54 protein-coding genes (2 of these 54 running past the window's edge) are annotated in these 57671 nt (G+C 45.7%); 20 read left to right on the forward strand and 34 right to left on the reverse strand.

Annotated elements, in window-relative coordinates; translation table 11 throughout:
* The 4 genes from L1D22_RS06665 to cysQ all read left to right on the forward strand — a co-directional run.
* On the forward strand, positions 1-678 hold the 3' portion of the coding sequence (locus L1D22_RS06665; RefSeq protein WP_239829141.1) for a ComF family protein. Its footprint begins 36 nt before the window's first position; only the last 678 of its 714 coding nucleotides appear in the window; its start codon lies beyond the left edge, outside the window; the stop codon is at positions 676-678.
* Between the two features lie 109 nt (positions 679-787).
* Positions 788-1372 (forward strand): Fe-S biogenesis protein NfuA, encoded by a 585-nt coding sequence (gene nfuA / locus L1D22_RS06670; protein ID WP_026084098.1) that lies wholly within the window; start codon positions 788-790, stop codon positions 1370-1372.
* A 282-nt stretch (positions 1373-1654) separates the two neighbouring features.
* The gene (nudE, locus tag L1D22_RS06675) at positions 1655-2206 is read left to right on the forward strand and encodes an ADP compounds hydrolase NudE (RefSeq protein ID WP_239829142.1); all 552 of its coding nucleotides are present in this window, start codon (positions 1655-1657) and stop codon (positions 2204-2206) included.
* Positions 2207-2242: 36 nt separating this feature from the next.
* On the forward strand, positions 2243-3070 hold the full coding sequence (gene cysQ / locus L1D22_RS06680) for a 3'(2'),5'-bisphosphate nucleotidase CysQ (protein ID WP_239829143.1): 828 nt from the start codon (positions 2243-2245) through the stop codon (positions 3068-3070).
* Positions 3071-3201: 131 nt separating this feature from the next.
* Here cysQ and L1D22_RS06685 read toward each other — a convergent pair whose 3' ends face one another.
* The 12 genes from L1D22_RS06685 to gspC form a co-directional block, all read right to left on the reverse strand.
* Positions 3202-3981 (reverse strand): type II secretion system protein N, encoded by a 780-nt coding sequence (locus L1D22_RS06685; RefSeq protein ID WP_239829144.1) that lies wholly within the window; start codon positions 3979-3981, stop codon positions 3202-3204.
* A gap of 1 nt (position 3982) precedes the next feature.
* Positions 3983-4471, reverse strand: a complete 489-nt coding sequence (locus L1D22_RS06690; protein WP_017629483.1) for a type II secretion system protein M — start codon at positions 4469-4471, stop codon at positions 3983-3985.
* Positions 4472-4491: 20 nt separating this feature from the next.
* The gene (gene gspL / locus L1D22_RS06695; protein WP_239829145.1) at positions 4492-5721 is read right to left on the reverse strand and encodes a type II secretion system protein GspL; all 1230 of its coding nucleotides are present in this window, start codon (positions 5719-5721) and stop codon (positions 4492-4494) included.
* Complete coding sequence (gene gspK / locus L1D22_RS06700; RefSeq protein WP_239829146.1) at positions 5690-6739, reverse strand: type II secretion system minor pseudopilin GspK; 1050 nt, start codon at positions 6737-6739, stop codon at positions 5690-5692. The genes gspL and gspK overlap by 32 nt, the downstream gene beginning before the upstream one ends.
* Entirely contained in the window at positions 6723-7472 is a 750-nt protein-coding gene (gspJ, locus tag L1D22_RS06705; protein WP_239829147.1) for a type II secretion system minor pseudopilin GspJ, read from the reverse strand. Before gspJ ends, gspK begins: the two co-directional genes overlap by 17 nt.
* Positions 7459-7833, reverse strand: coding sequence for a type II secretion system minor pseudopilin GspI (gene gspI / locus L1D22_RS06710; protein WP_239829148.1), 375 nt, complete (start codon positions 7831-7833; stop codon positions 7459-7461). Before gspI ends, gspJ begins: the two co-directional genes overlap by 14 nt.
* On the reverse strand, positions 7820-8413 hold the full coding sequence (gene gspH, locus L1D22_RS06715; RefSeq protein ID WP_239829149.1) for a type II secretion system minor pseudopilin GspH: 594 nt from the start codon (positions 8411-8413) through the stop codon (positions 7820-7822). Before gspH ends, gspI begins: the two co-directional genes overlap by 14 nt.
* A gap of 78 nt (positions 8414-8491) precedes the next feature.
* Complete coding sequence (gspG, locus tag L1D22_RS06720; protein WP_004741459.1) at positions 8492-8935, reverse strand: type II secretion system major pseudopilin GspG; 444 nt, start codon at positions 8933-8935, stop codon at positions 8492-8494.
* 88 nt (positions 8936-9023) lie between these two features.
* Positions 9024-10244, reverse strand: coding sequence for a type II secretion system inner membrane protein GspF (gspF, locus tag L1D22_RS06725; RefSeq protein ID WP_239829150.1), 1221 nt, complete (start codon positions 10242-10244; stop codon positions 9024-9026).
* 1 nt (position 10245) lies between these two features.
* Positions 10246-11748, reverse strand: a complete 1503-nt coding sequence (gspE, locus tag L1D22_RS06730) for a type II secretion system ATPase GspE (RefSeq protein WP_061033112.1) — start codon at positions 11746-11748, stop codon at positions 10246-10248.
* Positions 11748-13772 (reverse strand): type II secretion system secretin GspD, encoded by a 2025-nt coding sequence (gspD, locus tag L1D22_RS06735; RefSeq protein ID WP_239829151.1) that lies wholly within the window; start codon positions 13770-13772, stop codon positions 11748-11750. Before gspD ends, gspE begins: the two co-directional genes overlap by 1 nt.
* Positions 13773-13813: 41 nt before the next feature.
* Entirely contained in the window at positions 13814-14737 is a 924-nt protein-coding gene (gspC, locus tag L1D22_RS06740; protein WP_239829152.1) for a type II secretion system protein GspC, read from the reverse strand.
* Between the two features lie 288 nt (positions 14738-15025).
* Between gspC and hslR the strand changes: the two genes are divergently transcribed.
* The 4 genes from hslR to L1D22_RS06760 all read left to right on the forward strand — a co-directional run bounded on the left by hslR (position 15026) and on the right by L1D22_RS06760 (position 20412).
* Positions 15026-15412, forward strand: coding sequence for a ribosome-associated heat shock protein Hsp15 (hslR, locus tag L1D22_RS06745; protein WP_239829153.1), 387 nt, complete (start codon positions 15026-15028; stop codon positions 15410-15412).
* A gap of 18 nt (positions 15413-15430) precedes the next feature.
* A complete protein-coding gene (hslO, locus tag L1D22_RS06750; RefSeq protein WP_239829154.1) occupies positions 15431-16324 on the forward strand; it encodes an Hsp33 family molecular chaperone HslO in 894 nt (297 codons plus the stop codon).
* A 337-nt stretch (positions 16325-16661) separates the two neighbouring features.
* The gene (gene pckA, locus L1D22_RS06755; RefSeq protein ID WP_239829155.1) at positions 16662-18287 is read left to right on the forward strand and encodes a phosphoenolpyruvate carboxykinase (ATP); all 1626 of its coding nucleotides are present in this window, start codon (positions 16662-16664) and stop codon (positions 18285-18287) included.
* Between the two features lie 154 nt (positions 18288-18441).
* Positions 18442-20412 carry an AsmA family protein gene (locus L1D22_RS06760; protein WP_239829156.1) on the forward strand — a complete coding sequence of 657 codons (1971 nt, stop codon included), beginning with the start codon at positions 18442-18444 and terminating at the stop codon, positions 20410-20412.
* Positions 20413-20467: 55 nt separating this feature from the next.
* Here L1D22_RS06760 and L1D22_RS06765 read toward each other — a convergent pair whose 3' ends face one another.
* The 3 genes from L1D22_RS06765 to L1D22_RS06775 are packed head-to-tail and all read right to left on the reverse strand — an operon-like array spanning position 20468 to position 22767.
* Positions 20468-21403 (reverse strand): bifunctional GNAT family N-acetyltransferase/hotdog fold thioesterase, encoded by a 936-nt coding sequence (locus L1D22_RS06765; RefSeq protein WP_017633229.1) that lies wholly within the window; start codon positions 21401-21403, stop codon positions 20468-20470.
* Positions 21404-21419: 16 nt separating this feature from the next.
* Entirely contained in the window at positions 21420-21854 is a 435-nt protein-coding gene (gene dtd / locus L1D22_RS06770) for a D-aminoacyl-tRNA deacylase (protein ID WP_004735590.1), read from the reverse strand.
* On the reverse strand, positions 21826-22767 hold the full coding sequence (locus L1D22_RS06775) for a virulence factor BrkB family protein (RefSeq protein WP_239829157.1): 942 nt from the start codon (positions 22765-22767) through the stop codon (positions 21826-21828). Before L1D22_RS06775 ends, dtd begins: the two co-directional genes overlap by 29 nt.
* A gap of 42 nt (positions 22768-22809) precedes the next feature.
* On the opposite strand from L1D22_RS06775, the gene L1D22_RS06780 reads away from it, so the two are divergent.
* Positions 22810-23451 carry a DUF2959 domain-containing protein gene (locus tag L1D22_RS06780; protein ID WP_061039846.1) on the forward strand — a complete coding sequence of 214 codons (642 nt, stop codon included), beginning with the start codon at positions 22810-22812 and terminating at the stop codon, positions 23449-23451.
* A 30-nt stretch (positions 23452-23481) separates the two neighbouring features.
* Positions 23482-24012, forward strand: a complete 531-nt coding sequence (locus tag L1D22_RS06785) for an AAA family ATPase (RefSeq protein WP_239829158.1) — start codon at positions 23482-23484, stop codon at positions 24010-24012.
* A gap of 184 nt (positions 24013-24196) precedes the next feature.
* On the opposite strand, the gene typA is transcribed toward L1D22_RS06785, so the two are convergent.
* On the reverse strand, positions 24197-26032 hold the full coding sequence (gene typA, locus L1D22_RS06790; protein WP_086711625.1) for a translational GTPase TypA: 1836 nt from the start codon (positions 26030-26032) through the stop codon (positions 24197-24199).
* Between the two features lie 563 nt (positions 26033-26595).
* Here typA and glnA point away from each other — a divergent pair.
* The 5 genes from glnA to L1D22_RS06815 all read left to right on the forward strand — a co-directional run bounded on the left by glnA (position 26596) and on the right by L1D22_RS06815 (position 34244).
* Complete coding sequence (gene glnA, locus L1D22_RS06795; protein WP_017631962.1) at positions 26596-28005, forward strand: glutamate--ammonia ligase; 1410 nt, start codon at positions 26596-26598, stop codon at positions 28003-28005.
* A gap of 227 nt (positions 28006-28232) precedes the next feature.
* Positions 28233-28790: a DUF4124 domain-containing protein gene (locus tag L1D22_RS06800; protein WP_239829159.1), complete on the forward strand. Its 558-nt coding sequence runs from the start codon at positions 28233-28235 to the stop codon at positions 28788-28790.
* Positions 28791-28957: 167 nt separating this feature from the next.
* On the forward strand, positions 28958-30034 hold the full coding sequence (glnL, locus tag L1D22_RS06805) for a nitrogen regulation protein NR(II) (protein ID WP_017095622.1): 1077 nt from the start codon (positions 28958-28960) through the stop codon (positions 30032-30034).
* A 109-nt stretch (positions 30035-30143) separates the two neighbouring features.
* On the forward strand, positions 30144-31547 hold the full coding sequence (gene glnG / locus L1D22_RS06810; RefSeq protein WP_239829160.1) for a nitrogen regulation protein NR(I): 1404 nt from the start codon (positions 30144-30146) through the stop codon (positions 31545-31547).
* A gap of 108 nt (positions 31548-31655) precedes the next feature.
* Positions 31656-34244, forward strand: coding sequence for an EAL domain-containing protein (locus L1D22_RS06815; protein WP_239829161.1), 2589 nt, complete (start codon positions 31656-31658; stop codon positions 34242-34244).
* A 95-nt stretch (positions 34245-34339) separates the two neighbouring features.
* Here L1D22_RS06815 and hemN read toward each other — a convergent pair whose 3' ends face one another.
* The 5 genes from hemN to L1D22_RS06840 form a co-directional block, all read right to left on the reverse strand.
* Entirely contained in the window at positions 34340-35731 is a 1392-nt protein-coding gene (gene hemN / locus L1D22_RS06820) for an oxygen-independent coproporphyrinogen III oxidase (RefSeq protein ID WP_239829162.1), read from the reverse strand.
* Positions 35732-36014: 283 nt separating this feature from the next.
* Complete coding sequence (locus tag L1D22_RS06825) at positions 36015-36503, reverse strand: DUF2489 domain-containing protein (RefSeq protein ID WP_017631968.1); 489 nt, start codon at positions 36501-36503, stop codon at positions 36015-36017.
* 6 nt (positions 36504-36509) lie between these two features.
* Positions 36510-37067 carry a Der GTPase-activating protein YihI gene (gene yihI / locus L1D22_RS06830; RefSeq protein ID WP_176680687.1) on the reverse strand — a complete coding sequence of 186 codons (558 nt, stop codon included), beginning with the start codon at positions 37065-37067 and terminating at the stop codon, positions 36510-36512.
* Positions 37067-37705, reverse strand: a complete 639-nt coding sequence (locus L1D22_RS06835) for a class I SAM-dependent methyltransferase (RefSeq protein ID WP_086711605.1) — start codon at positions 37703-37705, stop codon at positions 37067-37069. The genes yihI and L1D22_RS06835 overlap by 1 nt, the downstream gene beginning before the upstream one ends.
* A gap of 571 nt (positions 37706-38276) precedes the next feature.
* Complete coding sequence (locus tag L1D22_RS06840; protein WP_017631971.1) at positions 38277-38894, reverse strand: c-type cytochrome; 618 nt, start codon at positions 38892-38894, stop codon at positions 38277-38279.
* A 148-nt stretch (positions 38895-39042) separates the two neighbouring features.
* On the opposite strand from L1D22_RS06840, the gene yihA reads away from it, so the two are divergent.
* Together yihA and L1D22_RS06850 are read left to right on the forward strand one after the other, a co-directional pair.
* Entirely contained in the window at positions 39043-39702 is a 660-nt protein-coding gene (gene yihA / locus L1D22_RS06845; RefSeq protein WP_239829163.1) for a ribosome biogenesis GTP-binding protein YihA/YsxC, read from the forward strand.
* 211 nt (positions 39703-39913) lie between these two features.
* Entirely contained in the window at positions 39914-40513 is a 600-nt protein-coding gene (locus tag L1D22_RS06850) for a GTP-binding protein (RefSeq protein WP_239829164.1), read from the forward strand.
* Between the two features lie 507 nt (positions 40514-41020).
* Here L1D22_RS06850 and polA read toward each other — a convergent pair.
* The 3 genes from polA to hemB form a co-directional block, all read right to left on the reverse strand.
* A complete protein-coding gene (gene polA, locus L1D22_RS06855) occupies positions 41021-43819 on the reverse strand; it encodes a DNA polymerase I (RefSeq protein ID WP_239829165.1) in 2799 nt (932 codons plus the stop codon).
* Positions 43820-44510: 691 nt separating this feature from the next.
* Positions 44511-44954, reverse strand: a complete 444-nt coding sequence (locus L1D22_RS06860; protein WP_239829166.1) for a GNAT family N-acetyltransferase — start codon at positions 44952-44954, stop codon at positions 44511-44513.
* A gap of 76 nt (positions 44955-45030) precedes the next feature.
* The gene (hemB, locus tag L1D22_RS06865) at positions 45031-46074 is read right to left on the reverse strand and encodes a porphobilinogen synthase (protein ID WP_239829167.1); all 1044 of its coding nucleotides are present in this window, start codon (positions 46072-46074) and stop codon (positions 45031-45033) included.
* Between the two features lie 208 nt (positions 46075-46282).
* Between hemB and L1D22_RS06870 the strand changes: the two genes are divergently transcribed.
* On the forward strand, positions 46283-47047 hold the full coding sequence (locus tag L1D22_RS06870) for a TatD family hydrolase (protein ID WP_239829168.1): 765 nt from the start codon (positions 46283-46285) through the stop codon (positions 47045-47047).
* Between the two features lie 294 nt (positions 47048-47341).
* On the opposite strand, the gene tatC is transcribed toward L1D22_RS06870, so the two are convergent.
* The 7 genes from tatC to rmuC form a co-directional block, all read right to left on the reverse strand.
* On the reverse strand, positions 47342-48085 hold the full coding sequence (tatC, locus tag L1D22_RS06875) for a twin-arginine translocase subunit TatC (protein ID WP_239829169.1): 744 nt from the start codon (positions 48083-48085) through the stop codon (positions 47342-47344).
* Between the two features lie 147 nt (positions 48086-48232).
* On the reverse strand, positions 48233-48640 hold the full coding sequence (gene tatB, locus L1D22_RS06880) for a Sec-independent protein translocase protein TatB (RefSeq protein ID WP_239829170.1): 408 nt from the start codon (positions 48638-48640) through the stop codon (positions 48233-48235).
* A 3-nt stretch (positions 48641-48643) separates the two neighbouring features.
* Positions 48644-48886: a Sec-independent protein translocase subunit TatA gene (gene tatA, locus L1D22_RS06885; RefSeq protein ID WP_017631977.1), complete on the reverse strand. Its 243-nt coding sequence runs from the start codon at positions 48884-48886 to the stop codon at positions 48644-48646.
* Positions 48887-48940: 54 nt separating this feature from the next.
* Positions 48941-50575 carry a ubiquinone biosynthesis regulatory protein kinase UbiB gene (ubiB, locus tag L1D22_RS06890; RefSeq protein ID WP_239829171.1) on the reverse strand — a complete coding sequence of 545 codons (1635 nt, stop codon included), beginning with the start codon at positions 50573-50575 and terminating at the stop codon, positions 48941-48943.
* Positions 50572-51177 carry an SCP2 domain-containing protein gene (locus tag L1D22_RS06895; protein WP_239829172.1) on the reverse strand — a complete coding sequence of 202 codons (606 nt, stop codon included), beginning with the start codon at positions 51175-51177 and terminating at the stop codon, positions 50572-50574. Before L1D22_RS06895 ends, ubiB begins: the two co-directional genes overlap by 4 nt.
* Before the next feature lie 98 nt (positions 51178-51275).
* Positions 51276-52055, reverse strand: a complete 780-nt coding sequence (gene ubiE, locus L1D22_RS06900) for a bifunctional demethylmenaquinone methyltransferase/2-methoxy-6-polyprenyl-1,4-benzoquinol methylase UbiE (protein ID WP_026012235.1) — start codon at positions 52053-52055, stop codon at positions 51276-51278.
* Between the two features lie 65 nt (positions 52056-52120).
* The gene (rmuC, locus tag L1D22_RS06905) at positions 52121-53653 is read right to left on the reverse strand and encodes a DNA recombination protein RmuC (RefSeq protein WP_017631980.1); all 1533 of its coding nucleotides are present in this window, start codon (positions 53651-53653) and stop codon (positions 52121-52123) included.
* 138 nt (positions 53654-53791) lie between these two features.
* Here rmuC and L1D22_RS06910 point away from each other — a divergent pair, with 138 nt between their 5' ends.
* On the forward strand, positions 53792-54697 hold the full coding sequence (locus L1D22_RS06910; protein WP_239829173.1) for a DMT family transporter: 906 nt from the start codon (positions 53792-53794) through the stop codon (positions 54695-54697).
* 123 nt (positions 54698-54820) lie between these two features.
* Here L1D22_RS06910 and L1D22_RS06915 read toward each other — a convergent pair whose 3' ends face one another.
* From L1D22_RS06915 to ftnA, 3 genes are all read right to left on the reverse strand, one after another.
* The gene (locus L1D22_RS06915) at positions 54821-56014 is read right to left on the reverse strand and encodes an NAD(P)/FAD-dependent oxidoreductase (protein WP_239829174.1); all 1194 of its coding nucleotides are present in this window, start codon (positions 56012-56014) and stop codon (positions 54821-54823) included.
* A gap of 227 nt (positions 56015-56241) precedes the next feature.
* Positions 56242-56565 carry a universal stress protein UspB gene (uspB, locus tag L1D22_RS06920; protein ID WP_239829175.1) on the reverse strand — a complete coding sequence of 108 codons (324 nt, stop codon included), beginning with the start codon at positions 56563-56565 and terminating at the stop codon, positions 56242-56244.
* 68 nt (positions 56566-56633) lie between these two features.
* Positions 56634-57161, reverse strand: a complete 528-nt coding sequence (gene ftnA, locus L1D22_RS06925) for a non-heme ferritin (protein ID WP_017066029.1) — start codon at positions 57159-57161, stop codon at positions 56634-56636.
* Between the two features lie 189 nt (positions 57162-57350).
* Between ftnA and uspA the strand changes: the two genes are divergently transcribed.
* Positions 57351-57671, forward strand: the 5' portion of a protein-coding gene (gene uspA, locus L1D22_RS06930) for a universal stress protein UspA (protein ID WP_017631982.1). 114 nt of this gene lie beyond the right edge of the window; 321 of the gene's 435 nt are visible here — the first part of the coding sequence; the start codon lies at positions 57351-57353; its stop codon lies off the right edge, out of view.

Consider the following 57671-nt stretch of genomic DNA (forward strand, 5'->3'; position numbering starts at 1 on the left):
CTGGTCACACCTCAATGCCACCTGTGCAAGCTAGATAAATACCCGAGCGATACACATCCTCGATGGTGCAATTCTTGTCTCAAACTCTTTGAGCCAGTACCTCGCTGCCAACGATGTGGCTTAAAAACTGTCACCACCGTTGAGCAATGTGGTGAGTGTTTATCAAAGCCACCACCTTGGCATCGCCTCTATTGTGTTGGCGATTACACCTTTCCAACCGCTGGTTATATTCAACAAATGAAGTACGCCGACAAGTTCTGGTTTGCTCGCGACTTGTCGAAACTATTAGCCTCACGCATTGAAGAACCCGCATCGTTGCTGACGAGTGTCCCACTGCATTGGCAAAGGTACCTTCATCGTGGTTTTAATCAGAGTCAGTTATTGGCGCATTACACCGCTCACGAGCTCAACATCAGAAATGCCGTTTTATTTAGACGAACTCGTTCAACGATTTCCCAACAAGGGCTCACCAAGTCGGCAAGAAAAAGTAACCTGAAAGGCGCTTTCGTTCTGAAAAATTTAAACTTTTCAGCGACAGATTATTCGCACGTCGCGATAATTGATGATGTTGTAACCACAGGCAGTACTGTGTATCAATTATGCCAATTACTACTTGAAGTAGGGGTGAAAAGGATTGATATTTACTGCATCTGCCGCACTCCTGAGCCCTCTGGATAAAAGCTGTGAATCACTACTTGTACAGCAATCCAACAAAAAAGGGCTGAATTACAAATCTGACAGGAGTAGAATGGCGCTAATAACCTACAAATCTACTCAGGTATTCGTCGTGTCAAATATTACTATTACAGAAACAGCTCAAACTCACTTTGCCAATCTGCTGTCACAGCAGCCTGAAGGTACAAACATTCGTGTGTTCGTGGTAAATCCAGGTACACAAAACGCTGAGTGTGGTGTTTCTTACTGCCCAACAGATGCGATTGAGGCATCTGACACAGAGCTTAAGTTCGAAGCTTTCTCTGCGTACGTAGATGAGCTAAGCCTGCCATTTCTAGACGAAGCTGAAATCGACTTCGTGACAGATAAAATGGGCTCTCAACTAACACTTAAAGCACCCAACGCTAAGATGCGTAAAGTATCAGACGATGCGCCGCTTCTAGAACGTGTTGAATACGCAATTCAAACACAAGTTAACCCACAACTTGCTGGTCATGGCGGTCACGTTAGCTTGGTAGAAATCACTGAAGATGGCGCTGCTATCGTTGCATTCGGCGGTGGCTGTAACGGTTGTTCTATGGTTGATGTAACGCTAAAAGAAGGCATCGAGAAAGAACTTCTTCAACAATTCGAAGGTGAACTGACTGCAGTTCGCGATGCCACTGAGCACGATCGCGGTGAGCACTCTTACTACTAATCACTCAATTAGTATGATTCAATGATTAAAAGGTTGATGCGCAAACATCAACCTTTTTTGTTTTAAAAACGGCAAAAACACCCTCTATCCGTATATATCCCGTGCAATCACAATAATGAAGGCGGCGTTACCATTTGCAGTAAGGTATTCAAGTGATCGCAATCGGTTCCTGCTTCAATAATTCTCGGATATGAAAACTCGGATCTAGGAACTCAACGTCATTTCCCCTATATTAGAATGACTTTATAAGAAAGAATTCCAATGAGCTAAGGAGCGAGCGCAATGACAAAAAGGACCAAGCCAGAAATTTTGGCTCAGCAAACTGTCGCTCAATCAAAACTATTCTCTATCGAGTCTCTCGACTTACGCTTTTCAAACGGTGAAGAGCGCACTTACGAACGCATGAAGCCAAGCGGGCGCAATGCAGTAATGATGGTTCCGATTACTGAACAAGGCGATATTCTATTAGTGCGTGAATACGCAGCGGGTACTGAACGTTATGAGCTCGGCTTTCCGAAAGGATTGGTTGATCCAGGTGAGCAGCCTAATGAAGCCGCGGTTCGTGAACTCAAAGAAGAGATTGGCTTTGGTGCCAACAAGCTTACTCCACTAAAGGAAGTGATTCTCGCCCCCTCTTACTTCTCCAGCAAAATGACGCTATTTATCGCTGAAGATCTCTATCCAGAGAAGTTAGAAGGTGATGAACCTGAACCACTGGACATTGTGCGCTGGCCGCTGGCCCAAGCCGAAGAGCTATTAACGCATCTCGACTTCTGTGAGGCTCGCAGTATTACCGCCCTACTATTAGCCCTTCGTGTATTAAACAATAATTAGAACATTCAAGCTCGCTCGAAGAGTAAGAGAATATTTATGCCAATAACAAAAGATTTGTCTCACCTCCTACCTCCCGTCATTGAGATTGCTCGATCGGCTGGACAGCTCATCTTAGAAATCTATGAAAAAAAGGATTACGAAGAGTTCACCAAGAGTGACGACACGCCAGTCACCAGTGCTGACCTAGCCGCACATAAGCTGATATTAAAAAAACTCAGTGAATTGACGCCTGATATTCCCGTATTATCCGAAGAAGATGCCGACATCAGCCTAGAGCAACGCTCTCAATGGGATCGCTACTGGTTGGTTGACCCACTTGATGGAACACAAGAGTTCATCGCAAGAAGTGGTGATTTCGCAACAATTATCGCCCTAATTGAGCATAACAAACCGGTAATGGGTGTGGTGTATGCGCCTGTTTCTGGTGTGAGCTATTACGCTTACAGTGGCAAAGGGGCTTGGAAGATCCCAGACCTTAATGACAGCGTTAAAATCAAAACACATCGTCATGAGCTGCCAAATCAATCTATCGCGATGGCGATCAGTCGCCGCCAAGATATCAACCGCATCACGAGTCGCATGAGCTCGGCTTGGAACTATGATTTGGTGCCTCTTGGCTCTGCCGCATTGAAAGCCTGTTTAGTCGCGGAAGGCGCTGTGGATTGTTACTTACGCCTTGGACCTACTGGCGAGTGGGATACCGCAGCAACCCAGTGCATTGTTGAGGAAGCTGGCGGTCGTATCTTGAGTACACAACTAGAACCGCTCTCTTACAACAAAAGAGAGACGCTTGAGAACCCGAATTTCATTGTGCTTGGTGATGCGGACTTACCTTGGGCGGAGATCTTACAGGGTAAAGACTAAAACCACTTAGTCTCATAACAATCTGATATTCAAATAAAATGGGCACCTCAGTGAGGTGCCCATTTTTTATATCTTGCTCTCGGATAACTAGCGGATAACCAACAGATACTAGCTCAGAAATCGATACTAGGTTAAAAACGCCCTTGGTAGCTAAACTGGTACTTACCTTGGCTATCTGGGTTGCCTAGCCACTTAAGCTGACTCTGCATGGCTGGCGGGAATTCTGCGCCCGGTTTAAACCATGCCGCTGAGGTATAGCTTTGATTAGGCGTAACACTCGCAGAGAACTCGCTCTCCACTTGGTCACTCTTCTGAGTACCTTTGGCGGCAATAGTATTGTCTTCACAGGTAATGTCGGCAATCACTGGACCTAGGTCTAACGAACCCACCGGAGAGTCAACTGCTGCACCAGACCAAGCAAGCGTACCTTCGCCCAATTGACACCAAGGCTGAGTATGAATCGCATGTTTGATCGTCAGCTCTACTTGTCCACCAATCGAAACGGGAACTGGAATCGCTGGCGCATACTTGATCACATTAGCTGCAGGCATTGATGCCACTAAGTTTTCCGCATACGCGCCACTCATGCTGTATCCAACTCGCCCTTTTCCTGATAAGTTCATGTCGCTATTACGACCAAAACGGACCGCTAGCTCAGCTTTGGCTTGGAACAGTTTAGAGAACTGGAAATCCCACTGTACTGAGCCGTAATTGACACGCTGCCATACAATATTGTTGGCGCGACCTTGCCAAACTGTCCCTTCAACACCTTCAATGTTCAAGCCACGCACAACCGGCGCCTGCTTGAGAGCAAAAGAAGCGGGTAAGTGCAGCAACAAGCTGACCGAGAAGAAGACGATAAAAATGCTACTGAAGAGCAGGCCATACTTAAAAGATAAACCGCGTTTCACATTAACCTCGTTTAAACTGTAGTCGGTTGACGTCAATAACCCCGGGGCTATCAGAACGATCAATGTCCATGAACTCAACCTCAACACCCTGCTTTTCTTTCAGGTATGTTAGCCAATCTACGAACTGATTAAAGGGTACAGGTTTAACCCATACTTGCAGCATCTCGCCACGTGGCTGTACGCGAATCAACTCAATCTTAAAGCGACGCATAGAAGCAGGTACGGATTGGTTCAAAGGCTGACTGGCACTGATGCCGCCACTGCCTCGTAGTTCAACCACTTCATTGGCTTTATTGGTGACCCAAGCCAGCAGTTGCTTCTCGCTCTGAATACGGCTTTGCGCGAGTTCAGCTCGCTGACTGAGTGGCTGTATTAGCCCCCAATAAACCACACCTACCACCAATAAAATTGAGCACCCGACGACTAATCGCTGCTCCCTTTGACTTATTGAAGTCCACCACGCTTGGAGTGGTTCAATCATATTTCTCATCACTGATCTCCTTGCGCAGGTTACTGACGGGGTTTAAGAGTAAAGCTGCCAAACACGGCATCGCCATTACGATTCAATGGCCCTTGCTCAACGGTAAATTTCTCTTCGAGCTTCGCTCTCGCGGTCTCAAAATGTTGGAAGTTAGAACTTTTAGCCTGCAGTCGAACCTCAGAACGATTGCCATCGTAACGAATGCTTTCGACTTCAATCGATTTCACTTGCCCCAAAGTTTCGGGCAACAAGGCTAGCCAACCGAGTAATGAGTCACCATCGCCTGAGCCACCGTATTTCTTAGCTTCATCATTCATCTGACGCTTAAGGTAGCTTACTGTCGGAATTCGTTGTTTACCTGGCAGCACAGCTCTAAAAATACGTTCACTCTCAGCTCTGTAAGCTTCGGCTTGCGCTTCATACTGCTGAACCTTCAACACCTGTTGAGTCACAATCACGGCCACCAGCAAACAAGCCGCAATCGCCACTTTCTGCCAAACGCGCCAATATTTACTGAATGAAGATTTGGTTTTAAAGGTGCCAGTCAGTAAATTTACGCTGCTTGTGATCGCTTGTTGGCTCAGTAAAGACATCACCAATTCCGCAGGCTTAGCTTGCCACTCCACTCCACTTTGCTGCTGAACGTCGTCGCTCGGCATTGAGGTGTAACTGAAGATCGTCGCAGGCTTTTCTTCGTCATCAACGACAACCCAATCACTTTGCAAAAACATTGGGAGCCATGCTTCACTGATTGATACCGCCTGATAGTTGCCTTGGCGCAATAGCCAATGCTGGTCTATCTGCAAGGCACTGATACCTTGTTCTTCAAAAGGTACGGCTAGTGTATCTGGCAGCACCTTGCGGAAGACAATATTGGCTTCGCGGAACTGTTCTAAAGCTTGTTTTAACCATTCACGTTCAACACCACACACGGTCGCATGAGTGGCGTCTTTATCTAAAATAGTCAGGTGTAAGTCTTCGATATCTTGTGCAACTTCGTCTTCTAATAAAAACGGCAGCATAGAATCGAACTGGCGAGCAGCACCTTTCGGGATCTCAACACGCTTAATTAAGCATTCATTTCCCGGCAATAAAGCGATACAGCTGCGCTTTTCAGCGTAAGGCGTTAACTCATCAAGCTGTTCCCAGCTAGACAGTTCGCCACTTGCTATCACTTCTTGTTGGCTTGTCGACCAAACTAACCACTGCACAGGGCTTTGTGGTTCGCTACTCAGTCGAACGGTCAGAAACTCGCTCACTGATTCCTCCAAAACGACGGCGTACTACCGTCACTGTTTCTCGATTACTACTATAGAAAAGCGTCCGTATACGTACACGTGACTGCTCAACTAATACCTCTGCATCTAGCTCAAAATAGGCGCTATCTACAGTTAAATATGCTTTGGCTTTTTTGCTGACTTCGCCACTGACACCAGCAATGGCAGACTCTTGCATAAAAGCATCCACCGTATCCCAACCATCAAATGGACGTTTGTCTATCAGCTGTTTCGCATCCGATTCACTTAAGCCCGGTGCGAACATCGCTTCCAATAAAGGCGCTTGTTTTTCCGTTAGTGTATTCACGTTCAAACGAAAATCATCGCTAGGCAGAGCGCAAACAAATGGGCGAACCTTATTCATCACCTCACCCGTAACTTGATAAACCGCTCGTAGCTCTGATTCGTCTGCCATTAAGCCGTTAGCCGCCAAATAAGATGGCTTCATCGCCTCATAGGTACTGTCTTCTACGCCAGCGGAAGAGGTCGCTCGAGTGTCGCTATCAACAAACTCCCAGCTTGAATGCGCGATAACCTCAGCTTGATAAGGCTCGACGTCTTGGTTTTCCAATAAGGTTTGCCAAACTGTCACTAAATAAGGTGTCTGGTTGCTTGAAGTCGTCGCAGCGCCAGCTAACGCATTGAGATTAAAACACGCCTGAGCATCAACGATGCGCCCCTTAACTTGGCCATAATCGAGTGGGTACACTTGTTCTTCTAACGCCCACGGCTGGCTTAAGTTTACGGTATCACTGTCTTTGTAGCTTTGCCTAATACCGTCTTGCACAAGCGCTTCTACGCCGATGCTGTACCAATAGGCCTGTTGGTAGTTGAGCTGGTTACCAACGCGTTTAAACTGAGTAAACAGACGCTCAGACATACTGCCAGCAATGGTTGCCATAATCGCCAGTAGCATCAAAATAATGATCAGCGCGACGCCACGCTGTTTGCGGCCAAAAGCCGAACTTGTCGCTACAAGCTTGTTAGGTCGATGAGTCATTATTCCCCTCACTGCTGCCTGAAGAGTCACTGTTTGAGTCACCACCAACCTGATCTAGGGTCCCACCGGGAGTAAGATAAACACGTTCTATCTCACCATAATCTTTCAGTGTCAGCTTGAGTCTTACCGCTTTGGGCAGTGATTTGTCGGTTTGCCACTCTTTGCCCCAGCGACTCCCATCATAAAACTCGATTTCAAAGCCTTCTACATCATCAAGCAGCGGAGTAATCACACCCTCTTGGCCTGCAGGAGTATCGGGATAACGCCACCATACACGCTCAAGCGTTTCCTCTTTGATGCGGTAGCCAACCTTGGTGACTTCTCCGCGAGGAAACTGTTGTTGTGGGTTATGCCAACCAAGGCGAGTAAACATGATGCCAACACTGTCGGAATCCAGTAGATACTCTTTCATTAATATCAGCTTAGATGATGCTTCTTCACCATTAGTACGAAATTGTCGTACTGCCATCTGGCGAAAATCATTATCTAAAATGACTAAACTACGTTGCAGTTGATTCAAACGGGCACTGCGCTCGATTGAAAGCTCGTTGCTGCGCTGAACCTGATTAACGACTTGATAAGCCGCCATGCTCAACGTGGCAAAGATAGCGATCGAGACCAAGACTTCAATTAAGGTAAAGCCTCTCCCTTTTGAAGATAGACCTTGCTTGCGAGGCATTCGTTTATTAACGGACACGATCTTAGTTGACCACACGCTTTTAGTTAACCACATAACTGCGCACCGTAACGACTGGAGACGCTTGCTTACTGGTTGCTGCACTCACATCAAACGCCTTTAATAAATCGTCGCTGGTATCAATCGGTGTCACCTTCCAGAACCACTCTCTTCCCGCTAACTCTTGCGTACCCTGTGCTTTTTTAAGCTTCTCAGGATGCAGCATTACTAGGGCCATTTGATTATCAACGACCATCGCCGCGAAGGTTTTTTCTTCTAGATAGCTGAGTGTATTGATGTGCTGGGTGACGGCACGAATCACACTGATCGCCGCCGTAGCAAAGATAGCCAGCGCAACTAATACTTCAAGCAGAGTCATTCCTCGAGAACGATAAGGAGAACGTTTATTCCTCTTCATCTTCTTCTCCCGGTTCTAGCAGTCGAATCACACCATTATCTAACACTCGAATACGCCAGCCATCTTGCACGGTATCACCGGTATTCGGGTAGAAAGAAAGCGTAAACGGTGTTGTTTCAGCACTCGACAAGATGTAGATCTGTGGTGGCTTCGGCTTCTTTTCCTCTTCAAGATCAGCAAACATATCTTCATCAAATAAGCTTCCCGGATTAAAAAGGCGATCGTCGTCTTCCCAAGCTCCGCCACCCAGTGTCAGCGTCAGTGCGAGGCCTTCTGGTAATTCAGTTGAAGAAGGGATCTTTTCGAACTCAGTTTCTTGCCAACCATCAGACTTCAAAGCCATCAGAACGTAAGTCGATTTCTTTTCATCAACACGAACGCCAAAATCCAAACCGCTCAAAATAGCTTCTTCATTGAGTAACTGAACTCGTTGATAAAAACTTTGAGCGTATTTTTTGGCAACATCTTTACTATTGGTAGGAATGGTCGCGATCACCGCAACCGCCGTTACTGACAGTAATACCAGTACCAAAAGAATCTCAATCAAGGTGAAACCCGGCTGTGTTTGCTTAGTTTTCACCTTTAGACTCCATCTGTTTATGTTCTACCATCAATAACGAATCAAACAACAATAACGCATCAAGCAACAAGCCGAGGCTTATTGAAAGTCTTGCATGTTCCAGTTGCCGATATCCGCAGCAATACCTTCACCACCTTCTTGGCCATCAGCACCAAGCGTAAAGATATCAATAGTGCCGTTATCACCAGGGCTTAGGTATTGGTACTCGTTACCCCATGGATCGTTTGGCAGACGCTTGATATAGCCACCATCACGGTAATTACGAGGCTCTGGGCTACTTGGCTTAGAAACCAATGCATCAAGACCTTGATCCGTTGTTGGGTAAACGCTGTTATCCAGTTTGTACATATCCAGCGCGTTCTCTAACGCCACGATATCAGTGATGGCTTTTTGTTGGTCAGCCTTCTCTTTATTACCCAATAGGTTAGGTACAACAAAGCTCGCCAATACGCCAAGGATAACCACAACAACCATCACTTCTAATAGGGTAAAGCCTGATTGTTTCTTCATTTTATTTTTCATTATTTTCTCCAAATTACAGACCGCGAGAAGAAGGTAATGATGTCCTTCTTCTCGATAATCCAAAAACTAACGTTTGATGAGCAATACGTTAACCGCTCATTAAATTGTTCATTTCAAGCATCGGCATTAGAGTCGCCATCACAATGAACAGCACTAAGCCTGCCATCAAAGCGATAAGAGCTGGGGTAAAGATACCCAAGGCAATGTTCACGGTCGACTCAAAGCTTTGGTCTTGGTTATCTGCCGCTCTTGTCAGCATCTGTTCCAATTGACCACTCTGCTCACCACTGGCAATCATATGCAGCATCATCGGTGGGAAGAGTTTGGTTTGATCCAAGGCTTTACGCAGGCTCGCCCCCTCTCTAACGCTATCCGATGCTTGTAATACTTGTTGTTTCACATGGTGATTCGACATCACGTCAACCGCGACCTTCATCCCTTCAAGGATAGGAATCGCACTCGAGGTACAAATAGAAAGTGTTCGTGCAAAACGAGAGGTATTGATCCCTTTTGCTATCTTGCCGATAAGTGGAATGCTCAATAACTTGCGATCCCAACTCATGCGAACGCCCGGCTTCTTCAGTGCGGTCTTAACCAAAACAATCACAGCAATGATTAACAACAGTAATTGGATGCCCCAATTCTGGATAAATTCACTCGATGCTAATAAAAATTGTGTCGATTGAGGCAGTTCTTGGCCCATTTGGATGATCGGCTCTACGATCTTAGGTACTACAGTCGCAAGTAAGAAAGAAACAATCGTTACTGCAAACACCACCAACACCACAGGGTAGATCATCGCTTGCAAAAGCTTAGAGCGCATCTTTTGGCGATTTTCTGCGTAATCAGCCAATCGCTCCAATACCGCATCCAAGTGCCCCGATTTCTCACCCGCCGCAACCATGGCTCTGAAAAGTTCATCAAAGATGTGTGGATAATCAGACAGGCTATCGGCCAGCGAGTAGCCTTCGGTAACCTTAGAGCGAACCGCCAATAACATAGTTCGAATACGTGGCTTTTCAGATTGCTCAGCGACTGCCTTCAAGCACTCTTCTAAAGGCATACCCGATTGGACAAGCGTTGATATTTGACGAGTAATCAAGGCAAGATCAGGCGTGCTGATACCACGCTTAAAGCTGGTTGATGGCGTCGAGCCTTTCGCTGTTTTCGCTTTAGCTTCGGTCATCTCAACCGGCATTAAGCCTTGCTCTTTTAAGCGCTGACGAGCCTGACGAGCGTTATCCGCTTCAATCGAGCCCTTTTTACTTTTGCCTTTGGCATCCAGCGCTTTGTATTCAAATGCCGCCATATTAGACTTCCTTGGTCACGCGCATCACTTCTTCTAGGGACGTTACCCCTTTCAGAACTTTGCTCAAGCCATCCTCTCGAATACTTGGGGTTGTGCCACGAATTGCTTTCTCGATCGCTTGCTCACCCGCTTCACTATGAATCAGCTCTTGAACCGACTCATCAACCATCAGAAGCTCATGAATACCGGTACGGCCTCGGTAACCTTTATGGCTACAGTGCTCACACCCTTTGGCATGGTAAAGCGTCAGGCTGTCTTTCTTCTTCAGTCCAAACAGCTTCTTCTGCTCTTTGTCCGCTTCGTAAGGTTCTTTACAGTCGTTACACAAGGTACGAACTAAGCGCTGCGCCAACACACCAAGCAGTGAAGAAGAGATAAGGAACGGTTCGATGCCCATATCGCGCAGACGCGTAATCGCACCAACTGCGGTATTGGTATGCAGAGTCGACATCACTAAGTGACCCGTCAAAGAGGCTTGAACAGCGATCTCTGCGGTTTCTAAATCACGAATCTCACCAATCATCACCACATCCGGGTCTTGACGAAGAATCGCACGTAAACCACGAGCAAAGGTCATATCAACCTTAGGGTTTACTTGTGTTTGACCAATCCCATCGATATCGAATTCGATTGGGTCTTCAACGGTAAGGATGTTACGTTCGTTGCTGTTTAGCTCTTGCAGGCCCGCATACAAGGTCGTGGATTTACCCGAACCTGTAGGGCCCGTAACTAAGATGATGCCATGCGGACGCTGAATCAGTTTACGGAAGTTTTCGTGGTTCTCTGCCGTCATACCCAAACTGTGCAAGTCTAGACGAGTCGCGTTCTTATCCAACAGACGCATTACCACGCGTTCACCGTGTGATGAAGGCATGGTAGACACACGAACATCGACCGCTCGGCCACCAATACGCAGAGAAATACGACCATCTTGTGGCACGCGTTTTTCGGCAATATCTAGCTTAGCCATAACCTTCACACGAGATACCAATAGCGGGGCCAGTTTACGGCTCGGAGCTAAAACATCACGCAACACACCATCAATACGGAAACGGATAGACAGTGACTTCTCAAAGGTTTCGATATGGATATCTGAAGCGCCTTCTTTGATCGCCTCACCCAACATCGCGTTGATGAGCTTGATGATTGGCGCATCGTCTTCTGACTCAAGCAAGTCTTCATCTTGCGGCAGCTCTTCCGCCAATGAGAAGAAGTCATCACTGTCAGCACCAATGTCTTCCATTAACTGACGAGCTTCTGAAGAGTCACGTTGGTACGCATCGGTCAGTTTTTTATCAAATTCGTCGGCAGTGATCGCTTGTGGTGTGAAACCATCTTTCACTACACGGCTCACCTCGATGATCGCCGCCGATTTCAGTGGTTCAACATAATACAGTGTCGGTGCGCGCTCTGGGTGCTGATACTCCAGCACCATTTTGTAACGATTCGCAAAGCTAAACGGCAAGCGCTGATAAGTACGTGCCGCCCCTACCAATTCAGCCATTATTCTTGTTCCATTTGATCGATGAAGGCTTGGATCTCAGCCGGGTGATTCATGTCAGCACCAAATTTAGGCAATACTGGGATGTTATCGTCATCAAGCAATTTCAAACCTTGCTCTGCCTTGTACAACTGCTCTGCTCGGATGAAGTTGTATTTACGTTGAGTGATACCATCCGCCGTCATGCCATCGCGAATGATGGTTGGCTTAATGAATACCATTAGGTTCTTTTTCTCAACCTGAGTACTGGTTGATTTAAACAAGTGTCCAAGTACTGGAATATCACCTAAGAATGGCACCTTAGATTCACTCTCTAATGCGCGCTCATCGATCAGACCACCCAACACCAGCATTTGGCCATCTTGAACGATTACTGATGTGTTCAATTGACGTTTAGCAAAACGCACATCAACCGCGCCACTCGCGCCCAATACGTTTGATACTTCTTGTTCTATTTGTAATTGAACTGAGTCGCCTTCGTTGATCTGTGGAACAACCTTCAGCTTGATGCCCACTTCTTTACGTTCAACCGTTTGGAATGGATTGTCGTTACTTGAACCGGCTGTTGAACCTGTTAGGACAGGCACCTCTTCACCCACAATGAATGACGCTTCGCCGTTATCCATTACCGTAATACTTGGAGAAGATAGAATGTTTGAATTTGAATCGGTCGCTACCGCACTGATCAGTGCAGTCCAGTCCCCCATCACTACACTCATAGCCGCACCATTAACACCAGAAAGTGCTGATGCTAGTGTTGAATAGTCACCCTTTTCAGTAGTCGTCTCATTACGTACAAACGCACCATTGTCATCATATACCGCGGTGGTCGTTTCAGTGTCTTTGGCCTCTTCTAGACCAACCATTACGCCACCGATTGATGCACCTGTGTTGCCGTACTGAATCACAGCACCTGTATCAAGGTTACCCCATTGCACACCAAGGTTGATGCCGTCACCTTCAGACATTTCGACAATTAAGGCTTCAATCAATACTTGAGCACGACGAATATCTAGCTGAGCGATCACATCTTGCAACGCGTTCATGATGTCTGGTTGGGCAGTAATAACTAACGAGTTGGTATCACTGTGGGCAGAGATCATCACTTGGTTACGTTGCGATGAGCTACCTTTGGTTGATGACTGTTTCTCTGATTGCAGGTTGTCCGACACACCTTTCAACACATCAACTAAATCTTCAGCTTTCGCATATTTAAGGTAGATAACTTGGTTGTTACCCTTAGTAGCCATTTCGACATCAAGTTGCTCGATAAGCTTTCTTAGGCGGCTACGAACCTTAGGGTCACCTGAGATAAGGATTGCGTTAGTACGCTCATCAGCAACCAATTTAGGTTGAAGGAAGGCAGGCGTGTTCTTTGCATCTGTGGTTTTATTCAATGCATCAACAATGCGCACCATCTCAGCTGCTGAAGCATTCTTTAGCTCAACAACTTCAATTTCTTTGTCACCAGCTTGGTCAACACGCTTGATGATTTCCGCTAAGCGATTTACGACCGCCGCTCGGCCTGTAATAAGGATGATGTTTGCAGGGTCGTAGTGCACAACGTTACCCGCGCCTGCGTTGTCGTTCAGTTGACGGAGCAGAGGAGAAAGCTCACGAACCGACACATTACGCACCGTCACAACTCGTGTCACGACGCTGTCGCCGTTGATTGAGTCACGGTCACCAACCACTGGAATTGCCGATGTTTTAGAGTCTTTGGCTTTGATGATCTTCAGAACACCCGAGTCCATTTCAACGACCGCGTAGCCGTACACCTCTAAAACGTTTAAGAAGAAGCTGTAATATTGCTCTTCATTAAGGACATCGTAGCTACGTACATCGATTTTCCCGCGCACCGATGGGTCAACGATAATCGTTTTCTCAAGGTTACGACCAACGATATTAATAAACTCTTGAATATCAGTGCCCTTAAAGCTGGCACTAAAATCACTAGCGATGGCTGCGGGTGTGCAGATTAAGCTTCCTGCCAGTAACCATGCACTTTTCTTAAACCAATGCTTCACGTACTTCTCCTACACTTTCGTCCTTCTTTAGACGCAAAGTTTTAAAATTCAATAAACACTTCATGTTGTTGCCCGTCTCGCTCAACGACGAGATTTAGCTCTGTCAGCTCTGAGATGGAACGAAATATGTTGCCCATAGCGGCGGGGTCTGTCAGGTCTTGCCCATTTAACTGAGTGGCAATATCTCCGTTTTGGAGCCCAACAGAGTTAAAAAGTTCTGAATCTTTGCCAGGGCTCACACGATAACCAATAACACTATCGTCGCGCTTCACCTGAGACAGGCGAACATATTGGAAGATTTGTTGCGGATCTTTCATTATCTTCGCTTTAATTTCATCCAACTTCTCTTCTGCAGAAGCGGGGTTATTACCTCGAACAGATGAAGAAGCGCGAGGTGGCGCAGGCGCTGATACCGATAAGCGCCTATACTCAATACCTTCAAGCATCAAGGTTTCATCACGACCTGAATTATCAATAATTACGCGATCTACTAACACGGCTTTGAGCTTAGCTCTGGTGCCTTCTATCTCTTCGTTAATTCCGTAAGTTGCTTGCGTGCCGCGATTAGCAATCACCGCTAAACTTAATTTGGGGTTCGAACTGGCAACTGCGCCCACCAACACCAGATTCAATCGTGTTTTTGGTGCATCTTGGATCACTTGTTGCTCAACCACTGGAGCCGTAGTTGGGTTATAGGCACCAAAAAGGTTGCTCTTCTGCAAAGATGAGATATCAAGGGTCGATTGTGGAGCAGAAGACGATGAAGCGGTTGCTTTCCAAGGCACGACTGTTTGCTCGGCAGGTTCGATAAACCATGCAAGCTGTCCTAAAATCCATGCAGAAGCTGCAATCAACACACAACACGTAGCTAGGCTCAGTTTCTGCTGAAGTACAAATCCATTCTCTAATAAGCGGCTCAACACAGGAGAATTCCCTACGCTATTTTTGAGCTCTAAAAAGTTCACTTTCCTTGCCCCTTTTCATGACGACAAACGCTGCAAATCATTAAACTTTCAGCTTTTTTATTCATTCGTTCGATACCGAGCTTATTTAAGCATAAGATCCTGAACTATATCATAGCAAATCGATAAATCGGCATAACATGGCTATTTTGTAATATGACTTGAAAAAAATGCCAACCGCCTCCACTTAAAGCTTCTACTTAATGTGATAAGCATCATCAAAAACATGTTGCGCACTGTTCATTACAGTTAAACCGCATTCATTTCTCACTTAATAAGGCACAGCCCTATATGAAAACTTCTAATGAAGCTGTCAGACTCGATAAATGGTTGTGGGCAGCTCGTTTTTACAAAACCCGGTCAATTGCTCGTAACATGGTCGATGGTGGCAAAGTCCACTATAATGGTCAGCGCAGCAAGCCAAGTAAAATTGTCGAACTTGGGGCAGTGATTACACTGCGCCAAGGTAATGAAGAAAAGACGGTGACTATCGAGAAAATCTCTGCCCATCGCGGTGGAGCTCCGATCGCTCAAACCCTCTATGAAGAAACCACCGAGAGCTTGGCAAAGAGAGAAGAGTTTGCCAAACAGCGCAAACTGAATGCTCATAACCCAGCTCCAGAGCGTCGCCCTGATAAGAAGCAACGTCGTGACATCATCAAGTTCAAGCATCAATAAGCTAGAAGGAATAGCCAAATGGCAGACCCAATGTCTACAAGTAATGTTCTAAATCGCTACCTATTTGAAGATCTATCAGTACGTGGTGAATTGGTACAGATGGATGAAGCGTACCAACAGATTATTTCTAGCAAGGAATACCCAACACCCGTGCAAAAACTACTGGGTGAGCTATTGGTTTCAACAACGCTACTAACGGCGACACTAAAGTTTGAAGGTTCGATCACTATGCAATTGCAAGGTGACGGCCCAGTATCTCTCGCAGTTATTAATGGCGATCACGATCAAAAAATCCGTGGTGTTGCTCGCTTTGAAGGCGATATCGCTGACGACGCTGGTCTGCACGACCTTATGGGTAAAGGCCACCTAGTGATCACTATCGATCCTAAGCAAGGTGAGCGTTACCAAGGTATCGTAGGTCTTGAAGGCGACACGCTTGCACAAGTGCTTGAAGGTTACTTCGCTAACTCTGAGCAGCTTAAGACTCGTCTATGGCTACGTACTGGCGAGCACGAAGGCAAAGCGCACGCTGCTGGTATGTTGCTGCAAGTTATGCCTGACGGCACAGGCACACCAGACGACTTCGAGCACCTAGAGCAACTAACAGACACAGTGAAAAACGAAGAGCTTTTCACTCTAGAAGCGAACGAACTGCTTTACCGTTTGTACAACCAAGAGAAAGTACAGCTGTTCACACCGCAACCGGTTGAGTTCTTCTGTGGTTGTTCTCGTGATCGCAGCGCGGCGGCTATCATTACCGTTGCTCAAGAAGAGATCTACGACATCCTAAGCACAGAAGGGAGCGTTGCTCTGCACTGTGATTACTGTGGCACAAACTACTCGTTCGACAAGAACGATGTTGATGCTTTGTACGCAGAAGCAGCAGATAAAGGCAGCAATACGGTTCATTAATTTACGGCGTACCAAAAACACGTAATTTACCCCAAAAAGGTCAGCACTCAGCTGGCCTTTTTTGTGATCAAAATAGCGCAAAGTCCTTAACATTTCGTAATAAAATCACCGCTTAATTTTAATCAATTAATAATGTTCTCGCCCCTAGCGCAAAGGTTTGCGTACAGGATAGACTAGTTGGGCCAATATGTGACGAGACGCTTAAAACCCCAAGGTTAATATGGATATTTTTTGAGCTGTATCCCTGTTTCCCCCGAGTCTCGTTGCTAGCATGGTGAGCAGATAACAATAAAAAATTAATACAAAATCCCTACAAAATATCCTACAAGGAGCACCTATGACCGTTATGGAACATACTAAGGCTGCACAAATTGATCTAACTAAGCACGGACTGACTGGCGTTACTGAAGTTCTTCGTAATCCTAGCTACGAGCAGTTATTCGTTGAAGAAACACTGCCAGGTTTGGAAGGCTACGAAAAAGGCGTAGTAACGGAACTAGGCTCTGTTGCGGTTGACACTGGTATCTTTACTGGCCGCTCACCAAAAGATAAGTACATTGTTAAAGATGACACGACCCGCGATACCATGTGGTGGTCAGATCAAGGCAAAAATGACAACAAACCGATTACAACTGAAGTATGGAATGAGCTGAAAGAGCTTGTGACAACTCAGCTATCTGGCAAGCGCCTGTTTGTCATTGACGGTTATTGTGGTGCTAACCCAGATACGCGCTTAAGCGTGCGTATTATCACTGAAGTAGCGTGGCAAGCGCACTTCGTTAAGAACATGTTCATTCGTCCAACTGACGAAGAACTAGCAACGTTCGAACCTGATTTCGTGGTAATGAACGGTGCTAAAACAACCAACCCTAACTGGGAAAAACAGGGTCTAAACTCTGAAAACTTCGTTGCTTTCAACCTAACAGAGCGTGTTCAAATCATCGGTGGTACATGGTACGGCGGTGAGATGAAGAAAGGCATGTTCGCAATGATGAACTACCTACTGCCTCTGCAAGGCATCGCTTCAATGCACTGTAGTGCAAACGTCGGCGAGAAAGGCGATGTAGCCATCTTCTTCGGCCTATCGGGTACAGGTAAAACAACCTTATCTACCGATCCTAAGCGTGAGCTAATCGGTGATGATGAGCACGGTTGGGACGACGACGGTATCTTCAACTTTGAAGGTGGCTGTTACGCGAAGACCATTCGTCTATCTAAAGAAGCAGAACCAGAAATCTACAATGCTATCCGTCGTGATGCACTGCTAGAAAACGTAACGGTTCGTGGCGATGGCTCTATTGATTTTGATGACGGTTCTAAAACAGAAAACACTCGTGTTTCTTACCCGATTCACCACATCGACAACATCGTTAAGCCAGTATCAAAAGCAGGTCACGCTCAAAAGGTTATCTTCCTGACTGCTGATGCATTTGGTGTGCTACCACCCGTTTCTAAGCTGACTCCAGAGCAAACGAAGTACCACTTCCTATCTGGCTTCACAGCGAAACTAGCCGGTACAGAGCGTGGTATTACTGAACCAACGCCAACGTTCTCTGCGGCATTTGGTGCGGCGTTCCTTACTCTTCACCCAACTCAGTACGCAGAAGTACTTGTGAAGCGCATGGAAGCAGCTGGCGCTGAAGCTTACCTAGTAAACACAGGTTGGAACGGCACTGGCAAACGTATCTCTATCCAAGATACGCGTGGCATCATCGACGCAATCCTAGATGGCTCTATCGACAAGGCTGATACTAAGGTTATCCCTATGTTCAACCTAGAAGTGCCACTAGCGCTACACGGCGTTGACCCAGCGATCCTTGACCCACGCGACACGTACACTGACCCACTACAATGGGAAAGCAAAGCGAAAGATCTAGCAGAACGCTTCATCAACAACTTTGACAAGTACACAGACAACGCTGAAGGTAAGTCACTGGTTGCAGCGGGTCCTCAACTGGACTAAGCCAACCATCTGCTCGGGCTTAGCCAAAAGCGAATGCCCAATTTAAAATGATATTTTTGTAGCAAGCCCCTCTTTTGAGGGGCTTTTTTGTTGATGCTTGACCCTTTTTGTTCCACTCTGTTTTAAGACTATTGAGATTTAAGGCTTTCAGGGAATGAAAAAGGTATTCATGATGTTCGGCATTGTGTTGGCTATCGCCGTTGCGATTATCGCAGCGTTGCTATTAAGCCTACAAACTCAATACCGCGCCGATGTTGCTAACTTTTTTATTAAACATACGATTGAACAACCTGTGCTCATTGAAGATGTTGAGTATCAGGCGCCTTATCACATCACCTTGATGGGCATCACCCAAAGCCAATCTGAAAAACACTCCCCTCTGTATATCGACAAGATCGATATCTGGTTCAGTCCAGACTCTGTTCTTGAAGCTAAGCTGGTTTTGGACTCTGTATTGATCAGCGGGCTACAGTTAGAAGCCGACGATCTAGACACATTCAAACAGTTATTCACTCGACCAAACCTCAAGCTCCGCCAGCTAGCCATCAATAATCTAGATTTCTCAACTCCAGACTTTAATGCACGAGGCATTGACCTTCAGATCGCCGAACCCGTGTGGGATAACCAAAACTCACTGCTGCCTTATGGCAAAACCCAACTTTCAGCCTCGCAGTTATATTGGCAAGGCGAAGCCTTCGATAACCTGTTGATTGACCTAGACCTAAAGCCAAGTGACAGCACCCTTTATGGCGCTTCGTTTGATTGGCGTGGTGCCAAAATTTCTGGGCAAGCAGAGCAGTATCAGCAAGGTTGGTCATTGGTGAATGTGACGATTGATGGTTTGCGATTAAATGAAGAACAAACTCAAAGTCTATTGAACAAAGAATGGGGTGTGGCAGGTATTCAGATCAACCACATCAACAGCTTAGATATTCTGCGTAGCGACATAGAGTGGAAAGATGGTCACCTTGCAGCCTTTGATGCCTCACTAGAAAATATCCAATTGCCTTTTGAACTGTGGAAGCAACAAAAAGCCATTTTCTCTCTGCAAGCTGAAGGCGTCACCTTGGACAATGATCAATTCATCGACCCAAGCCTCAAGCTGAACCTAGAGTCCAAACAAATTCTGATTGAAGACTTCTATACACAATTCCTGCAAGGCAGTATTCAATTAAATGGCAAAGTTACCCCTGACGCCATTGATTTGGCACAGCTTGATATTCAAGGCATCAAATGGATTACCGAAGACCAAGATAATCACCAACCCGCCGCACGCTTAATACCTTGGCTTACAGAGCTTCAACAAGCCTCAATAGACCAACTTAATGTAGAACGCACCCAACTCATCCAGCTTGCAGATAAACCTTACTGGCAGGTATCAGGGCTGCATGTCGAAGGGCACCAAGTTCAACTGCTGCAAGATAGAAAGCTAGGTTTATGGCAAGGCAAATTGATGGCCAGCGCCAACGATGCCAGCTACCAAAGTATCCTCAGCGCTCAACCGGTGGTTGAAATGAATAGCGAACAAGGAAAGTGGACGCTGACACGCCTGTTTATGCCATTAAAGAATGGTTATGTTGAAGCCAATGCAACACTCGACTTTAACCAAATCAGCAAGCCGTGGAGTATAGATATATCTGCCGATGGCTTGCCTATCTCGCCAATGCTACAACAACTGGAATTACCGCTTGATGCAACCGGTTATGGCGAATTCGAACTTCAAGCAGCCGGTTTGTATGGTGATTCACTGATGCTTGGCTATTCAACCACAGGTCAACTCACTGGTAGCGTTCGCCAAGGCGTGATGACCTTTAACGACACGCTTTCTGAAACCTCAACCGATAACGTCTTCGAGATCCCAGAGCTCAATGCGAATTTTGACCGTGGCCGTTTCACACTCGAACCAATGCACATTATTGGTGCATCCGCGGCTGAAGAAGGTTCGCAAAGGGTTCAAACGTTAAATGGTGAGGTAACGGGAGAGCTCGACTTATTAAAAACCGAACTACACACGCTTTCTATTACTCTGTCAGACCCATGCCATAAAATCTCAGGAAAGCTCGACCAGGCCGAATATTCAGAGATTAATGACTGCCTACAAAAAAGCGCCACTCACGAGGAGTAGCGCTTTCAATCAATAACTCAATCTACAAGCAATCGTTCATCAGGCAATAGTAACGTTATTCACTCACCTTACTATCAGTCGATAGTATTTTCTTGTAGTCAGGGATCAGCATATAGGTTCCGGTAAACTCTACCGCTTCCACATCGCCACTATGAATGGTCACGTGAATAATAATACGAGCCTTCCTTCCTGACGCCAGGCGGTCCAAGTCACCACTGATACCGTCTAAAGAAGTAGAGGCGACAGGGTTTTGCTCGACCGGATGGCGATAACGAATATTACTGTCTGCGAGAACGATATCGCCGGTTAGGCCGCGCTCTTTCATCAGTAGCCATGTCATACCCCAGCCCGTTAAGGTTGCCAACGTAAAAGCTGAACCTGCAAACATGGTGTTGTGTGGGTTCAGGTTTGGATTCAGTTGAGCACTACACTCAAATTGGTAACCCGTGTATTGGTTAATCTTGATGCCCATCTTGTCGCTGATAGGGATCTGATGCTCCCAGCGCTGCTGCAGCTCATTACACCATTCAGGTTTGCGCAGTACGTCTGCCATTGGGTCAAGATGCTTAACCATCTGTTGGTGACGCACAGGGCCGCGTTGGTCATTAATCTCACCACGACGTTCAAAATCATTCTTCTCGTAGAATGAGATCGCATCTTCGCGTGCATTACACACTAAGCGCTTGGCACCTTCTTGGCGAGCCAGTGACTCTAGCGCGACCAAAATCAGTGAGCCCATGCCTTTGCTGCGACGAGAGTTCTTAACCGCCATGTAGCGGATCTGACCTTCGAGATCGGGAGTAATATAAAGACGGCCGATCGCCATCGGGCGACCTCGACCATCGACAATCATGCGATGGTGACTCATGCCATCATATTCATCACGCTCGGAACCTACAGGCATTCGCCATGGCTCGCGCAACATCTGCCAGCGAAAATGGTAGTACTTGTTCAGTTGATTTTCGGTGGTTGGAGTTATGAGTTTAAACATGCTTATTCCTTTAAGCCTAAACCTGCAGCCAGAATGTTACTGGGCCATCATTGACCAATGACACTTTCATGTCGGCTGCGAATCGGCCACGTTCCGTTGGCAACACTGATTCACATTGGTCAGAGAAATAGTTGTAAAGACGTTCTGCATCTTCTGGGTGAGCGCCGCGAGAAAAGCCTGCTCGAGTGCCTTTCTTGGTATCGGCCGGCAGAGTGAATTGAGATACCACAAGTACCTTACCTTCGACCTGCTTCACGTTGAGGTTCATTTTATCGTCTTCATCTCCAAAGACACGATAAGTGGTCACTCGTTCCATCAAACGTTTAGCTTTGGCTTCGTCGTCACCTTTTTCTACGCCTAAAAGAACTAATAAGCCTTGCTCAATCTCACCAACTACTTCGCCATCAACACGGACGGCAGCTTCACTTACTCTCTGGATCAGTGCTATCACTGTTGTTTCCTTGCTCTGTGATTTTGTCGTTATCCGAAGAGTGTACCATTTCTTGCGTGTCACTCCACTGTTCCTGCTCACCGAGCGCTGCCGTCACCTCAGCACCAACCAACACGATCAACCAACACAAATACACCCAGACGAAAAGAATCGGAATCGCCGCTAATGCGCCATAAATCAACTGGTAAGAAGGGAATTGAGTAATGTAGGCTGCAAAACCTTTCTTACTGAGTTCAAACAGTAGAGCCGCAACCAGAGAGCCTGCCGCTGCGTGAGAAAAATGTATCTTTTTGTTGGGAACCAACAGATACAAACCAAAGAACGCAAAGAAAGAGAGAATCAAAGGAAGCTTCCGAATGACCGTATTAAATGCATCAGAGACAATATCATGTTGCAACAAACTTAAGGAAGTAACATAAGAGGTGACGGCAATACTCGCCCCCACCAAAATAGGCCCGAGCGTGAGCACCATCCAGTACATGGAAAAAGACAACACCGCACGTCGCTTTTCCGTTACTCGCCAGATGTAGTTTAGGTTCTTATCAATATTCGAGATCAGCATCAGTGCAGCAACGAATAAGAACACACTACCGACCGCCGTCATCTTGCCCGTGTTAGCCACAAACTCGAGCAAGGCACCATGCACCGCATCCCCTGACGCTGGAACAAAGTTGGTAATAACGAAGTTTTGAATCACGATGCCGACATCAGCAAAGATGGAGAATGACGATAAAATAGAGAGCAGAACCGTCAACATCGGTACGATCGAGAGCAAAGTAATGTACGCCAAGTAACCCGCATTCACGTTGACTCTATCATGCGTCATTCGCGCCAAAAGATAGCGGGAAAAATGAATGCTGAGTGTGCCGACCTTTTTTATCTTCAACTTGTAACTCCCTTGTAACTCGTTCATAGTCCTAATTAATGTTCCGTCACTTAACTATAGGAAACTAGGATGCCTTATTTAATAGTTATAGTCCTCTCTATTTTTACTCTTACTGGATGCCAGTCAGCTTATTACTCCGCAATGGAGCAAGTGGGTTACCACAAACGTGACATCATGGTCGACAGAGTAGAAGACGCGAAAGAGTCACAACAGGATGCTCAGGAAGAGTTTACCAGCGCACTTGAAGCACTTAGTAGCCTAACTAACTTCAGTGGTGGCGACCTAGAAGACATGTACAACCAAATTAACGACAAATACCAAGACAGCGAAAAAGCCGCTCAAAATGTCAGTGATCGTATTGCTGCAATTGAAGATGTGTCGGATGCGTTGTTTGAAGAGTGGCAGGGTGAGTTAGACCTCTACACTAGTGACTCACTGCGTCGCTCAAGCGAGCAAAAGCTTCGCGAGACTCAATCCTCTTACAAAACTATGTTGTCGGCTATGAAGCGTGCCGAGAAGAAGATGGATCCCGTGCTCAATACCCTTCGCGACAACACGCTTTACTTAAAGCATAACCTCAATGCGAGCGCGGTTGGTTCACTGCAAGGCGAATTCATGAGCTTAGAAAAAGACATCGCCTACGCGATTAAGCAGATGAATGCTGCCATCGCCGAATCGGATAAATTCCTAGCTCAGCTGAACCAGAAATAACATCAGTAGAAACGTATTAGATAAGCCCGTATGAACCCAATCATTATTACTGGCGGCCCAGGCGCCGGAAAGACCACACTAATTAATGCCTTGGGAGATGCGGGTTACCCAACCTTCGCAGAATCCTCTCGTCAGTTAATAGAGAAGCAGAGTCAACTTGAAAACGGTATCTTGCCTTGGTTAGATCTTCCGGGCTTTGCTCAGCTTTGTTTAGGTGTGATGAGCGAACAGAAAGAGCAAGCCAGTCAGCACCCAATTGCGTTCCTCGATCGAGCTATTCCAGACATCTGCGGATATTTAGCTCAGGCGAAACTAGATATAGATGCGACTTACCGAGAAGCAAGCCAAGGCTATCGCTCACAAGTATTATTCTGCCGCCCAGAGGCTTCGATTTATGTTCAAGATGATGTGCGTCCTTATCCCTTTGAAGAAGCATTAGAGATTCACCACGCTCTAGTCAGCGTCTATCAAGAACTAGGTTATGAGGTGGTTGAAGTGCCATTTATGTCGGTAGCAGAGCGAGTGCAATTCGTTGAAAGTCGCCTGGGAATCAAAAGCTAGATTCCAGGTATCTCGTTCCTCGATTCTGGAATGACGATTCGATGAATAGGTATGGAACGCGCTCTTCGAATCTCGCATCTCGTTTACCCGTATCTATCTTAATGCCATATAAAACAAAAGCCCCGAGCAGCTAGGCTACTCGGGGCTTTCTTATTTTACTTAGCTAGAAGCTGTCAGCTGGCAATTAAGCTTTAGCTGGACGTGCTGCGCGCTTACGTTCGTTTTCAGTAAGAAGCTTCTTACGGATACGAATGCTTTCTGGCGTTACTTCTACTAGTTCGTCTTCGTCGATGAACTCAAGAGCTTGCTCTAGAGTGTGACGGATAGGTGGCGAAAGAACCTGTGCTTCATCAGTACCTGATGCACGAACGTTCGTTAGCTGCTTACCTTTCAGACAGTTTACTGTTAGGTCGTTTGAACGGTTGTGAATACCGATGATTTGACCTTCGTATACTTCATCCGCGTGCTCAGCAAATAGACGACCACGTTCTTGTAGGTTGAATAGTGCGTAAGTCAGAGCTTTACCAGTTGCGTTCGAAATTAGAACACCGTTGTTACGTTGACCGATTACGCCGCCTTTGTGAGGACCGTAGTGATCAAATGAGTGGTAAAGAAGACCAGAACCAGACGTTAGAGTTAGGAACTCAGTTTGGAAACCGATAAGACCACGAGAAGGCATCATGAAGTCCATGCGAACACGGCCTTTGCCATCTGGAGACATATCAGTTAGCTCACCTTTACGTAGACCGATGTTTTCCATGATGCCACCTTGGTGCTCTTCAAGCACGTCGATAGTCACAGTTTCAAACGGTTCAGTTAAGTTGCCATCTTCGTCTTTCTTGATGATAACTTCTGGACGAGATACCGCTAGCTCAAAGCCTTCACGACGCATGTTTTCGATCAGGATAGATAGGTGAAGTTCACCACGACCTGAAACACGGAAGCGATCTGGGTTATCAGTTTCTTCAACACGTAGTGCAACGTTGTGTACTAGTTCTTTTTCTAGACGCTCAAGGATGTTACGTGAAGTAACGAACTTACCTTCTTTACCCGCGAACGGAGAAGTGTTTACTTGGAACGTCATTGTTACTGTTGGTTCGTCAACAGAAAGCGGAGTCATTGCTTCAACATTGTTTTGGTCACAGATAGTGTCTGAAATCTTCAGCTCACCAAGACCAGTGATTGCAATGATGTCGCCAGCGTTAGCTTGCTCAACTTCGTGACGGTCAAGACCTAGGTAACCAAGAACTGTACCTACTTTACCGTTACGCTTCTTACCGTCAGAACCAACGATAGTTACTTGTTGGTTTGGCTTAACAGAACCACGAGTAACACGAGCAACACCGATAACACCTACGTAAGAGCTGTAATCAAGTTGCGAAATTTGCATTTGTAGAGGACCGTCAAGGTCAACTGCAGGCGCGTCTACTGTATCAACAACAGCTTGGAACAATGGTTCCATGTCTGTACCAGTTTCGCCTTCTTCCATTGTTGCCCAACCGTTTAGAGCTGAAGCGTAAACAACTGTGAAGTCTAGTTGCTCATCAGTAGCACCTAGGTTGTCGAAAAGGTCGAATACTTGATCCATAACCCAATCAGGACGAGCGCCTGGGCGGTCAATCTTGTTGATTACAACGATTGGCTTAAGACCGTGTGCGAATGCTTTTTGCGTTACGAAACGAGTTTGAGGCATTGGGCCGTCAACTGCGTCAACGATAAGCAGAACAGAGTCAACCATAGACATGATACGCTCAACTTCACCACCGAAGTCCGCGTGTCCCGGAGTATCTACGATGTTGATGCGGTAATCATTCCAGTTGATTGCTGTGTTCTTAGCAAGAATGGTAATGCCACGCTCTTTTTCGATGTCATTCGAATCCATGACACGCTCTTCAGCTTCACCACGAGACTCAAGAGTGCCTGACTGTTGTAGCAGTTTATCAACCAAAGTCGTTTTACCGTGGTCAACGTGCGCGATGATCGCGATATTTCTTAACTTATCAATCTGTGGAGTAGACATGGATTCTCGATTCACTCATAAAAGTAGCCGTCACTTATCTCAAAAGTTTGGATAATAACCGCTAGCTTGATTTAAAAAACGGTCAATAATATACCAGATTCTAGACAAAAACCTAGAAATATGTGATCTGAACCAAGGCTTTTTTCTTAGTTAGCGATTCATATCCTCTTAACTTTGATTCAGTACAGTGTTAGGTAGCTCGATTCGTAGGATTCTAAAAAAGCACCACGCGCGAGTCACAAGCCAAATCTCCGGCAAAATGACAAAAGTGGATTGACAACTTAGGCAATTCATTGCTGAATGGTGTTCGCTTATTGTCTCATATTGGTGCACAGACAAACAATTGCACCAACAAGGTGCAGTCAGAGATCATTTTGGTGCAAAAAGTAGATTAAGCAAAACTTAAAAACAGTTAAATTATTGAAATTAATGGAATAATTTTTTTGGCACGTTTTTGGCTTTAGATAAATCAGCATCGATTAATGCACTTATAGACATTAATCAATGCTAGTTTCAACCGAATCGAGCTAATACCGAATTAATAACACTGGAGGTTATCCAAGATGTCAGTAGAAAATGTACTATCCCTGATCCAAGAGAACGAAGTTAAATTTATCGACTTACGTTTTACTGATACAAAAGGTAAAGAGCAGCATATCTCTATTCCTTCTCACCAAGTTGATGCAGACTTCTTCGAAGAAGGCAAAATGTTTGACGGCTCTTCAGTAGCTGGTTGGAAAGGCATTAACGAATCTGACATGGTAATGATGCCAGACGCAGCATCAGCTGTACTGGACCCATTCACAGAAGACGCAACGCTAAACATCCGTTGTGACATTCTTGAGCCTGCGACAATGCAAGGCTACGACCGTGACCCACGCTCTATCGCTAAACGTTCTGAAGAGTACCTACGTTCTACAGGTATCGCAGACACAGTTCTAGTTGGTCCAGAGCCAGAATTCTTCCTATTTGATGACGTTAAGTTCTCAAACGACATGTCTGGTTCTTTCTTCAAGATCGACGACGTAGAAGCAGCTTGGAACACAGGTACTGACTTCGAAGGCGGTAACAAAGGTCACCGTCCTGGCGTTAAAGGCGGTTACTTCCCAGTAGCTCCTGTAGATTCATCTCAAGACATCCGCTCAGCAATGTGTCTAGTAATGGAAGAGATGGGCCTAGTAGTTGAAGCTCACCACCATGAAGTAGCAACTGCGGGTCAAAACGAAATAGCTACTCGCTTCAACACGCTAACAGCAAAAGCTGATGAAACTCAAATCTACAAGTACGTTGTACACAACGTTGCTCACGCATTTGGTAAAACAGCGACATTCATGCCTAAGCCACTAGTTGGTGATAACGGTTCTGGTATGCACGTTCACCAATCTCTAGCAAAAGACGGCGTTAACCTGTTTGCTGGTGATAAGTACGGCGGCCTATCTGAAATGGCGCTTTACTACATCGGTGGTGTAATCAAACACGCTCGTGCAATCAACGCATTTGCTAACCCATCAACTAACTCGTACAAGCGTCTTGTACCTGGTTTCGAAGCACCTGTAATGCTTGCTTACTCAGCACGTAACCGTTCTGCTTCTATCCGTATCCCAGTAGTACCAAGCCCTAAAGCACGTCGTATCGAGCTACGTTTTGGTGACCCAGCAGCTAACCCATACCTATGCTACTCAGCAATGCTTATGGCTGGCCTTGACGGCATCAAGAACAAGATTCACCCAGGCGAAGCTATGGATAAAGATCTATACGACCTTCCTGCAGAAGAAGCAGCTGAAATCCCAACAGTTGCAGAATCTCTACAAGAAGCTCTAGCAGCGCTTAGCGAAGACCGTGAGTTCCTAACAGCTGGCGGCGTATTCTCTGACGACTTCATCGATTCTTACATCGCTCTGAAATCTGACGACGTACAACGCGTGAACATGGCTACACACCCACTTGAGTTTGAACTGTACTACTCAGTTTAATCTCAGGTAGAGATAAGCCATTTCTTACTGCAACCTTGTAAGAATCGCTAACTAAATATTAGGCTCGCCTCGCAGGCGGGCCTTTTTTATATTCTCCCAACCCCTCCTTCTTCGTACCATGCCTTAGATAATAGACAAAAGCCCTCAGAGGCTGTCGCGCTAAATACAACAAAATCAAAACCAATGCCAAACGTGAAACCACCCAAGGGTGGAAAGAGGCTAAAGATATGAAAAACATACTGTTCCTAATCGGGTTAACAGTCGCGTTCTCGTGTTCTGCTCAAACGGTATATACCTGGGTTGATGAGGATGACGTACTCCACTTTAGTGACACACCGACCGATCAAAGTGCTAAGTCTCTTCGCCTGCCTGATGTACAAGCATCAGCACCCGCCCCGAAATTTGAGGCCTCGACTCCCGTTGATGCTGCAGCTTCAACAGCAACGTCCGCTCAAGCTCAGCCACAAACCGAAACCACAGAACACGAGGCACCGGCTCAGTTAACACTCACCATGCTGACACCCGTTCATGATCAAACCATCCGTAGCAACCGTGGCTTAATTCCAATTCAAATCGAGCTTAACCGCAAACTCGGTATTGGGGAGCAGTTGCAATTGATGCTCGATGGTCGTCGTTACGGGGCTCCTCAAACCCAACCTAACTGGGAATTAAAAGGGATCGATCGAGGTACTCACACCATTGCAATTCAAGCACATAGAAGCGGCAAGCTTATTGCATCTACTAGTCCAGTCACCGTGTATTTACATCGAGCGACGCTCAAGTAGGCCAATGTGTTAAAAGAGACTGAATTACCTCTACTTTTCACCTAATCGAAGCAGCTTTCAGCAACTCTAATGAATTATCTTTAGCTTCTGGTTGATATGCGCCATACTTGAACTTAGTTACGCACCAATTTGGTGCAGTGAGAAAACACCAGTTCAAGGACGACATAGTGAATCGATCAGCCAAAAGCGACAGCATAGATACACATCATCTTTCCAGCGCCATTCTCGACAATATGGTGACTTCGACATTGATGCTCGATGAGCAACTCTATGTGCGATACGCCAATCCGGCGGCTGAGCAACTCTTTTCACAAAGTGCACGACGCATTGTTGATCATCCACTGAGTCAGCTTATCCAACATGCTTCTCTTGATTTGGCACTGCTGACCCAACCGCTACAAAGTGGCCAAAGCATTACCGACAGCGACGTGACCTTTGTTGTTGATAACCGTCCTCTGATGCTTGAGGTAACGGTTAGCCCAATCTCGTGGCAACGTGAGACTCTGCTATTGGTTGAGATGCGCAAGATAGACCAACAAAGAAGACTCAGCCAAGAGCTTAACCAACACGCACAACAACAAGCGGCTAAGCTGCTGGTGCGTGGATTAGCCCATGAAATTAAGAACCCATTGGGTGGTTTAAGAGGTGCTGCGCAACTGCTTGGAAAGATGCTCCCTGATCAGTCGCTGAATGAGTACACCCAGATCATTATTGAGCAAGCCGATCGCTTACGCGCTTTAGTCGATCGCCTACTTGGCCCGCAAAAGCCGGGAACTAAGTCAGAAGAGAACCTTCACCAGATTCTAGAAAAAGTAAGGCAGTTGGTTGAGCTCGAATCAGGCTCGACACTCGCTATCGAACGAGATTACGACCCAAGCTTACCTGCGATTTTGATGGATTCTGCGCAAGTTGAACAAGCCATGCTCAATATCGTGAGTAATGCGGCTCAGATTCTAAAGACTCAGGAATCTGGGAAAATTACCATTCGCACCAGAACGGTGCATCAAGCCAACATTCATGGGCAGCGGCACAAACTCGCTGCTCGAATTGAGATCAGCGATAACGGCCCGGGCATCCCCGACGAATTAAAAGACACGCTGTTTTACCCAATGGTAAGCGGACGAGAGGGTGGCACAGGTTTAGGTTTATCGATATCTCAAAACCTGATCGATCAGCACAACGGAAAAATTGATGTTGAGAGCTGGCCAGGTAACACCACATTCACAATTTATTTGCCGATATAAACGAAGCGACACTTCTCAACCAGAAAGCAAGCTTCATGGCAACGAAGAATACGAACAATAAAAACAACAATGATTATCACAATAGATTTGGCTGCAAAGGAATTGAATTATGAGTAAGGGATACGTTTGGGTCGTCGATGACGACAGCTCTATCCGCTGGGTAGTAGAGAAAACACTTTCATCTGCGGATATAAAGTGCGAAACATTTGCTGATGCAGAGAGCGTGTTGCTTGCTCTTGAGCGCGAAACACCAGACGTATTAGTGTCTGACATTCGCATGCCTGGTATTGACGGGATTGAGCTGTTGCATCAAGTACATCAACGCTCTCCCGATCTGCCAGTGATCATCATGACGGCACACTCCGACCTTGATGCTGCAGTAAATGCTTACCAAAAAGGTGCCTTCGAATACCTGCCAAAGCCGTTTGATATCGATGAGACACTCACGCTAGTAGAGCGAGCGATCGCACACAGCCAAGAACAAAAGCGCGAACAAGCCAGCGAAGTTACCGAAGAGACCAACGCACCCGAGATCATCGGCGAAGCTCCGGCGATGCAGGAAGTTTTCCGCGCTATTGGTCGCTTGTCTCGCTCATCCATTTCCGTGCTCATTAATGGTGAATCAGGTACTGGTAAAGAGTTAGTAGCCCATGCCTTACATCGCCATAGCCCAAGAGCAAAAAAGCCCTTTATCGCCCTCAACATGGCAGCTATTCCCAAAGATCTGATTGAATCAGAGCTATTTGGTCACGAGAAAGGTGCCTTTACCGGAGCCAACAGCGTTCGCCAAGGACGCTTCGAACAAGCTAACGGCGGCACACTGTTTCTTGATGAGATCGGTGACATGCCACTCGATATTCAGACTCGCTTATTACGTGTTCTTTCTGATGGCCAATTTTATCGTGTCGGTGGTCATTCTGCGGTTAAGGTTGATGTGCGTATCGTGGCGGCAACCCACCAAGACCTTGAACGCTTAGTGCATGAAGGCGATTTCCGTGAGGATTTGTTCCACCGACTCAATGTAATCCGAATTCACATCCCTGCACTGCGCGAGCGTAAACAGGACATCGAAAAGCTGACTCATCACTTCTTGGCATCAGCAGCAGAAGAACTCGGTGTTGAAGTGAAAACACTGCATCCTGAGACCATAATGAAGCTAAACCAGCTAAATTGGCCAGGTAACGTGCGTCAGCTTGAGAACATTTGTCGTTGGTTGACCGTAATGGCGAGTGGCAGCGAGATACTTCCTTCGGACTTACCACCTGAGCTACTGGAAGAGAAAGTGGCAACCACTTCCGGTACTGGAGATAACTGGCAGCAACTGCTTGCGAATTGGGCAAAATGTGCGCTTGATTCAGGAGAAAAGGAGCTACTAGCTTATGCTCTGCCAGAGTTTGAACGTATACTGCTAGAGGCTGCACTCAACCATACTAATGGCCATAAACAGGATGCAGCTAAAGTTTTGGGATGGGGAAGAAATACCCTAACTCGCAAGCTTAAAGAACTGTACTAGACCTTATATGATTCTCGATGCAGCTACTTTTTAACCCAAAAAGTGTCGCTTGGTTTGAGTAGTGTCGGTACAATTACAGTACACTATTCACCAAAATTGTAGCTAAAGATGTCTTTGAAAACCCAAATTACATTGAGAACCGCAGTGGTTCTGCCCTTCGTGATGATTTTTCTGTTCACTATGGGCGTAATGGTTTTCACTCAAAAGCAAAGCTACAAAGAGATGGTGAGTGATGTTAGTACACGACAACTAACATCACTGACTGACAATGTTCATCAAAGCCTGTCTAATTTTTTAGAAAAGCCATTTCACGCAAACCTCTCCCTCAGCCATAACATCGGCTACCACCATCTTTATCAAGCGGGCAACCTCAGCAAGGTCCAAGACTATATTTTTTATACGTTTTCAGACCATTACACAGCTGTACCTCAACTCGATGTGATCGGTTTTGGTTCTGAAGATGGTAACTATGTGGGTTTTCGTAAAGAAGCCAACAAAGGCTACACCTTGATGGTGCAAGACGAGCGCACCAATGATCAACTCGTCATTTACCGTGGCAGCAAGATTAGTGAAGACATTCGCTCGGTCATTTCAGGTTACGATCCGAGAGTCCGCCCTTGGTACACCCCGGTAGTTAATGAGAAAAAAGCAGTATGGTCGCCAATCTATGCCAATGCGGATGAACGCCAAGAGATTACTCTTTCTGCCCTCGCCCCTATCTATTCCGACAATGAGTTTAAAGCGGTCATCGTCAGCGACATCAAGATCAATACCTTTAATGCATTCCTGAAGAACCTAAAAGACAAGACCGATGCTTCTGTCTACATCATCGATAAGCAGCAACGCTTAGTCGCACACTCCGGCGGTGGCAGTGTTGTCTCTTGGGGCACGGGGAAGACACATAAAGGCCAACGCTTACTAGCAACAGAGAGTGCTAACCCCGTCATACGTGAGAGTGCCAGTTACGTAGACCAATTCCACTTAATCGATAATTTGGGCGAGCAGCACTTTAGCTTTCGCCTAGACGACGAACGCTACTTCAACCAAATCACCCCTTACGAAGATGAACACGGCCTCACGTGGTTTATTGGAGTGTCGATCCCTGAAAGTAATCTGCTCGGTGAGTTACCAGAAAATCAAAGAAACAGCTGGTTGCTCGGGCTAGCACTGAGTTGCGTAGGTGTCATTGCAGGATTAATTGCCTTTAATCGCGTCACCCAACCCATCACCTCCACCGCAGATGCCGCAAAACGTCTTGCCAAAGGTGATTGGGACAGCAGTATGCCGAAGTCAGGCAATATCTACGAGACCAGTATGTTGGTAGAGGCCTTCAACGAAATGGCCAACAACCTGAAAGCGTCATTCAAGCAATTACAGTCACAACTGACCTATGACTCGCTGACCAAACTCTACAGCCGAGAAGGCTTTATCGATGCAGCACAGAAAAACGCAGCAACCGAAAAAGGCACGCTGTACTTGGTTGGTATCGATCGCTTCCGAGACATCAATGACAGCCTAGGTCACTACAATGGCGACCAACTGCTTATCATCTCTGCCGCTCGCTTGAGAGGCACGCTACCATCGGATTACCTATTGGCGCGCACAGGCGGTGATGAGTTCGCGATATACGCACCCAACGTCACCCAAGAGGAAGACGTTCAACTGCTTGCTAATCGTTTGGTTCAGACCTTTGCTTCACCGTTTGCGATGGAACCTGAAAGTGTCGTGGTCAAGGTTTCGATTGGTGTTGTGCAGGTATCAAACGATCAAAATATTACGTCGTGGCTTCGTAACAGCAGCATTGCACTCAGCAATGCCAAACAAGATAAAACACGCGTCAGCATCTATAGTCCTGAGATGGGCAACGCCTCTCGACACCGCACTAAGATGCTGGCTCGACTGAACAAAGCGATTGAGCTGCAGCAATTTGAACCCTTCTATCAACCAATCGTCGACCTAGAATCAGGCACCACTATAGGCGCTGAAGCTCTGGCTCGTTGGGTCACCGACGAAGGCATTATCTCACCACTGGAATTCATCCCACTGGCAGAAGAAACCGGACTTATCTACGACATTGGTAAGCAGATCTTGCACAAGTCTTGTCGAGATACGGCAATTGCGATTGAGTCAGGAAAATGGAGCGAAGATTTCTCGATTCACGTTAACTTATCTGTCGACCAGCTCAGTGAGAGTGGGTTTATTGGTTTAGTGAAAAACACCCTGAGTGATACGAAGTTACCAGCCAAAAACCTTACGCTGGAAATCACTGAGTCACGCATCATTGATAATGACCCAACCATCATCGAAAACATGCTGACTCTCAAAGCATTGGGGATCTCAATTGCCATTGATGATTTCGGTACTGGTTATTCGTCACTGGCCTACCTGCATAAGCTGCCATTTGATTGCTTGAAGATTGATCGCAGCTTTGTAAGTAAGTTAGACAAAGAAAATCTAGACAGCTCGATTGTTGCAGCCATCGTCAATATTACCAAAGGCTTCAAAGTCAGCTTAGTCGCCGAAGGCGTTGAAACTCAGCAGCAAGCAGACCTACTTAAGCAGCTGCAATGCCCGCAAGCACAAGGGTTCTTATACAGTCGTCCAGTGCCTTTTGACCAATGGCCAACCGATCTAAGCAATGCTAAACAGAGTGCTAAAATCAAGCAGAGTTCCGAGGTCAAAGAGAGCATCAGTTAAAGCAAGCTGACAGGTTCGAGCGAACAAACCACAGATACAAAAATGCCAGCATGATGCTGGCATTTTTTTTTATGTCTCTACTCTCAATCGAGCGATTAGATCACGCGAGAGAATTGCTGTTGGCGAGCCTTAGCGCGTAAGTATTTGTCAAAACACATACAGATGTTACGAATCAACAAACGACCACGCAGAGTCACGCGGATCTCTTTGTCGTCGACTTCAACTAACTCATCGTTAATGAAGGTTTGTAGAAGCTCTAAGTCTTCCTTGAAGTAACGATTAAAGTTAACCGAGAACTCAGATTCGATCATGGTCTTATTAAGCTTAAAGTTACAGATCAGCTGCTTGATTACTTCACGACGTAAAAGGTCATCACTATCAAGTGCCACACCTTTCCACAGTGCATGGCGCAGGTCATTAACCTGAGCGTAGTATTTCTTCAGCTCTTTTTGGTTTTGTGCGTAAGCATCACCCACCATAGAGATAGCAGAAACACCAAAACCAATTAGGTCAGCTTCGCCTTGGGTCGTGTAGCCTTGGAAGTTACGATGCAAGATGCCTTCGCGCTGTGCAACCGCGAGCTCGTCTTCAGGTAGAGCAAAGTGGTCCATACCGATGAACTGGTAACCTGCACCCGTTAGGGTCTCGATAGTATCTTGCAGGATAGCCATTTTCTCTTTTGCTTCCGGCAGGTCTTCATCTTTAATCTTACGCTGCGCCGCAAACAGTTGTGGCATGTGTGCGTAGTTAAATACCGATAAACGCCCCGGCTTCATCTCAAGCACTTGCTTCAGTGTTTCAGCGAATAGCGCTTGAGTCTGCTTTGGCAGGCCGTAGATCAAATCTAGGTTAGTCGAACGGAAGCCTAGCTCTTTAGCACGTTGAACCATCGCAATGATGAACTCTTCATCTTGCTCACGGTTAACCAGCTTCTGCACTTCTTTATTGAAGTCTTGAACACCGATACTAAGGCGGTTAAAGCCTTCGTTACGTAGGTGATCGAGCACATCGAGCTCAATTTCACGCGGGTCTACTTCGATACTGATTTCAGCATCCGCCGTGAAGTTAAACTCATCACGCAGAATCATCATCAAACGAGTGATTTGAGTCTTGCTCAAAAAGGTTGGTGTACCGCCACCGAAGTGCAGTTGAGTCACTTCGCGACCATTAAGCAGAGACGCACGCTGGCGGATTTCATGTTCAATCACATCAAGGTACTCATCCGCTTTGTGCGAGTGACGAGTAATCACCTTATTACAACCACAGTAGTAACAAAGCTTATGGCAGAACGGGATATGCACGTAAAGAGAGAGTGGACGCTCTGGGTATTGCGTACACGCCATGTCGTAATCAGCGACGGTAAACGCTTCATGAAACTCCAACGCAGTTGGGTATGAGGTGTAACGAGGTCCCGAATAGTTGTACTTGTTTAAGATCTCTTGATCCCAAACGATTTGCTGATTCGTTGTTACTGGCTTGCTCGACATAGCGGTACTTCCAATTTAGATCCGCGAGAACCTAAGGTCTCTCAAATCATTTTACATACATTAAAATATAGACGGGTTATTTTGCCACACGACTTGTAAGGTCGTTTCAAGACAAAATCTTTTTTTCAGATAAAAACTCAGAACTGCTAGCTTGATCACTAACAATGCACCGAAATACAGGGGTGCAAGAGGTAAGAAGGCTCATTCAGCACTCGGGATTAAAGATAATGAATCTTAAATACACCGTGTATTAAACGAGCCTCTATATTAATAGTCTTAGCGACTAGATCATCTGAATATTGATTTGATTGTTGAGAGGTTTAACCTTCTCCTGCAACCTTTTCAAATCTTCGATAACCGCATCGTTCAAGCGAGTCTCTGCCTTGTGGCGTGTGAGATTCTGCTGCATGCGTTCTTTCTTCGTCAATTCCTGTCTTTCCTCTCCGCGCGCCATATCTTTAACGATGTGGTACAGCTCAGAAAGAGCAGGATATTCAGAATCTAAATCGACACGCTCATCACCCTGAACGTTATCCATGATGATACACACTCGGATACTGATCTCAGGTAAATCACACTGCCCTTGAATGCCCGCTAGACACAAAGTATTTACGTTGTCGTAAATCGTCGCGTTACGTTTCTCAATGGCTAGTGCTTGATGCTGCTTTTGCAACTCCGTCTGCTTCTTCACTTGAAGTAGAAGGTAACCTGCGTAAGAGCCCAAGCCGAGAATGATAATTCCACCAGCAATTGCTAATAAGGTTACGTTCATTGGCTATTAACCTTTAAAGCTGTCTAAGTCGAAGTCTTCGAATTGAGATAACAAGTCTTCGTCAGAGCTTGCTTTCTTCTTAGAGGCAACTGGTGCTTCTTCGAAGATCTCTTCTTCGTCTTCTTCTGGCTCTAACAGACCTAAGCGGCCCATTAGGTGTTCGATGCGATCAAGTTTCTCGTCAACGAACTTCTGTAGACCTGCACCTAGGTTTTCACCATTTTCAAGGCGATCTAGCAGCGTGTTCAGTTGAGCATCGTTCTCAAGCATCTCTAACTCTTGTTCGTTAGATAGCTTACGCTCTTGTTTCGTTGGCTTCTTCGCTGGTTCAATAATCAGCGGGATTTTTTTCTTGCTGCCTAAACGAGGGTCGCGAGCTTGTGCAGCTTTACGCTGTTTTGCTTCGCTACCATCTGAGTGACGGCTGCCAGATTTTAGGCCTTTACGCTTTTTAACACGCTTACGTTCACGACCTTCAACATCAGATTCGCTACGGTTACGAGTAACCATAGGTTCCGGAGCGCCAAGAGCTCCCGGCTTTCTTGATTTTTTACTACGAGCCATTACTGCACTTTCCTCAGTAAAATTACATCATTTCCAAAAAATTCTAGTTCGAGCTTATCCCGCTCTGCCAAAAACTGGAATGTTTGACGACTAAAGAAGACGACATGAGTCGGGTCATTCTTGTAGTGCCAACCAGCAAACGCATCTACGTCTATTACTAGCTTAGTCATAAGACCAATCCAGCCTTTGGGTTTAACTAAATTCAACCATTGCTGCCACACTTTGTCTGGGTGATAAAGATGTTCAATCACCTCCGTGGCAGTCATAAAGTCGTACGTTTTTTCCAACACAGAAGTCTCTGGGTGGTAATAGATATCGTACAACTCCATGGTGTGTCCGGCTTCTTCTAACATGATAGATAGCGTAGGGCCTGGGCCACAACCAAAATCCAACCCTTGTGAGTTAGATGAAATTTTGTCTGTTAGTGGATCCGCGATGCGAGATAAAAAACGGCGATAGCCTGCATCACTAGGATCGTTCTCATGGAGATCATAGTGTGCTTTTTCTTCTTTTGCTTCTAACCTTTGTTCAGGTTTAACAAATACCAGTTCACATTGCTGACACTGCAGATAGGCTCTGCGTTTGTCTTCAAAATAGTGATTCACGCCTTGGTGATGGCATAAGGGACAAGTATACATAGCACATCCTTAAACAGGGATGCGAAACATACCAGAAACTGCGTTTATAGTGGAGAGGTATTGGGTGTTTTTTCATCAAATCAATAAAAAAAGCGATAGGAAAACCTATCGCTCTCTAAATCTGCCTATATCGGCCAAAATTTGCATACTCAACTTGGTACACAAATCTCCATTTGTTATTGGTGCTTTCCATGCCAAATTTGTTTGTTGTTCATCGTCCTGATGAGTTTTGGCTATCCTTTTCTAACACCTTGTTGCTGGGCTGTCCTAGCCTGATCCATTTCTGTCTATACCATTAGACTAGATGATCATCCATATCTAAGTCAGCTCCTAGCTGATGGCGGTTACTTTACCGTGTTACAAAAAGACTACAATAGTGCGAGTTCACACTTTCGAACACAAATTGATCACACATAGATAAATCAGACATAAACGATTGATTCATAACTAGTGGCAATCAAAAGAAACTAGCCAAAAAGAAAACGCCCCGACCATAATTGATCGGGGCGTCTCTTCAATCTCGCTCGAACGTACATTTCTTCACTCTGGCTAAGAGCAAGAAACCGACAAATTAGTGTAGACCACCAACGTACTTCGATAAGGTATCAATTTCTGCGTCTGTTAACTTTTTAGCTACATCACGCATCATCGCATTCATGTCGTTATTACGGTTACCATCGCGGAATTTTTCAAGTTGAGCCTTGATGTAATCTGCGTGTTGACCAGAAATCTTAGGGAAACCAGAAAGTTCGGTACCGTTACCACGAGGGCCGTGACAAGCAATACACGCCGTTAGGCCGCGTTCTGCGTTACCCGCCGTGTAAAGAACCTTACCTTCATCTACTACATTTTCAGGAGTAGAGTTACTAGAGATAGGTAGAGATGCGTAGTATGCCGCTAGGTCTGCCATATCTTCTTCAGATAAAGGCATCGCCATTGCACCCATTACAGGTTCGTAACGACCTTGCTTACCACCACTTGTCATACCTAGCTTAAGCTCTTTTAACTGCTTCTCTAGGTACTTCTCATGTTGACCAGCCAGCTTAGGGTACTGAGTGATCAGACTGTTGCCGTCAGCACCGTGGCAGGCAACACATGTTTGTGATTTGGCTTTACCAGCTTCAATACTACCTTGAGCCCATACTGAGCAGCTGGCTAAAAGACTCAAAATTAGCGCTAATTTCTTCATGACATTCCATTATAATTATCAAGCTTCCAGTACCACTCTATGTTGCCACTCATGGTACAATAGGCGACCTTATGCCGAGCACGGTTATTTTACACAAATTCACAAAAAAGTAATCAATCGACTACACAAAGTCGAGATGGAGTTAACAGTGAGCGTAAAAATTCATTATCAAAACACGCATTTCATTACCAGTGCACCTGATATTCGTCATTTACCAGAAGACGAAGGGATCGAAATTGCGTTTGCAGGACGCTCCAATGCTGGTAAATCTAGCGCGTTAAATCGCGTTACAAACCAAAAAAGCTTGGCGAAAACCAGTAAGACACCAGGTCGTACTCAGTTAATTAACCTATTTAAGGTAACAGACGGTTGTCATATCGTCGATTTACCTGGATATGGCTTCGCTCAAGTACCACTTGAGATGAAGAAAAAGTGGCAGAAGTCGTTAGGTGAATACCTACAGCGACGTGAAAGCCTGAAAGGTTTAGTGGTATTGATGGATATCCGTCACCCAATGAAAGACCTTGACCAACAAATGATCTACTGGGCTATCGATAGCCGTATCCCAGTACAGGTTTTGTTAACAAAAGCAGACAAACTGAAGAGTGGCGCGCGTAAAGCACAGCTACTGAAAATCCGTAACGATGCAAAATCTTTCGGTGGTGATGTAGCAGTTGATGTCTTCTCTTCTATGAAAGGCATCGGCGTTGACCAACTGCGTTCCAAGATGGATGAGTGGTTCGCGCCAGCGCTTGCAGACCAGCTTATCGATGAGTTAGCAGACGAAGAACACAAAGATTCAAAGTAGTCTCTATATAGAGGGACTAGATCGCTATCATAAAGTGATCGCACCTTATCAATACCCTGCCTTATATAGGTGGGGTATTTTTTTACCTATAAATTAGCGGGTTAAATTCAAAAACTAAGGATAAAAAAAAAGATAAACCCGTTATAAGCAACAGAAGTGGACCATACTAAAAACAGACTTTGATAAACAGAATATAGAGAAAGGAATACTCATGTGGAAAACACTCTTGGCCGTAATAGCAATGATCCTGATACCTGTTACAGGCCACGCCTCTGAAGCAGAACCCAAGGAAGTACCGCTGATCAACGTCGATATGACCTTAGACCTCGACGGTATGGAAAAGTACGCTCAGGAAGCAAGCGAGTCACTCGAGGTGATATCGCAATCTTTGCAAGCCATCGTCAATAACCCTAACCTCAGCGACGAACAACAACTGGCTCTCAATCAAACGGTTGAAAGCATCAACAAGCTTGCAGACACGACCAAGACCTCGCTCAATCAACTGCCACAAGCCTTAGATCAATCACGCGTCGCCTTTAAACAGACAAGCCAAACGCTGCTCGACGATATCCAAACCAAAGTCATCATCGCGCTGGTTGCCGTTGTCGGTGTGATTATTATCGCCCTGACCGCTATTTACCTGCTAATCCTCAAACCTATGCAACAAACCTTGGTTAAAGCGACCAACAATATCTCTTCTATGGCTCAATCTATCCAAGTCACTGCCGAAGCACTGAAATACAGCACCGAGAAGCAGCAAGAAATCATGGACTACATTGAGCATTCACCCACTCAATGCTCTGATAAATAAGGCGCGAGCGATCAATCCTTTACCAGCAAGTTGTAAAATAAAAGTTATTTCAAATGATAAAACAATCAATTTAAGTGTGGATTTAAATTACCAATTGCTGATCAAATTCCAGATTTAGGACAAATTGAGGGTTAGCTAGAGTGTGAGAAAAAGAGTAATAAAGGGCACTAAAAAGAAGCGGATTTGCGGGGGAATAGTAGGTTGGAAATATTTTTCTTTCGCACAAGAAAAAACGCCCCAGTCAAATGCTGACTGGGGCGGCTGAATCAGCCTAATCCAATAACGTGAAACAAAAGGTCTGAAAGATAGAACATCTTACCTCTGTACCCTACGAGATTTAATGTACAACAATTGCTCAGAAATGAAAACAACTTTTGTAGTTTTTTTTCATGAATGTTTTATTAAAACACCTAAACCCTTTTCACGATTCAACTTTATTCGAGACAAAAAAAAGCCAGTGTTTGTGCACTGGCTCATACTAATTTGCTCAATAAGGTCAAAAACTGATTAGTGGGCTTGATCCCAGTTGTCACCGTGGCCAGCTTCCGCAACCAACGGTACTTCTAGCTCTGCAGCTGATTCCATCAATTCTTGTACTTTACTTTCAATTTCGGCTAAAGATGACTCTTCCACTTCAAATACCAATTCATCGTGTACTTGCATCAATAACTTAACTCGACCATCACCTTCCGCTTGGATCCATTCATCAACCAATAGCATCGCTTTCTTGATGATGTCTGCCGCTGTACCCTGCATTGGCGCGTTGATCGCCGCACGCTCAGCAGCTTTACGACGCATGCCATTACGAGATTGAATTTCAGGAAGGTGTAAACGACGACCGTAAATGGTTTCAACGAAGCCCTGCTCTGAAGCGGCACTGCGTGTGTCTTCCATGTACTGCATCACACCAGGGTAGCGCTCGAAGTACGTATCCATGTAGTGCTGTGCTTCGCCACGAGGAATACCCAGTTGCTTAGCCAAACCAAAGGCACTCATGCCGTAGATAAGACCGAAGTTAACGGCCTTAGCACGACGACGTTGTTCTGTCGTTACATCCTCAATATTAACGCCGATGATCTCAGCCGCGGTTGCTGCGTGGATATCTTTGCCTTGTTGGAATGCTTCCAGAAGCGCTTTGTCACCCGATAGGTGCGCCATGATACGCAATTCAATTTGAGAGTAATCGACCGCTAGAATCTTCCAACCATGCTGTGCTACGAATGCTTGGCGGATACGACGACCTTCATCATTACGAATTGGGATGTTCTGTAGGTTTGGATCTGTCGAAGACAAACGACCCGTCGCCGTTACCGCTTGGTGGTAAGACGTATGAACACGACCGGTTTCAGCGTTGATCATCTTCGGCAGCTTATCTGTGTACGTAGACTTCAACTTTGCAAGGCCACGATACTCAATGATCAGCTTAGGCAGCGGGTAATCAAGCGCCAGTTCTTGCAGCACTTCTTCATTGGTTGAAGGTGCGCCTGATGGCGTTTTCTTAATAACAGGTAGACCCATTTTTTCGAAAAGGATCGCTTGCAGCTGTTTTGGCGAGTTCATGTTGAACTCTTGCTCTGCAATCTCGTAAGCTTTCTGCTCTAGTTCATCAAGACGAACCGCAATCTCTTGTGATTGAGCGCCTAGTAACATGTCGTCGATGAATACACCTGTGCGTTCAATACGAGACATTACTGGAATCAGTGGTACTTCGATCTCTTCATAAATCGCTTTTAGCTTTTCATCTTGCTCGATGTTTTCCATTAAACGGTTATGAAGACGCAGTGTTACGTCCGCATCTTCTGCAGCGTATGGAGACGCCTCACCCAGCTCAATCTGATTGAAAGTAAGCTGCTTCTTACCTTTACCTGCGATCTGCTCAAATGAGATGCAGCTGTGCTGTAGGAAGCGCAGCGCTAGGCTATCCATATCATGCTTGCCGCCAACACTATTGAAGACGTAAGACGCTAGCATGGTGTCGTGCTTGATGCCTTTCATCTCGATACCGTAGCGCGCTAAAACGCTCATATCGTATTTCAGGTTTTGGCCGACTTTAGCTTGTGCGTCATCTTCAAGAATCGGCTTAAGTTGTTCAAGTACCCAATCACGATCGAGTTGTTGAGGTGCATCTAAGTAGTCATGAGCAACTGGTACGTAAGCGGCAACGCCTTCTTCGGTTGCGAATGATAGACCAACAAGGTTAGCCACCATGTAGTCCAAGCTGTCTGTTTCTGTATCAAAAGCAAACACCTCTGACGCTTTCAGTTTCTCTAGCCACGCATTAAAAGAGGCTTCATCTAGGATGGTTTCGTAGTTGCTGCGATCAATCGTCACTGCAGAGGTATTCATTTCTACAGTAGATGTAGTTGATGCCGCGCTGCTGCGCACTGCACCCGACTTCTCATCCGCCTCAACCACACCGCTGCCGCCTTCAAGTAGCTCGTTCAACCAAGATTTGAAGACCAGTTGACCGTATAGCTTAATCAGCTCATCCGTGTTTGGTTGTGCTTTTACAAGCGACTCAGGTGTCTCTTCTAGCTCGACGTCGAGTTTGATCGTTGCAAGCTCGTAAGACATCTCAGCGTTGTCTTTATTATCAATCAGCTTCTTAGCCATGGTCTTTGAACCACGGAAACCAAGCGCCGCGATATCATCAAGGTTTTGGTAAAGCTTTTCGATGCTACCGATACCTTGCAGCAACGCTGTCGCAGTCTTGTCACCAACACCTGGAACGCCTGGGATGTTATCGACTTTATCGCCCATCAGCGCAAGGTAGTCGATGATAAGCTCTGGTGGAATACCAAACTTCTCAATAACGCCTTCGCGATCCATCACAACGTTAGTCATGGTGTTGATCAGGGTAACGTTGTCATCAACCAGCTGCGCCATATCTTTATCACCAGTACTAATAAGCACAGGCATACCCATCGCAGAAGCTTGAGAAGCAAGCGTACCGATCACGTCATCCGCTTCAACGCCGGGAATAGAGATAAGTGGTAAGCCCATCGCACGAATCACATTGTGCAAAGGTTCAATCTGGCAACGAAGATCGTCAGGCATTGGTGGACGGTTTGCTTTGTACTCTGGGTACATGTCATCACGGAACGTCTTTCCTTTCGCATCAAAAATAACCGCAATACGATCAGAAGCAAATTGACGCATCATGCTACGTAGCATGTTAACTACACCGTAAACGGCGTTCGTTGGGATATCACCATTGCTCATTGTGCCAGGGTAAGCATGGAACGCGCGATATAGGTAAGAAGAGCCATCGATCAGAATCAATGGATTATCAGGAATACGAGCCATAATGTTTGTGTATCCAGTAAGTACAGAAATTATCTGTTAAGAATGCCACGTCTGTTGGTTGGATTCCACGTTGTCGATCCGTATCCGTTCACCCGGTTGTGTTCGTTATAATCAATTTGTTGTTATTTTTTGTTCTTAGACACAAGCGTTCTGTGGATAACTCTGTTTATATTATTTATCCACCCTGTTGAGAACTAAGGTAAACCAAGAAAAAAACACAAATAAACAACTGAAAATAAAGGATAAAATTACAGATCGAACATATGATCAACGATCTTTTTTCGATCTTGCATTGTGGAAAAGAATGCTGATGGCGTTTTATTCATAAAAATACGTGCCACTAAATATGCATCTTGTTGAAATAGAGATATAAAAAAAGCGACACCCGAAGATGTCGCCTAGCAAAAACCGGTAAAGCCATTCAAATTGAATACCACAGCTTTACCTAAAAGCTATAAATTACACTGGAAGCAATGTGAGCAATGTCGTGTCAAAAAGAACTTAGTACAAGTTCGCGAGAATTCTGTTGGGTAACCAAGTTGATACTTGAGTACTTAACATCCTTGTGAACATTTCCTCATTCCCTAAGACAGGTTTAATAATAATGATTCTCATTTAATAGTCAACCATTCAATGATAATAAATCTCATTTAATTTTATTTTCATGTTTTATCTCGCTAATAAAAACGATTCACAGCGCTGATAATTGCTTCACAAAATGGATTCTATTTTCATTAATATCTTCTTTTTCTTCCAGTTTTTCGATTTTATAACCGTTTCTCAATAGCAGGCGTAACATCGCGGGGAACTGGTTACGAGATTTCACTTTTAGCTGCTTATAACCTTGTTGTTGCGCCCACCGCTCCTGAACATCTAGCTGAGACTGTGCGACCCCTTTGTTTCTTGCGAGCGGTGACACCCCACCAAACCAACTGTAAAAAGTCTGCTGATCCAATTCATAGCCGATCTTAAAACCAAGCAGCACCCCAGCCTCTTCAGCCACTAAGATAAGGTTCTTTTTCCCTACCAGCCGCTCTGAAAGAGAAGCGACACTCTCTTTTTTAGCGAACTCAGAGATCTGCTCGACCACAGACACCACTTCTTCTAACGAACCTTCACGCACGACAACTGACATCTTATTCATCCTTATAAACGAAAGGGCTGGCACAATGGCCAACCCTTTACTGATCACTTAAGTGAACTCTACACGATTACTTTTCTTTTAAGTGCTCTGCGGCTTGTGCATTGTCTTCTGCAAGCCATTCAGCCACATCTTTAGCGAAGTAAGTAAGAATGCCATCAGCACCAGCGCGCTTAAAGCACAGCAGTGATTCCATGACGGTTTCACGCTCTTTCAGCCAACCGTTTTGAATCGCCGCTTTGTGCATCGCATACTCACCAGACACTTGATATGCAAATGTCGGCGCTTGAAGTTCATGCTTCACACGGCGCACGATATCTAGGTAAGGCATGCCAGGCTTAACCATCACCATGTCCGCACCTTCATTAAGATCCATCGCGACTTCGTGAATCGCTTCATCGCTGTTCGCAGGATCCATTTGGTAGTTCTTCTTGTTACCACCTTTCAAGTTCGAAGCACTGCCGACTGCGTCGCGGAATGGACCGTAATAGCACGATGCGTATTTCGCAGAGTACGCCATAATCTGAGTATGAATATGGCCCGCTTCTTCTAACGCTTCACGGATCTTACCAATACGACCGTCCATCATATCCGACGGTGCAACCACGTCAGCACCCGCTTCAGCGTGTGATAGTGCCTGCTTGATCAAGACTTCAGTCGTCTCATCATTCATCACGTAACCATCTTCATCGATGATGCCGTCTTGGCCATGAGTAGTGAACGGGTCTAGTGCTACGTCAGTAATCACACCCATATTTGGCACGTGCTCTTTGAGTAAGCGTACTGCTCGTTGTACCAAACCTTCTGAGTTATGAGCTTCAGCCGCGCATAAACTTTTAGCATCTTGGTTCACTACCGGAAACAGAGCAATTGCAGGAACACCCAGTTTTGACAGGTAATCTGCTTCCTCAAGCATGTAATCGATCGACAAGCGTTCAACACCTGGCATTGACTCGACAGGCTCGCGACGCTCTTTACCCATCAGGATAAACATTGGGTAGATTAGATCATCCACAGACAATTGATTTTCTGCCATTAGGCGACGGCTAAAGTCGTGCTTACGCATACGGCGCATACGGCGACCTGGGAATTGACCTTGAATTGAAACAGACACTAGATTCTCCTTGCCTAGTCTAAGCACCGAAATGCTTAGATATGAAAAGTGCAAAATACAGGCAAAAGCATATCACTGATGGCTCAGGACGCTAACAGTAAAATATAAAACCCACTCAAAAACAGGGAGAAATGGCAAAAAATGACCTTCTCCTCACACTGCCGTATACTCATGACAATTCAGTAAAGACCGCTTTCAGGACAAAACAATGATCGATACCCATGCCCATATTTACGCGAGCGAATTCGATGAAGACCGTGAACAAGTCGTGCAACGCGCGCTTGCTCAAGGTATTGATACCATTCTGCTGCCGAACATCGATTTAGAATCTATCGAGCCAATGCTAGCGACAGAGGCTCAGTTTCCTGAGGTATGTCGTTCAATGATGGGTTTGCACCCTTGTTACGTAGATGCAAATATAGAGCAGACCCTCAAAACCGTTCGAGCTTGGTTCGACAAGCATAACTTCATCGCCGTGGGTGAGATTGGTATCGACCTGTACTGGGATAAAACCTTCAAGGCCGAACAAGAGATGGCCTTCGTCACCCAATTGCAGTGGGCAAAAGACCTCGACCTACCTGTCGTCATCCACACCCGTGATTCCATTGAAGAAACACTCGCACTACTTCGCCAAGAACAAGACGGCAGCTTACGTGGTGTGTTTCACTGCTTTGGCAGCAGCTTAGAGGAAGCTCAAGCAATCAATGCGTTAGGTTTTCATTTAGGCTTAGGAGGCGTGTCGACGTTCAAAAACTCAGGCATGGACAAAGTAATCCCTCACCTTGATATGAATTACATCATTCTTGAAACTGATTGTCCGTATTTAGCACCGGCACCCAATCGCGGTAAGAGGAATGAGCCAGCGTACACGGAGTTGGTTGCACAGCGAATAGCCGATCTTAGAGGCATGACGATTGAAGAGGTTGACGCGTTAACCACTAAAAATGCGAGAGATTTGTTCAATTTATTATAGATTTATCAGTAAATTAAATTAATTGTATTAACAAATAATATTTGAGAACAAAAGGCAATGAGTCTATTATCAACCGCATTCATATGGGGGTAATAGATATGTGTGACCACTCACAATACTTACAACGTCAACATCGAACCCTATGGCATAAAATTTTGGGCATCAAAGAGCTCTATATATGTCAGAACTGTGGCTATCAGTTAAAGATTCGATAAACAGACATAATAAAAAAGCGGCCCTAGACCGCTTTTTATTATGTAATTTTTACTGAAACATTCCGAATCAAGATTCAGCTTATTCCTCTTCATCCGCATCCGGCTTGCGCGTATAAAAACGTGCGAAGAACAGACCAATCTCAAACAGAATACACATTGGGATCGCCAACAGTGTTTGTGAGATCATATCTGGTGGTGTCAGCATCATACCAATGATGAAAGCACCCACGACAATGTAAGGACGCTTCTCAGATAAAGCCTTCGGCGTTGTCGCTCCAGTCCAACACAACAAGATAATCGCAACTGGCACCTCAAAGGCAATACCGAACGCAAAGAACAGCGCGAGTACAAAATCAAGATAGCTTGAGATGTCGGTTGCGAACTCTACTCCCCCTAGTGATATGGCCGTAAAAAAGCCAAATACCAACGGGAATACAACGAAGTAAGCGAACGCCACACCACAGTAAAACAGCAATGAACTTGAAGCCAATAGCGGCATGATCAAGCGCTTCTCATGCTTGTATAAACCCGGAGCAACAAAAGCCCACACCTGATACAAAATAAACGGAACCGCGAGGAATATAGACGCGATCAAGGTTAATTTCAGCGGTGTGAAAAATGGCGATGCAACATCCGTTGCGATCATCGTCGCCCCTTCAGGTAGACGATCTACTAAAGGTGCTGATACGAATTCATAAATATCATTAGCAAAATAAATTAGCCCGATAAACACAACCAGAACCGCGACAATCGCGCGCAGTAGGCGATTACGTAGTTCCAGAAGATGGCTAATTAAAGGCTGTGTCTGCTCAGTCGAAGACATGTCAAACCTCTTAAACAGGAAGATCGAAAAGGAGCCGCACACCTATCTATCCAGTTGAATTGGTATCCACTTGAATAGATATCTACTTGAATAGCTATCGCTTAAACATCTAGCGACTCAAGTATCCGGCGACTCCTCCTTGCGAGACTATTCGGCTTTCTTATCTGACGGTGCTAAAGCTTCGCTGCTAGTCTGAATGGTTTCAGGCTCAGCAGTTTCCGTGACACTAGGTTTAGTCTCACTTGGCTTATCAGACTCAGGCTTAGCATACGGACGTTGAACCTCAGCAGCAGCCTGCTTAAGTTCATCGACTGACGCCTTAAGGTCTGGAGATAAATCTTCCATACCCATTTGTTCCGCCTTACGTAGGTTTTCTTGTAGCTCTTGCACCTTAAGCTCGTGAGAAAGTTCATCTTTCACACTGTTTGCCATACTTTTCGCCGCACCCACAAACTTGGATACGCTGCGAATCGCAACAGGCAAACGCTCAGGGCCTAGAACCACTAACCCAACGACAGATATTAATACCAGTTCCCAAAAACCGATATCAAACACGATTTACGCCTGCTCTTTGTCTTTCTTTGTTTCAGCAGTCGCTTCTGTTTTCTGCTGTTCAATATTCTTTGGTTCGAAGTCTGCATCTTTCTTATCTGCAGGCTTGTCTTCATCGCTCATCGCTTTTTTGAAGCCTTTAACCGCTGAACCTAAGTCACCACCCATGCCGCGCAGTTTCTTTGTTCCGAATAGCAAAATTACAATTACAGCAATGATTAGAAGCTGCCAAATACTGATACCACCCATTGTCATTGTCCTCGGGTCTGTCTACACATAAAAAATATTAAGGAAGTCTACTGTCTAACGACGGTAAGCTCGCCAACTTAGCAGCCAAAATGTGACACCTGCGATGCCACAGCCCATAGATAGCTGCTCATAAGGGCTTGAAACTAATATTGCGGAGCATACGACTAAAGTTGCTCCAACGCCAAACAAAAACTTTCCAGTCGCTTGCTGACGCTTACTATCTCTATAGCCTTGATAAAGCTGATCCATTCTATGGTTCATCGCTTTACCTTGGCGCAAGCTGTCATAAAGTAGCTCTGGCAGCTCTGGCAGTTTTTCTGCCCAGAATGGTGCGCGATCTTTTACTGCGTTGATCACAGCTTGCGGCCCCACCTGGTTCATCATCCAGGTTTCAAGAAAAGGCTTAGCCGTTGCCCACAAATCAAGCTGCGGATACAACTGGCGGCCTAGACCTTCCACATACAACAAGGTCTTCTGTAGAAGCACCAACTGAGGCTGAACCTCCATGTTGAAACGTCTTGCTGTATTAAATAAGTTTAGCAACACATGGCCAAATGAGATCTCGCCAAGTGGTTTTGCAAAAATTGGCTCACACACCATTCGAATCGCGAACTCAAAGTCGTTGACGTTGGTGTCGTGTGGCACCCATCCCGAATCAACGTGCAGCTCAGCGACTTTACGGTAATCTCGGTTGAAGAAAGCCAGCAGGTTCTCTGCTAAATAACGCTTATCTTCGCTGTTGAGTGTGCCGACAATGCCGCAATCCAAACCTATCCACTGTGGGTTATCTGGATTTTCTGGGTTAACGAATACGTTGCCCGGGTGCATGTCTGCATGGAAAAAGCTATCACGGAACACTTGGGTGAAGAATACCGTCACGCCACGTTCGGCCAGCAATTTCATGTTGGTGCCGTTGGCGTTTAGCGTTTCAATATCTGAAACCTGAATACCATAGATTCGCTCTGACACCATCAAGGTTTCACTGCTTAAATCAGGGATAACCTCTGGAACATACAGCTCTTCACTGCCTTCAAAATTACGTCGCAGTTGAATCGCATTGGCCGCCTCACGGCGCAGGTCTAGTTCATCCAATAACGTTTTTTCGTACTCGTGAACGACTTCAACAGGTTTCAAACGACGTGCTTCAGGAAGCGACTTAGCGACTATACGCGCCATTCGGTGCATCAGTTTTAGATCTGCATCAATCACCGGGCGAATATCAGGGCGAATGACCTTGAGAACAATCTCGCGGCCGTTCTCTTTGAGTTTCGCAGTATGCACCTGAGCAATAGAAGCTGAAGCCAAAGGCTCAATATCAAAGTCGGTAAACCAGTTATTTAAACTGCCACCGAGCGCCTTTTCCATATCTTGCTTAGCCAGTTCACCATCAAATGGTGCAACTTGGTCTTGCAACAGCGCCAGCTGATCCGCGATATGAGGAGGGAACAGATCGCGACGTGTCGACATCATCTGCCCAAACTTGATCCAAACAGGGCCAAGCTCTTGCAGCGCGAGACGTAAGCGATGGCCCAACTCTTTATCTTGATGCTTGTTTTTAAGCCAAAACAGTGACTTTCGCGCCAATAAAGGGGCTTTGGTCAATTGGTGCTCTGGCATCAATTCATCAAGGCCATATTCCAACTGTACCTTGATAATATGATAAAGACGTTTCAGTTCTGTTGGGGTCATGCTTTCTCCAACAAAGCGTTCAACTTAGCTTCAAGGCGTGCTGCAGAGCTTTTTACGTCATCAACCTGATCGCAAAAATGTGCCACTTCTAATGGCGCTGGAGCAATCTTCCACTCTTCAGTTAATACCTGAGCGAGGTGGTTTTGATGCTTAGTCGCTTGCTTAGCCACAAGGCCGCCAACACTCTTAACGCCTTGCACCAAAGTATGCGCAACCACATCACCCGTCACACGCGATAGCCACTCTTCCAAGTCTGGCTTGCAGTCTGTCATCAGTTGAGCGAATTTCTGAGCCAGTTGAATATCACCTTCTAAGATCAGCTTATCTTGCTTGATCAGCTTGGTGATGTTCGATTGCTCACGCAGTTCAGGTAACACCGATAGGTTCAAAGATAGGTAGCAGTCAGGCTGCCCTTCGTATTCTGACAACACATCAATCTGTTGGCTGAAAACGAAAGTGAGTGTTTTATTCAACTCTTTCAAATTGACTTGAATGATCTGCCCCTTTAAACGAGACAAACGACGAACCAAAGCTGGATCATCGTTCACGAAAGTATTTAAAGAGGTTTCAATAACCGCGGTTACCAATGGATCAAATGGCATGACTGTCCTTACCTTTGAAAACGGATAAGCCTTAACCTATCCGTTCTATCTTTATTCTTATTGTTTAGCACGCTCAGTGAGCCTGCTACCAAGTTCGACTAGAACTTGTAACCGCGGTGCAGCGCAACAATGCCGCCCGTTAGGTTGAAGTATTTTGTATTTTCAAAACCTGCTTCTTGCATCATGCCTTCCAAAGTCTCTTGATTTGGGTGCATGCGAATAGATTCTGCAAGGTAACGGTAGCTGTCTGCATCGTTAGCAATCAACTCACCCATTTTTGGCAATAGGTGGAAAGAGTATGCGTCGTAAACCTTTGATAGTGGCTCAAGCACTGGCTTAGAAAACTCAAGAACCAACAGACGACCACCTGGCTTAAGCACGCGGTACATAGAACGCAACGCTTGGTCTTTATCGGTTACGTTACGCAGACAGAAGCTGATCGTAATGCAATCGAAATAGTTATCTGGGAAAGGCAACTCTTCAGCGTTCGCTTGTACGTAGTGTACGTTGCCAACAATGCCGCTATCACGCAGCTTATCGCGGCCAACATTCAGCATTGAGTTGTTGATATCAGCAAGAACCACGTGGCCTTTTTCACCAACGATACGCGAGAATTTCGCAGTAAGGTCACCAGTACCACCACCAAGGTCTAGGATACGCTGACCAGGGCGAACGCCACTGCAATCAATCGTGAATCGCTTCCACAAGCGGTGAACACCACCCGACATTAAGTCATTCATGATGTCGTATTTAGCGGCTACAGAGTGAAATACCTCTGCTACTTTCGCGACTTTTTCGTCTTTCGCGACTGTTTCGAAACCAAAGTGTGTGGTTTCTGACTCTACTGCTGAATTTGTCTGCACGCTTGTGTCCATAATGCTGTTATCTACCATGGTAAGTTCTCATCGACAGCACGCTCCGTGTTTAGAGGCGCTGCGGCCGATTAGTTTACTTTATCCTCAGCGGGTTGTCTTTCTACTAAGGAGGCATTTTCTGAAAAAGCCTCATTTTGCGCCATTTCGGCCAAACCAATCGAGATAGGTTTCTTCACCTCAACCCCGAGTTGCTTGAAGCTTTCGGCCTGACGAATCACGTTGCCACGGCCTGTTACTAGCTTATTCATCGCACCTTGATAGCTTTGGTTAGCTCTATCTAACGAGCTACCAAGGCCTTCCATATCATCAACAAACAAGCGCAGTTTGTCGTAAAGCTTACTTGCACGTTCTGCGATGACTTGTGCGTTCTGGTTCTGTCTTTCATTGCGCCACAGGTTATCAATGGTGCGCAGTGCCACCAGCAAGGTCGTTGGGCTGACCAAGATGATGTTTTGCTCCATCGCATCTTTAACCAAGCTAGGATCCGCCTGAATCGCCACTTGGAATGCTGGCTCAACCGGGATAAACATCAGCACGTAATCCAAACTCTGAATACCTTTAAGCTGATGATAGTCTTTCTGGCTCAATCCTTTGATGTGCGCTCTTAACGACACCAAGTGATCACGCAATGCAGCATCACGCTGCTGATCGGTTTCGGCATTGAAATAGCGCTCAAACGCGACCAACGCCATTTTCGAATCCACCACCACTTGCTTATCTTGTGGCAAATGGACAATCACATCAGGTTGATAACGTTTGCCGGCATCGTTTTGTAGGTTCACTTGAGTTTGGTACTCATGCCCTTCTCGCAAGCCTGATTCAGCAAGCACACGCGCCAGCACCACCTCACCCCAGTTACCTTGCTGCTTGTTATCACCCTTAAGCGCCTGAGTCAGGTTTACCGCTTCTCGCGTCATGCTCTCGTTGAGGCGTTGTAGATTTTTCAGTTCATGCACTAAGGTGTGGCGCTCTTTCGCTTCTTGGCTAAAGCTGTCATTGACCTGCTTCTTGAAGCCTTCTAATTGCTCTCTCAACGGCGACAACAAGCCTTCTAAGCTTTGCTTGTTCTGTTGATCGACCTTAGCGGTTTTGGTTTCAAACAGTTGATTAGCAAGATGCTCGAACTGTTGCTTCAAGCGTGATTCCGCTTGTTCTAACAACTGCAGCTTTTCGCTATTAGCGAGATTTTCCTGATCGTGCCTTGCTTCTTGCTCGCGAAGTTCGGCTTCCAATTCAGATTTATGGTCTTTCAGCACATTGATCTCATCGGCATACTGCTGACGCTCTTGCTTCACCGCTTCAAAGTAGCGAAGCTTTTCCATCGCAGCCATCACCTTGCCGTGCGCTTGCTTAAGTTCGAATGCCGCTTTGTCTCGGTCGTCGTCCAACTCATCAAGCTCTTGCTGCGCCTCTGCGAGTGATGATTTGAGCTGAGACTGCTGAGATTCATGCAACAAACGATCAGACTCCAGCTGCTGCTCGAGCAATCGCTGCTGGAAAGAGAGCTTCTGTTTAACCCACCAACCCACGACACCACCGCTGACAAGAGCGCCAGAAATTGCAGCAATAAGCGTTGCCTGATGTTCGATAATCCATTGCATGATAATGATTTAGCCTAATTGGAAATAACTCATTAAATGGTATTTTGATACTGGATAAATGTCCAGTTTGCCGTATTAAAATTCGACAGATAGACTAAGCGCTCCGTATTCTGTCCCATCAAATTAGAATGAGTTGCTATGAACGAACGTCGTGCCTTGGGCTTTGGTCTTTCCGCAGTGCTACTGTGGTCAACGGTCGCTACTGCTTTTAAGCTGACCCTTGCTGAGTTTTCACCGATTCAAATGCTGACTATTGCCAGCATTGTGTCGTCGATTGCGCTGATCGCCGTTTGCGCCTTTCAAGGTAAACTTTCTCAGCTAAGTACTACGTTTCTTTCAAACCCTTGGTATTACCTGCTGCTCGGTTTGGTTAACCCACTGGCTTACTACCTGATTCTCTTCAAAGCATACGACCTGCTGCCCGCTTCTCAAGCTCAAGCCATCAACTACAGTTGGGCGATCACGCTAACGTTAATGGCAGCGGTTTTTCTGGGACAAAAGATTCGTAAACAAGATTGGATTGCGTGTACCTTCAGTTACGCAGGTGTCGTGGTTATTGCGACCAAAGGCGACGTGTTAGGCATGCAGTTCGATAGCCCACTTGGTGTGGCATTGGCACTACTTTCAACCCTACTTTGGGCAGGCTACTGGATTCTAAACACCAAAAACAAGGCTGACCCTGTGGTAGGTGTACTGCTTGGGTTCTTAGTGGCGTTGCCATTCGCGATTGGTTTAACCATTTACGAGGGCGAAAGCTTTAGCCAAATCACAGCGAAAGGCTGGATGGCGGTGACTTACGTTGGCCTATTTGAGATGGGGATTACCTTTGTGCTGTGGTTATCGGCACTGAAACTGACCAACAACACAGCCCGTATCAGTAACCTGATTTTCGCATCACCTTTTATCTCGTTGATGCTACTTTCCACGATTATCGGCGAAGAGATCCACCCAGCGACACTGTTTGGTTTAGTACTGATCATTGCTGGTTTGGTGATTCAACAGGTCAAGTTTTCAAAAAACAAGGCTGTTGCTAATGAGAACTAAAAGCGTCGATTGACTGCGAAAACCATCAACTTAGTTACTGTTAACTCTGAACTAGATACAAAAATGGCGAGTCATATGACTCGCCATTTTAATGTAATCTAAATTAATGGATAAGCGAAGTGCTTACACCCACTGACCTGCTGCGAAGCCTGAACTCCAGCACCATTGGAAGTTATAGCCACCCAACCAGCCCGTCACGTCCATCACTTCGCCGATGAAGTAAAGGCCAGAAACACTCTTACACTCCATGGTTTTTGACGATAGATGGTTAGTATCAACGCCACCTAAAGTCACTTCCGCAGTTCGGTAGCCTTCTGTGCCGTTTGGTGCGATTTTCCAGTTCTCTAGATGCTCGACAATGTCATTCAACTGCTTTTCGTTAAACTGCTTGAGCGGTTTGTCTTCCAGCTCTTTACGATCAATCAATACCTCTACAAAGCGCTTCGGTAGTGCTTTTGCCAAGGTGTTCTTCAAGCTCTGATTTGGGTGCTTCTCGCGAGAGTTAGCCAACAACTCAGCCACATCAACCTCTGGTACTAGGTTAATTGAAACCGACTGACCCGCTTTCCAGAACGAAGAGATTTGCAGTACAGAAGGGCCAGATAAACCACGGTGCGTAAACAGCAGTGCTTCTTTGAATAAGGTGCCATCTTGCGCTGTGATCTCAGCAGGAATCGCGATACCAGAAAGCTCAGCGAAGTCTTCTTTATCTTCTTTATGCAGCGTGAACGGCACTAAACCCGCTGTAGTCGGCATGACGGATAAGCCGAACTGCTCGGCAATCTTGTAGCCAAATGGGGTTGCGCCGAGCTTAGGCATCGATAAACCGCCTGTCGCGACAACTAGCGAGTCACACTCAACTTCGTCGGTATTAAGGTGCATCTTGAAGCCAGAATCGGTCTTTTCGATTGAGTGAACATCGCAGCGGTAGCGCTGTTCGACTTTCGCTTGCTGACACTCTTCAAGCAACATGCTCACGATGTCTTTCGCCGTATGGTCATTCACACAGAACAGTTGGCCGTGGTCGCGCTCTTCAAACTCAATGCCGTACTTGCTCACCATCGAGATAAAATCCCAGTTGGTGTATTGAGATAAAGCTGACTTCACGAAGTGAGGGTTGTTACAAAGGAAGTTGTTCGCTGACACGTCATAGTTAGTGAAGTTACAACGACCACCACCTGAGATTAAAATTTTTCTGCCTGGCTTTTTCGCATGATCAACCACCAGCACTCGTCGGCCGCGTTTACCAGCTTCCGCAGCACACATTAAGCCTGCGGCGCCCGCACCAATCACGATTACATCAAATTTTTCACTCATTGTGGTTCTGCTTTCTTCACTTTTGCATCACGAGTACACCCTGTTCTCGAAATGCCATCAATAAAAAAGGATGTGCATAAACAGCACATCCTTACTAATTGCTCGCTATTTTAGCGGCAATTTTCAACTTTGCAATTGATGTTCAATTGTACAAATCGCAGACAGCTGCTATTAGGCTACTGAGCTTAACGAACAACCGGCACTCTATATCACACGTACTGGATCGCCTAGACGATGAACGACGACAATAAAGTCACACCAAGCAGAGCCGAAGAAAGTATAAATAGCTCTCTCACTCGATCACACTTGGCAGTGAACACTTCATCATGGTGATGGTGATACTCTTTGCTTTTGATGTAACTAAACAAGCGAACTTGTTTGGTCATATTGCCATGAGTTGTGAAGAACCCACCTCCGTCTACTTGTTGATAAAGCAGAGGATGTGCTTCTCGCATAATATAAATCAGTGTTCTTAGCGCAGTAAAATAACGCGCCCAGTTCACACAAGTCACAACCATTAGTGCAAATAGAATAGTGTCGCCGCTGATCATCCTTTCCTCCCTACATCTTCATAAGAAAACTCAAAAGAAAAAGATAATCAGTGTCTTTCTCGTACTACCTAAACGGCAGGAGCTTCCATAATTGAAGATGAACCATCTTTTGCCAATTGCGCTAGGTCTTTATCAATAAAGAACAGTGCTTTACCGTCTTCACCAACAAGTTCTAGCTTATCCAATACACCTTTAAACAACTTCTCTTCTTCGTGTTGCTCTGCAACGTACCATTGCAGGAAGTTAAAGGTTGAGTAGTCTTGTGTGCTGAAAGCAACGTGAGCCAGTTTGTTGATCTTTTCAGTAATCATCTGCTCATGTTCATAAGTTTCACGGAACACTGCGCCAAGGCTTTCGAATTCGTGTTTTGGTGCTTCAATTGCACCCAGAATTGGCATTGCACCTGTTTCGCTTACGTAAGTGAAAAGACGCTGCATATGTTCCATTTCTTCTACTGCATGAACACGCAGAAACTCTGCTGCACCTTCAAATCCTTTGTCTTCACACCAAGCACTCATTTGTAAGTATAGATTGGATGAGAAAAATTCTAGGTTAATTTGATCATTCAGTTGCTCAACCATAGTTTTTGACAGCATTTAAGACTCCTAATTACATCCTCAATTTTCTCTACTATATCACTTTTTAATGAATATCTCGCAGGCCATTAGTTAACCAATATTTCGAGCTGTCATTACGCAAGACAGTGGATATGAGATCACTTCAGCAAAAAAAGCCACCGCATAGTGCTAATCTTTAAACAGACAATGAATAAAGGAGGTAGAGATATGAGTTACAAACATATTTTGGTCGCAGTCGATTTATCAGATGACAGCAAATTAATTGTGGATAAAGCGGTAGCATTGGCAAAGCCATTGGAAGCCAAAGTCTCTTTTATCCATATCGACATTAACTACGCAGAACTCTATACCGGCCTGATTGATATCAACATGGCAGAAACCCAACACAACGCGATGGAAGCCTCTCGTATTCAACTGCAAAACTTTGCAGAACACGCTCAATACCCAATCACTCACACCTTAGTGGGCAGTGGTGACCTGAGCCACGAGCTGTGTGACACCATCAACGAGTTCAATGTGGATTTAGTG

The sequence above is a fragment of the Vibrio sp. Isolate34 genome (assembly GCF_022397915.1).
Lineage (GTDB): Bacteria > Pseudomonadota > Gammaproteobacteria > Enterobacterales > Vibrionaceae > Vibrio.

What these genes read in the sequence shown, in the direction of transcription:
- nudE (WP_239829142.1), top strand. Translation starts at nt 1,655, where the DNA reads ATGACAAAAAGGACCAAGCCAGAAATTTTGGCTCAGCAAACTGTCGCT.
- cysQ (WP_239829143.1), top strand. Translation starts at nt 2,243, where the DNA reads ATGCCAATAACAAAAGATTTGTCTCACCTCCTACCTCCCGTCATTGAG.
- L1D22_RS06690 (WP_017629483.1), bottom strand. Translation starts at nt 4,471, where the DNA reads ATGAGAAATATGATTGAACCACTCCAAGCGTGGTGGACTTCAATAAGT.
- gspK (WP_239829146.1), bottom strand. Translation starts at nt 6,739, where the DNA reads ATGACTCATCGACCTAACAAGCTTGTAGCGACAAGTTCGGCTTTTGGC.
- gspJ (WP_239829147.1), bottom strand. Translation starts at nt 7,472, where the DNA reads ATGTGGTTAACTAAAAGCGTGTGGTCAACTAAGATCGTGTCCGTTAAT.
- gspI (WP_239829148.1), bottom strand. Translation starts at nt 7,833, where the DNA reads ATGAAGAGGAATAAACGTTCTCCTTATCGTTCTCGAGGAATGACTCTG.
- gspG (WP_004741459.1), bottom strand. Translation starts at nt 8,935, where the DNA reads ATGAAAAATAAAATGAAGAAACAATCAGGCTTTACCCTATTAGAAGTG.
- gspF (WP_239829150.1), bottom strand. Translation starts at nt 10,244, where the DNA reads ATGGCGGCATTTGAATACAAAGCGCTGGATGCCAAAGGCAAAAGTAAA.
- gspE (WP_061033112.1), bottom strand. Translation starts at nt 11,748, where the DNA reads ATGGCTGAATTGGTAGGGGCGGCACGTACTTATCAGCGCTTGCCGTTT.
- hslR (WP_239829153.1), top strand. Translation starts at nt 15,026, where the DNA reads ATGAAAACTTCTAATGAAGCTGTCAGACTCGATAAATGGTTGTGGGCA.
- hslO (WP_239829154.1), top strand. Translation starts at nt 15,431, where the DNA reads ATGGCAGACCCAATGTCTACAAGTAATGTTCTAAATCGCTACCTATTT.
- pckA (WP_239829155.1), top strand. Translation starts at nt 16,662, where the DNA reads ATGACCGTTATGGAACATACTAAGGCTGCACAAATTGATCTAACTAAG.
- L1D22_RS06760 (WP_239829156.1), top strand. Translation starts at nt 18,442, where the DNA reads ATGAAAAAGGTATTCATGATGTTCGGCATTGTGTTGGCTATCGCCGTT.
- L1D22_RS06765 (WP_017633229.1), bottom strand. Translation starts at nt 21,403, where the DNA reads ATGTTTAAACTCATAACTCCAACCACCGAAAATCAACTGAACAAGTAC.
- L1D22_RS06775 (WP_239829157.1), bottom strand. Translation starts at nt 22,767, where the DNA reads ATGAACGAGTTACAAGGGAGTTACAAGTTGAAGATAAAAAAGGTCGGC.
- L1D22_RS06780 (WP_061039846.1), top strand. Translation starts at nt 22,810, where the DNA reads ATGCCTTATTTAATAGTTATAGTCCTCTCTATTTTTACTCTTACTGGA.
- L1D22_RS06785 (WP_239829158.1), top strand. Translation starts at nt 23,482, where the DNA reads ATGAACCCAATCATTATTACTGGCGGCCCAGGCGCCGGAAAGACCACA.
- typA (WP_086711625.1), bottom strand. Translation starts at nt 26,032, where the DNA reads ATGTCTACTCCACAGATTGATAAGTTAAGAAATATCGCGATCATCGCG.
- glnA (WP_017631962.1), top strand. Translation starts at nt 26,596, where the DNA reads ATGTCAGTAGAAAATGTACTATCCCTGATCCAAGAGAACGAAGTTAAA.
- L1D22_RS06800 (WP_239829159.1), top strand. Translation starts at nt 28,233, where the DNA reads ATGAAAAACATACTGTTCCTAATCGGGTTAACAGTCGCGTTCTCGTGT.
- glnG (WP_239829160.1), top strand. Translation starts at nt 30,144, where the DNA reads ATGAGTAAGGGATACGTTTGGGTCGTCGATGACGACAGCTCTATCCGC.
- L1D22_RS06815 (WP_239829161.1), top strand. Translation starts at nt 31,656, where the DNA reads ATGTCTTTGAAAACCCAAATTACATTGAGAACCGCAGTGGTTCTGCCC.
- hemN (WP_239829162.1), bottom strand. Translation starts at nt 35,731, where the DNA reads ATGTCGAGCAAGCCAGTAACAACGAATCAGCAAATCGTTTGGGATCAA.
- L1D22_RS06825 (WP_017631968.1), bottom strand. Translation starts at nt 36,503, where the DNA reads ATGAACGTAACCTTATTAGCAATTGCTGGTGGAATTATCATTCTCGGC.
- yihI (WP_176680687.1), bottom strand. Translation starts at nt 37,067, where the DNA reads ATGGCTCGTAGTAAAAAATCAAGAAAGCCGGGAGCTCTTGGCGCTCCG.
- L1D22_RS06835 (WP_086711605.1), bottom strand. Translation starts at nt 37,705, where the DNA reads ATGTATACTTGTCCCTTATGCCATCACCAAGGCGTGAATCACTATTTT.
- L1D22_RS06840 (WP_017631971.1), bottom strand. Translation starts at nt 38,894, where the DNA reads ATGAAGAAATTAGCGCTAATTTTGAGTCTTTTAGCCAGCTGCTCAGTA.
- L1D22_RS06850 (WP_239829164.1), top strand. Translation starts at nt 39,914, where the DNA reads ATGTGGAAAACACTCTTGGCCGTAATAGCAATGATCCTGATACCTGTT.
- polA (WP_239829165.1), bottom strand. Translation starts at nt 43,819, where the DNA reads ATGGCTCGTATTCCTGATAATCCATTGATTCTGATCGATGGCTCTTCT.
- L1D22_RS06860 (WP_239829166.1), bottom strand. Translation starts at nt 44,954, where the DNA reads ATGTCAGTTGTCGTGCGTGAAGGTTCGTTAGAAGAAGTGGTGTCTGTG.
- L1D22_RS06870 (WP_239829168.1), top strand. Translation starts at nt 46,283, where the DNA reads ATGATCGATACCCATGCCCATATTTACGCGAGCGAATTCGATGAAGAC.
- tatC (WP_239829169.1), bottom strand. Translation starts at nt 48,085, where the DNA reads ATGTCTTCGACTGAGCAGACACAGCCTTTAATTAGCCATCTTCTGGAA.
- tatA (WP_017631977.1), bottom strand. Translation starts at nt 48,886, where the DNA reads ATGGGTGGTATCAGTATTTGGCAGCTTCTAATCATTGCTGTAATTGTA.
- ubiB (WP_239829171.1), bottom strand. Translation starts at nt 50,575, where the DNA reads ATGACCCCAACAGAACTGAAACGTCTTTATCATATTATCAAGGTACAG.
- L1D22_RS06895 (WP_239829172.1), bottom strand. Translation starts at nt 51,177, where the DNA reads ATGCCATTTGATCCATTGGTAACCGCGGTTATTGAAACCTCTTTAAAT.
- rmuC (WP_017631980.1), bottom strand. Translation starts at nt 53,653, where the DNA reads ATGCAATGGATTATCGAACATCAGGCAACGCTTATTGCTGCAATTTCT.
- L1D22_RS06910 (WP_239829173.1), top strand. Translation starts at nt 53,792, where the DNA reads ATGAACGAACGTCGTGCCTTGGGCTTTGGTCTTTCCGCAGTGCTACTG.
- L1D22_RS06915 (WP_239829174.1), bottom strand. Translation starts at nt 56,014, where the DNA reads ATGAGTGAAAAATTTGATGTAATCGTGATTGGTGCGGGCGCCGCAGGC.
- uspB (WP_239829175.1), bottom strand. Translation starts at nt 56,565, where the DNA reads ATGATCAGCGGCGACACTATTCTATTTGCACTAATGGTTGTGACTTGT.
- ftnA (WP_017066029.1), bottom strand. Translation starts at nt 57,161, where the DNA reads ATGCTGTCAAAAACTATGGTTGAGCAACTGAATGATCAAATTAACCTA.